The organism is Streptomyces sp. T028 (assembly GCF_048159505.1).
Classification (GTDB): Bacteria; Actinomycetota; Actinomycetes; order Streptomycetales; family Streptomycetaceae; genus Streptomyces.
Genome location: NZ_JBLRVZ010000009.1, coordinates 1 through 56,443, shown reverse-complemented (window position 1 = coordinate 56,443; position 56,443 = coordinate 1). Strand labels below are relative to the sequence as shown.

Genomic DNA, 56,443 nt, shown 5'->3' with positions numbered 1-56,443 from the left:
AGGCCGTCGACTACCGCTCCGACCTGTACGCGACGGGCTGCCTCCTCTACGAACTCCTCGCGCTGCGCCCGCCGTTCATCGGCGAGACCCCGCTGTCGGTGGTCTACCAGCACGTCCAGGACATCCCGGTGCCGCCGTCGCAGACCTCCGAGGGCCAGTGCCCGCCGGAGCTCGACGGCCTGGTCATGCGCTCCCTCGCCAAGGAGCCCGACGACCGGTTCCAGACGGCCGAGGAGATGCGCGGACTCGTCCAGTACGCGCTGCAGATGCTCTACGACCAGGGCGCCCACACCGGCACCTGGAACACCGGCCCGGTCACGATGCACGACGGCCGGGGCGGGGCCGCGAGCCCCTACGCGGGCACCACGATGATGCCCCAGCACGACGGCTCGATGACCTCGCAGATCCCGCAGCCGATCCTGCCCACGGGTTACGGCAGCGGCGACGACGGCGGCTTCGAGGGGCACGGCAACAAGGGCAGCGGCAGCGGCAAGCTGTGGATCCTGGCCGTCCTCGCGGTGATCGCCATCGCCGCGGGTGTCGCGCTCGCGCTGAACACGAAGAACACGGGCAGCGGCGACGCCGACACCACCGAGTCGCCGACCGTCACGCAGTCCCAGACCACCGAGGCCAGTGAGTCGCCGACCGAGGAGGAGACCGAGGAGTCCTCGGACGACACCTCCGACGACAGCACCGGCTCGGACTCCGGCTCGAACTACACCCCGTCGTACACGCCCTCGCACACCCCGTCGTACACGCCCTCCGAAACGGCCACCAGCCAGCCGACCGACACGGAGACGGACCCGGAGACCTCGGAGGAGCCGACAGGCTCGGAGACCGACGGCACCGACAACGGTGGCACCGGTGACGGTGGCGCCGACGCCGGCGGTACCGACGCGGGCTCCACACAGGGCACGACTCAGGGCAACACCACCCTCGGTGCCGTCGGCGGCTGACCGACCGTCCCGCATTTTTCAGCCACGCGCGCGTGAAGCCCTTTCCCTGGGCCACGCGCGCGTAGTGCATTCGGGGACTCTTCCCGTGACCTGGGTCACCGGGATAACGTGCCGTTGTTCCGGCCCCCTGCAAGGCTGTGACCAGGAAGAGTTCCCGATTTCGCGTTTTTACTTGGAAATCCAAGCAAAAACGCAGGTCAGGAGGGGTTTCACAGAAATGTGGACTTCTGGGTAACGTGCCTGTTGCAGGGCGCTCGCCGGGGCACCTGTCACATCTGTGCCCGATGTGGCCGCACCCACCCTGTGCGGGCAGGAAGGCGCAGGTGAGCCGCACTGGCACCCGGCGAACCCGGGTAGCCGGACCGACGGAGGAGCACACGTGACCGTGGAGAGCACTGCCGCGCGCAAACCGCGACGCAGCGCCGGAACCAAGAGCACGGCCGGCAAGCGCACGACCGCAAGGAACGCGCCAGGCACCGACCCCGAGCTCGTACAGCTGCTGACGCCCGAGGGCAAGCGCGTCAAGAACGCCGCGTACGACAAGTACGTCGCCGGCGTCACCCCCGAAGAGCTCCGCGGCCTGTACCGCGACATGGTGCTCACCCGCCGCTTCGACGCCGAGGCCACCTCCCTGCAGCGCCAGGGCGAGCTCGGCCTGTGGGCGTCGCTGCTCGGCCAGGAGGCCGCCCAGATCGGCTCCGGCCGGGCGCTGCGCGACGACGACTATGTCTTCCCGACCTACCGCGAGCACGGCGTCGCCTGGTGCCGCGGGGTCGACCCGACCAACCTGCTCGGCATGTTCCGCGGTGTGAACAACGGCGGCTGGGACCCCAACGGGAACAACTTCCACCTCTACACGATCGTCATCGGCTCCCAGACGCTGCACGCGACCGGATACGCGATGGGCGTCGCCAAGGACGGCGCGGACAGCGCGGTGATCGCCTACTTCGGCGACGGCGCCTCCAGCCAGGGCGACGTGGCCGAGTCCTTCACCTTCTCCGCCGTCTACAACGCGCCCGTGGTGTTCTTCTGCCAGAACAACCAGTGGGCGATCTCCGAGCCGACCGAGAAGCAGACCCGCGTCCCGCTCTACCAGCGCGCCCAGGGCTTCGGCTTCCCCGGCGTCCGTGTCGACGGCAACGACGTGCTGGCCTGCCTCGCGGTCACCCGCTGGGCCCTGGAGCGGGCCCGCAACGGCGAGGGCCCCACCCTCGTCGAGGCGTACACCTACCGCATGGGCGCCCACACCACCTCCGACGACCCGACCCGCTACCGCGGCGACGAGGAGCGCCTCGCCTGGGAGGCGAAGGACCCGATCCTGCGCCTGCGCCGCCACCTGGAAGCCTCAAACCACACGGACGAGGGATTCTTCGCGGAACTCGAGGCCGAGAGCGAGGCGTTGGGCAGGCGAGTGCGCGAAGCGGTCCGTGCCATGCCGGACCCGGACCACTTCGCCATCTTCGAGAACGTGTACGCGGACGGGCACGCGCTCGTCGACGAGGAGCGGGCCCAGTTCGCCGCCTACCAGGCGTCGTTCGCGGACGAAGACGGGGGTAAGTGAGATGGCGGAGAAGATGGCTCTGGCCAAGGCGATCAACGAGTCGCTGCGGCGCGCACTGGAGACCGACCCGAAGGTCATCGTCATGGGCGAGGACGTCGGCAAGCTCGGCGGTGTCTTCCGGGTGACGGACGGCCTGCAGAAGGACTTCGGCGAGAGCCGTGTCATCGACACCCCGCTCGCCGAGTCCGGTATCGTCGGCACGGCCATCGGCCTGGCCCTGCGCGGCTACCGGCCGGTCGTGGAGATCCAGTTCGACGGCTTCGTCTTCCCGGCCTACGACCAGATCGTCACCCAGCTCGCCAAGATGCACGCCCGTTCCCTGGGCAAGGTCAAGATGCCGGTCGTCGTCCGCATCCCCTACGGGGGTGGCATCGGCGCGGTCGAGCACCACTCCGAGTCCCCGGAGTCGCTGTTCGCGCACGTCGCCGGCCTCAAGGTGGTCTCCCCCTCCAACGCCTCCGACGCGTACTGGATGATGCAGCAGGCCATCCAGAGCGACGACCCGGTGATCTTCTTCGAGCCCAAGCGCCGCTACTGGGACAAGGGAGAGGTCAACACAGAGGCCATCCCCGGCCCGCTGCACAAGGCCCAGGTGGTCCGCGAGGGCACCGACCTGACCCTGGCCGCCTACGGCCCGATGGTGAAGACCTGCCTCGAGGTCGCCGCCGCGGCCGCCGAGGAGGGCAAGAACCTCGAGGTCCTGGACCTGCGCTCGGTCTCCCCGCTCGACTTCGCCTCCATCCAGGCCTCGGTCGAGAAGACCCGCCGCCTGGTCGTCGTCCACGAGGCACCGGTGTTCTTCGGCTCCGGCGCGGAGATCGCCGCCCGGATCACCGAGCGCTGCTTCTACCACCTGGAGGCCCCGGTGCTCCGGGTCGGCGGCTACCACGCCCCGTACCCGCCGGCCCGCCTGGAGGAGGAGTACCTGCCGGGCCTGGACCGGGTGCTCGACGCCGTCGACCGTGCCCTGGCGTACTGAGGAGAGGGTCGTGACGACGATGACGGAAGCGTCCGTACGCGAGTTCAAGATGCCGGACGTGGGCGAGGGTCTCACCGAGGCCGAGATCCTCAAGTGGTACGTCCAGCCCGGCGACACGGTCACCGACGGCCAGGTGGTGTGCGAGGTCGAGACGGCCAAGGCCGCCGTCGAACTGCCCATCCCCTACGACGGTGTGGTCCGCGCGCTCCACTTCCCCGAGGGCACCACGGTGGACGTGGGCACGTCGATCATCGCGGTGGACGTGACGGGCGGCGCGGCCCCCGCCGAGGCACCGGCGCCCGCCCAGGCGTCCGCCGCCCCTGCCGCGCCGGCCGCCGAGGAGAAGAAGCCGGAGGGTTCCGGCCGCCAGCCGGTGCTCGTCGGGTACGGCGTGGCCGCCTCCTCCACCAAGCGCCGCCCCCGCAAGAGCAGTGCGATCCCGGTCCAGGAGCCCGCGACGGCAGCCGTCCAGTCCGAGCTGAACGGCCACGGCAGCGCCCCCGCCGTGAAGGAGCGCCCGCTGGCCAAGCCGCCGGTACGCAAGCTCGCCAAGGACCTGGGCGTGGACCTCACCACGGTGGTCCCGACCGGCCCGGACGGCATCATCACGCGGGAGGACGTGCACGCGGCGGCGGCCCCGGAGGCCACGGTTGCGGCGGCTGCGGCTCCGGTGGCTCCGGCCCAGGTGCCCGCGCCCGAGCCGGTGACCCAGGCTCCGGTGCCGGTCACGGCGCCCGTGCCGGCGCCCGTCGCGTCGTACGACTCGGCACGCGAGACCCGTATCCCGGTCAAGGGCGTCCGCAAGGCGACGGCGGCGGCGATGGTCGGCTCGGCGTTCACCGCGCCGCATGTCACCGAGTTCATCACGGTCGACGTCACGCGCACGCTGAAGCTGGTCGAGGAGCTGAAGCGGGCCCCCGAGCAGTACGGGATGCAGGGGGTGCGGGTCAACCCGCTGCTGCTGATCGCCAAGGCCCTGCTGGTCGCGATCCGGCGCAACCCGGAGATCAACGCCTCCTGGGACGAGCCGGCGCAGGAGATCGTGGTCAAGCACTACGTCAACCTGGGCATCGCGGCGGCCACCCCGCGCGGTCTGCTCGTCCCGAACATCAAGGACGCGCACGCCAAGACACTGCCGCAGCTGGCCGAGTCCCTGAGCGAACTGGTCTCCACGGCCCGCGAGGGCAAGACGTCTCCCGCCGCCATGCAGGGCGGCACGGTGACGATCACCAACGTCGGCGTCTTCGGCGTCGACACCGGCACCCCGATCCTCAACCCCGGTGAGTCGGCGATCCTCGCGGTCGGCGCGATCAGACTCCAGCCGTGGGTCCACAAGGGCAAGGTGAAGCCCCGCCAGGTGACCACCCTGGCGCTGTCCTTCGACCACCGCCTGGTGGACGGGGAGCTGGGCTCGAAGGTGCTGGCCGACGTGGCGGCGATCCTGGAACAGCCGAAGCGGCTGATCACCTGGGCGTGATCGAGCGCTGAGGGGAGCCGCGCGCTCTGTTCAGGGCGCGCGGCCTAGGCCCTGTCGTCAAATTCCCACCTGCCCCGCGACGCCATGCACGCCCTCTCGCCGCACCGGGCCCAGACCCGAGTACGTCCAGTACGAGGGTCAGGGCCCGGCACACCGAGAGCACGCACCTGACGCCGCGTGGCCGCCCTCCGGGCGACGACGGGAATTTGACGACAGGGCCTAGCCCCGGTACTGCTTCCGCTCCTCCTGCATCCAGTGGCCGCCGATCGCCCAGCCCAGGAACAGGCGGCCGGTGCCGTCGTCGGCGTGGCCGCCCTCCGCGACCTGGCGCAGGCCTGTCACGGCCGGGGCGAGACGGGCGCCGACATGGCCGGGGTGGCGGGCGGCCTCCTCGGACAGCCAGGCGAGGGTCCGGGCCCGCTCCCGCGCCGTGCACAGGGACAGCTGGAACACCATCTGCCGCCAGGCGTAGGCCGCGTCCTTGATCGTGGCCAGCGGGAACGCCTGGCCGTGCACCCGGGCGGTCAGCCGGCACACGGTGACGAAGCAGCGGCGCGCCAGGTCCTCCCAGCCCGGGGCCGGGGCGATGCCGACCCGGTGGACCAGGGTGGCCAGGTTGTGCGTGGTGAGGATCTGCGCCTGCTCGATGACCTTGCCGTTCCCGGCCACCGACCAGGAGGAGGACCGGGACCAGGTCCCCGCGGAGAAGGCCTCCGCACGGTCCACGCACAGCCGCCCGAACCCCGGCGAGGTCCGCGGCCCGTGCGTCCGCGGCCGGTGGGTCCGGGTCTGCGCCTCGCCCGCCTCCGCGATCGCCAGGTCGCGGACGGCCGCGTAGTCGATGCGGTAGTAGCGCTCGTAGAGCGAACCGCCGCCGAGCAAGTCCGCCGCCACCCGTGCCGCCGCGAGGAACTTCGGGCTGAAGGCGCCCATGAAGATGTCGTTGGCCAGCTCCTCGACCAGCGGTGCGCCGAGGTCGGCCTGACGGGCGAGCACGGACAGCTCGCGGACCAGCGGGTTCGGCAGGATCGTCGCGGGGAACGCCTGCACGGCCAGCTCGCCCAGCCGCCGCAGCGCGACCGCCGCCGTTTCGCCCGCCCCGCCCTCGGCCCGCTGCCCGGCCACGGCCCGCACCCACGGCAGCTCCTCGATCCGCACCTGCTGCTGGAGGTTGAGCAGCAGCAGCGAACGGCGGCCGGCGAAGGCGCGGTGGTTCGCGACGGCCAGCGTGCGCAGGGCGCCGTCCGGGTAGGCCTCGGCGGCGGTGACGGCGACGAGCTGCGGCACGATCTCGGCGAGTACCTCCGCCGACGGCACCAGACCACGCTCCACCAGCGTCTCCAGGGGAGCGCTCAGCGCGCCCTCGACGGGCCGGCGGACGCCGGCCGGGATCCCCGCGCCCACCGGCAGCCCGGTCTCCCGCGCCTCGGCCTCGGTCACGGCGACGAGCAGCGGCTCCGGATCGGCCACGCCCGTCGTCTGCTCCAGCCCGGACAGCCGGCGCAGCACCAGCTGGGCCAGCGCGTGGTGGGAGGGCAGCGCCGCCTGCGCGGCCTGCTCCCGGCGCAGGGCCGTGTGCGGGGCGGAACCGGGCAGTCCGCGCCGCCGCACCATCGCGGTGACGGCGTGCCGCAGCAGCCCGAGCCGGCGCGCGTCCGGCCCCCTGCCGGTGACGGTGTCCTCCAGCGCGCCCCGCAGGATCGCCAGATTCTGCTTGGGGTCGAGGTGCTTGGTGCAGGAGGTGTGCCGAAGCGCCAGCTCGCCGTAGCGGGCCAGCAGTTCGGTCCCGCGCTCGTACCAGCCGGCGTGGGCTGCCCGCGCCGGGACATGGACGGTGCCTTCGGCGTCGGCGGTCTCCAGCCAGTGCGCGAGGAGTTCGTCGCCGAACGGCTGCCACACGGTCAGCGCCTCCCGCTGGGTCTCCACGGCCGTGCTGGGCCGGCGCCGCGCCAGGGTCTCCCCGGCGTCGGCGACGGTCTGCCGGTGCACGGCATCGGCCTCGGGCACGGGCCGGGTGGCCGGCCGCGGGGTGAAACGCAGCCGCCCGGCGAAGGGGGCGAGTTCCGCGACGAGTCCGGCCGCCGCCTCGGTCCGTCCGGCCCGGGCCAGCCAGGCCACGGTGAGCAGGGCGGCCTCCTCCGGCACGGTCACCTCGTAGCGTCCGCTGTCCAGGAGGTCGTAGAGCCGGGCCAGTCCGTCCGCGGTGAGCCAGTACGCGAACAGTTCCTGTCGCTCGCACGGCACCGCGGCACGGCGCGCCGTCTCCGTCTCGTACTCCGTCAGGGGTCCGGAGGCGCTGGGCTCGCCGGTGGCGAAGCCGCCCCGCAGGACCTTGGGCGTCACCCACGCGGGGAGCCCCGAGACGGGCGTGCGGGAGCCGATGGTGAGGACGCCCTCCGCCATGCCGGTGAGGACGGACCGCCAGGAGCGGCCCCGTTCGCCGGCACGGCGGCGGGCGTCGGGGTCGGCGTGGGTGAGCGCGGTCCTGAGCGCCTTGGCCAGCTGCCCGGCGGCGTACCCCGGGTTGGCCTGTGCGAGGTGCTGCTGGTCAGCGTCGCTGTTCATAAGCCGACGTGGCGGGTGCCGCCCCCGCTCCCTCCGGGTCTCGAGCCCGGTGCTCTGCTGTTGAGCTACACGTCGATCGGCCGACGTGGCGGGTGCCGCCCCCGCGCCCTCCGGGATAGGAGCCCGGTGCTCTGCTGCTGAGCTACACGTCGATCGGCCGACGTGGCGGGATCCGCCCCCGCGCCCTCCGGGTTTGCAGCCCGGCGCTCTGGCTGCTGAGCTACACGTCGACGACGCTGACGCTAATTGCCGAACGGGCGTACGGACAACTGGGTTTCCCGGCTGCCGCCCGCCCGCCTGGCCGCCGGGCTGCCCGCCCGGCCGCCTGCATGTCCGGCCAGCCGCCCCCGGCCCGGCGGCCTGCCCGTCCGGCTGCCCGGCCACCTGGCCGCCCGCACGTCTGGCCGTCCGGCGCGCGCCCGTCCGGCGGCCCGCATGTCCGACTGCCTGCATGTTCGGCCAGCCGCTCGTCCGGCTGTCTGCACGCCTGGCCGCCCGCACGTCTGGCTGTCCGGCGCGCGCCAGCCCGGCGGCCCGCATGTCCGGCCAGCCGTCTGCCCGACTGCCTGCATGTTCGGCCGCCCGCACGTCTGGCTGTCCGGCGCGCGCCAGCCCGGCGGCCCGCATGTCCGGCCAGCCGTCTGCCCGCACGTCCGACCAGCCGCCTGCCTGTATGTCCGCCCGGCCCCCCCGCCCGGCGGCCAGCCCGTCCGCCCGTCCGCCCGTCCGGCCGTCCGGCGAGCGCACGCCCGGCTGCCCGCCCTAGGCCCGTCCGGCCGTCCGCACGCCAGGCCCGCCCGGTCGAAGGGGTGACGGTCCGTGTGCCCGGCTAGCCGACTTCCTGTGCCGGTACGTGGACCGTTTCCACGCGGCTTGCCACCAGCCGTTCGCGTTCCCGGCGGGCCGCGCGCTTGCGCAGTCGCAGGATCTGGCTGACGCCGAGGGCCTGGAGGACGAACACCGAGGAGAAGGCGATCGTGTAGTCGTCGCCGGTCGCGTCCAGCAGCGCACCGACCGCGAACAGGGTTGTCATGGAGGCCGTGAAACCACCCATGTTGGTGATGCCGGAGGCGGTGCCCTGACGCTCGGGCGGGTTCGCGGGACGGGCGAAGTCGAAGCCCAGCATCGAGGCGGGGCCGCAGGCGCCCAGCACCGCGCAGAGGACGACGAGGAGCCACATCGGCGCGTGGTCGGCGGGGTACGCCAGGGTCACCGCCCACACGAGGGCCGTCGCGCCCACCGTGCCGAGCGCCAGCGGGAGCCGCGCGCCGTGGTGCCGGGCGACGATCTGGCCGTAGACCAGGCCCACGGCCATGTTGGAGAGCACCACCAGCGTCAGCAGTTCACCCGCCGTCGCCCGGGACAGGCCCTGCGCCTCCACGAGGAACGGCAGGCCCCACAGCAGCAGGAACACCATCGCCGGGAACTGCGTCGTGAAGTGCACCCACAGGCCGAGCCGTGTCCCCGGCTCCCGCCAGGAGGCGACGATCTGCCGGCGTACGTAGGCCGCGCCGTGGTGCGGGAAGGGCTCGGGCTCGTGGCCCTCGGGGTGGTCCTTCAGGAAGAGGACGAGCAGGACCAGCACGACCACGCCCGCGAGCGCGCTGCCCGCGAAGGCGGCCGTCCAGCCGATCCCGTGCAGCAGCCGGGCCAGCAGCAGGGTGGAGACCAGATTGCCCGCCATGCCCGCGAGGCCGGCGAACTGGGCGACCAGGGGCCCGCGTCGGGCCGGGAACCAGCGGGTGCCGAGGCGCAGCACGCTGATGAACGTCATCGCGTCGCCGCAGCCGAGCAGCGCACGCGAGGCGAGCGCCATGCCGTACGACGGGGAGAACGCGAAGCCGAGTTGGCCCGCCGTGAACAGGACCACGCCGATCGTCAGCACCCGCTTGGTGCCGAGGCGGTCCACGAGCAGGCCGACGGGTATCTGCATGCCCGCGTAGACGAGGAGCTGGAGGATCGAGAAGGTCGACAGGGCCGAGGCGTTCACATGGAAGCGGTCGGCGGCGTCGAGTCCGGCGACCCCCAACGACGTACGGAAGATGACGGCGACGAAGTAGACCGAGACACCGATCCCCCAGACGGCCACCGCGCGCCGTCCTCCGGGTGGATCCCCCGGAAGGGTGGAGTGGGATCCACCGCGGGTGACGCTCATCGGACCTCACCCCGGGCGAGGTGGGAGAACCAGCCGACGTGCCGGTGGACGATGTCCACGGCGGCCTCGGCGTCGCCCGCGCGCAGCGCCTGGAGGATCTCCTCGTGCTCCGTCAGTGTCTTCGCGACGCGGTCGGGGTGGGAGTGCAGGACGGCGACGCCCATGCGCAGTTGGCGGTCGCGGAGCTGGTCGTAGAGGCGGGAGAGGATCTCGTTGCCCCCGCTGCGGACGATCTCCGCGTGGAAGCAGCGGTCCGTGACCGCGGCCGCCGCGAGGTCGCCGGCGGCGGCCTGCTCCTTCTGCCTCGCGAGCAGTTCCTCCAGGCGCTCGATCAGGCCGGGCGGCGCGGGCACCGCCTTGCGCGCCGCGTGCTCCTCGACCAGCAGCCGGGTCTCCACCACGTCCGCGATCTCCTGTGCGGAGACCGGCAGGACCAGGGCGCCCTTCTTCGGATACAGCTTGATCAGGCCCTCCGCCTCCAGGCGGAGCAGCGCCTCGCGCACGGGGGTCCGGGAGACCCCTACGGCGTCGGCCAGCTCGCCCTCGGTGAGGAGGGTGCCGCCCTCGTAACGGCGGTCCAGGACGCCCTGCTTGACGTGGGTGTAGACCCGGTCGGCGGCGGGGGGCTGCTTGAGGGAGACGGACGGGGAGTCGTTGGTGGAGGCGGGAGCGGGCGGGGCGGACGACGGCATGCCCACAGGATAGATACAACATGTGCGCAAAGGCGGGAGCGTCCAGCATCCGGAACCCGAGTCGCCCGCGGGCGCGTTCGCGCTCGGGGTAATCAGAAATTCGTCCCAGCAGGCGCACAACCTTCTGTGCTACTTACATGTCACACACGTGCGGCCCCACCAACTTTCCCCATGCCAACTCGGCCGCACCTCAGGGGCATTCGACATAATCGGGGTATTTCAGTTGATAACCGCCACCAAGGGCATCCGCGCTCGAGCCGCCGCCGTCGTCGTCACGGCCAGTGCAGTGCTCGCCGGAGGAGTCCTCACCGCGGCACCCGCGCAGGCCGTCACGGCGCCCACCCTCACGGCCAAGGGCGCGTACCTGATGAACAGCGCGACGGGCACGACGCTCTACGGCAAGTCCGCCGACACCAAGAGGCTCACCGCCTCCACCACGAAGGTCATGACCGCGAAGGTCGTGCTCTCGCAGTCGAACCTCAACCTGGACACCAAGGTCACGATCAAGCAGGCCGTCAGCGACTACATGGTCCGCGAGGGCTACCCGTCGTCGGCCAGGCTGATCGTCGGCGACAAGGTCACCGTCCGTCAGCTGCTGTACGGGATGATGCTGCCGTCCGGCTGTGACGCGGCGATGGCCCTCGCCGACAAGTTCGGCACCGGCACGACGGTCGCGGCCCGCACCAAGAACTTCATCGCCAAGATGAACAACATGGCCAAGACCCTGGGCATGACGAACACGCACTTCGATTCGTTCGACGGCCTCAGCAACGGCTCCAACTACTCGACGCCGCGCGACCTGACGAAGCTCGCCCGCAGCGTGATGAAGAACACCACGTTCAAGGCCGTCGTGAAGACCAAGTCGTACACGGCGAAGACCATCACCAAGACCGGCGCCACCCGCACCATGGGCACCTGGACCAACACCAACACGCTGCTCGGCTGGAACGGCACGCTCGGTGTGAAGACCGGTTCCGGCACCGAGGCCAAGTACTGCCTCATCTTCGCCGCCACCCTCAACGGCGAGTCGGTCATGGGCACCGTCCTCACCGCTCCCGACGCGGCGAGCCGCACGGCCGACGTGAAGAAGCTCATCAACTACGGCTACGCGAAGATCAGCTGACGCTCGCCGGTACATACGCAACGGGCCCGCCGTGATCCACACGGCGGGCCCGTTCCGTCGCACCTGCCCGCGGGCTACTTGGTCACCGCGAAGTTCCGCAGGATCGCCGCCGTCAGCGCCGGCTCGCCCTCCGCCTTCACCCGGTCCGCGACCGCCTCCGGTGTCACCCGGCCGCAGGCCAGCTTGACGTACGTCTCCCAGTCGAGGGCGAAGGAGGCGGCGGGGCCGAGCGCCGGGGCGGTCTCCAGGGTGCCGCGGCCCTGCATGTCGACCCGGACGGTGCGCAGGAACTCGATCGGGCCGTGCACGTCGAAGACGACCGCGGAGCTGCGCGGGGCGTCGGCGCGCTCGGCGACGACGGCCGGCAGCTCGCCGAGGAGCACGTCACGGGCGATGTGCGCGCCGGGGGAGTCCAGGTTGCCGGGACGGCCGAGGGCGGCGCGCAGATCCTGCTCGTGCACCCACACGTTGAACGCGTGGCTCCGCATGGAATCCTCGAGGGTCAGCTCCGCACCGAGGGGTCCGCGCACGACCGTCCCCGGCTGGCGCGACTCGCCCCGCAGCTGGCGGTTGCGCCGGATGATCATCAGCTCCAGCTCGGACGTCATCTCCGGCGCGGTGTGGTGACGGCGGACGTCGACCTGCATCTCCATGTACCGCTGGAGGTCGTTGGTGACGTGGTAAAGGTCCCGGGGCAGTGAGTGGATCGGGCGGGGATCGCCGTACATCTCACTGTCCAGGCCGATCACATGCGAGACCACATCGCGGACCGACCAGCCCGGGCACGGGGTCCGCCAGTTCCACTCGCCCTCCACGAGCGGCTGCACCAACTCGGATATCGCTTCGATGGAGTGGGTCCAGGCGTCGGCGTAGGGCTGGAGGGTGGGATGCAGACTCACGGAACGGGACCCCTCGGCGGTCGGTACACGGGCGGATTGGTGACGGCGGATGGCGGCGTTGCCAGCGGGAGGTGGCGTACGGGCGGCGGCTGTCGGCGGGTGTCGTGAAACGCTAAGTTACGCTGCTGTGAGGCACCCCGGCAGTGCTTTCGTGTGACGATCGTAGGCCCGTGTGGCCTACTCGAATGCCAGGACGGTGGTAGTGTGCGCGCCTCGCTGATCCAGATCGCCGTAGAAGAGGGCGAATCGGTCGAATCGCGGCGGGTGCGGGTCGCCTCGCTCGTGCGGGAGCAGGCCGGTGCCGCGGATCTCGTGGTGCTGCCGGAACTGTGGACGACCGGGGCCTTCGCCTACGAGGAGTTCGGCAGCGAGGCCGAGCCGCTGGAAGGGCCCACGTACGAGGCGATGGCCAAGGCCGCGAGCGACGCGGGCGTGTGGCTGCACGCGGGCTCGATCCCCGAGCGTGACCCAGAGGGCCCCCTCTACAACACCTCTCTCGTCTTCTCCCCCTCCGGTGAGCTCGCCGCTGCCTACCGCAAGATCCACCGCTTCGGCTTCGACAAGGGCGAGGCCGTGCTGATGGGCGCGGGCCGGGAGCTGGTGACGGTCCGTCTCCCGGAGACGACCATCGGTCTGGCCACCTGTTACGACCTCCGTTTCCCCGAACTCTTCCGCGGTCTCGTCGACGCCGGCGCCGAGACCCTCGTCGTCCCCGCGGGCTGGCCGGAGCGCCGCCGGGCGCACTGGACGCTGCTGGCCCAGGCGCGGGCGGTCGAGAACCAGGCGTTCGTGCTCGCGTGTGGAACGGCCGGCACGCACGCCGGAGTTCCCCAGGCGGGTCACTCGATCGTGGTGGATCCCTGGGGCGAGGTACTGGGCCAGGCCGGCCCCGGCGAGGAGATCCTCACCGTCGACCTCGACCCGGCGAAGGTCGCCACGACCCGCGAACAGTTCCCGGCCCTGAAGGACCGCGTGCTGGGCCTGAAGGCCCCTGGACGTTAGTCCTCCCGGTCCTTCTCGGCGAGGTGGATCACGCACACCGTCACCGCGATCAGCAGCGCCGGATCCGCGTCCTCCCGTACGACGTCCACGCCGTACGTCTCCCGCACGTGCAGCCAGCGCCGGGAGACGACGGCGAGGAGCTCACCGTCGTACTCGATCGCGAACTCCCGGTCGAGGATCTTCCCGCTGACGTCGAGCACGGTGTGTCCGTCCGCCAAGGCCACGCGGTAGTGGTTGCGCAGCAGCGACAGCCGTTTGCGCCGCACGGTGGCCAGCGGTTCGCCGTCCCGCTCGATCACCATCGTGTCCCGCAGGGCGAACATCCTCTGATGGATGTCGATCAGGACCCGCCCCTGCGTGTCCTTCAGCTCGAAGGTGTCCCGCAGCCGGATCGCCTTGCCGTCGACGAGGAACACCCGGTTGCCGTGGTCGTCCTCGATCCAGTAGTCGTCACCGAAGGCGAGGAGCCGGTCGCGTACGAGAAATCTCATACCGGGACTGCTTCCCCGACTGAGAAGATCTTTCCCGGAGGGGGGCGGGAAATGATCAGAAGGACGACCCGGCCGTATGTGTTGGCCTGCGCGGGCGCGCTGCTCGCGGGCGCGCTGCTCGTGGGCGGGTCCGGGTGCGCGGGGCCCGCGCCGTGCGCCGGCTGGGGTGTGGTGTCCGAAGTCGGTGTCTACTTCGTACAGGACGGCTACGGCGATCTCGCGGGGGCTTCCGCCGAGGTGTGCACACGGGGTGACTGCGCGAAGGGCACGCTGAAGCAGGAGGACATCTCCAGGGCGTTCCTGACGCTGCCGGACGACGCCGACCCCGACAGCGCGCCGGTCCGCTTCAGGGTTACCCGCAAGGGCGCCACCACCCCCTTCATCGACGAATCCGTCGACGTACGGCTCCTCCACCAGTCCGACGGCTGCGGCGGGGGCGGCTACAGCCGGGCGCTCGCCTTCACCAAGGAGGACGGCCTGCTGAAGACCGTCCCGAAGGCCGTGGGGGCGGCATGGATGCAGCAGTTGAGGGGCGAGGCCACGGCGCCTCCCACCGACGCGACTACGACACCGTCACCCCGCCGGTCATCCCGCCCGCCGGCCCGAACCGCCGCCGGTACGCCGACGGGCTGAGCCCGGTCTCGCGCCGCACGCGCGTAGGTTCGCGGCCGTGCCGAGCTGGGCGCGGAACCGGTGGTGCAGGGTGGCGGGGGGAGACGGCGGCCCGGGCCGCGAGACCGGCCACCGTCAGGGGCTCACGCAGCCGCGCCCGGGCCCACTCCAGCAGCGGTGGTCGAGTGCCGAAGCGCTGCCCGACGCCGTGAGGATGTCGCCGTCGTCGACGAAGAGCACGTCCGGTTCGAGGCGCACGCGCGGGAAGCGGGCCCGGAAGGCACCCCGGCCTCCGCCATCGTGAACGCGCCCGAGCAGAAGCCGACGAGCCCGACGCGACGACAGGACACAAGCCGGCCCGAGCGGGGCAATTGTGCGCCGAGTCTCAGGGAAGGCCGCCAAAACCCCAGGTCACGTTGGCGGTCTGTGAGACTCAACGCACACTAGTCCGGTCGGCAGGCCGGACAACCAGCGGGACCGGGGAGTTCCGGTCCGCCTCGCCGAAGGCTCGGCGGACCGGCCGGCGTTGGTTTGGTCAGCGGCGGCGCGGGCGCGGGGCCAGCTTCCACAGGGCGACGCCCGCGGCGACCAGGGTGGTGGCCGTGACAACCAGCGCCATGCTGTTCATCCACAGGCCCGTGGCGGCGAGGGTGGCGCCGCCGGCGCCCGTGGTCCCGGCGCCGATCACTCTTCCGTACATCGTGCTTCTCCTAGCGAGGGTGGGTGCAAAGGGTGGTGAGGGGGTGTGGGGCTCAGGTCGCCACCCACTTCTCCTCGCTGCGGCGCAGCAGGCCCCACAGCGAGGTGAAGTAGACGGCGTGCTGGAAGAGGTCGTAGAGCATCTCCGGGATCATGAGCGCCGCGACCAGGACGGCCTTCGGGCCCGCGCGGCGTACGGAGACGGTCTTCTCGACCATGAAGATCAGGCCGATCGCCGTCCAGAACGGCGAGAAGCCGGGCCACCCGTACAGCGTGCTGAGGGTGGTCATGTAGGTGAGGTAGATCAGGAAGGACAGCGCGCCGAAGCCCATCAGGAACTGCTGCATGAAGTAGCGGGCGGTGACCTTGGTCCAGCCGTAGTCGCGCAGGTTCTCCAGGGCGCCGCGCTGCCAGCGCAGCCGCTGGTGCCAGAGCTTGCCGAGGCTCGGCATGACCTCGGTGACGACCGCGCAGCCGGCCGGGGACATGGCCCGGTAGCCAAGGGTCTTGACCGCCTTGGTCATCTCGTCGTCCTCGGTGAGCGAGGCGAGGCTGTAGTAGCCGGTACCGCCGCCGATCACCCCGGCGCGGCGGGCGGCGCGCACCTCACGCAGGACGCGGGCGCGGAACATGGTGCCGGTGCCGGTGAGGACCTGCGCCTTGCCGCCGGTGCGCTCCAGTTCCCAGGCGTAGCGGTGGAACTCCATGCGCTGGAGCAGGCCGAGGAAGCCGCCGCCCTCCTCGCCGTAGAAGACCCCGCCGACGGCGCCGACCTTGCGGTTGAAGGTGCCGAGCGCGGTCTCGGCGAACCAGGGGTCGAGGACGGTGTCGGCGTCCTGGACGAGGAGCAGGTCGCGGTCGTCGAGATGGGGCAGCATCCAGGCGATGGCCTGGTTGAGGGCGCCGGCTTTCTTGTGGGTGTTGCCCTGGGTGTGGAAGACCTGGGCACCGTGCGCGACGGCGATCTCGGCGGTGTCGTCGGTGCAGTTGTCGCAGACCACGACGACGAGGTCGGGCCGCCGGGTCTGGTCCCGCAGGCCGTCGATGGCTGCGGCGATGCGGTCCGCCTCGTTGTGCGCGGGTATCAGGACGGCGAGCCGGTGGCGCTCGGCCGGTTCCTCGGGGGCCGCGTGGGCGCGGCGGGAGGCATGGCGGCGGGCGCGATGGGCTCGCGGAGCACTCGGTGGCGCGAGGTCGAGCACGCCGGGACCCCCTGGTGCGGTTGCGGGCCCGGCACTGCTCACCCCCGGGGCCCCTCAGTCCCCACGAGTCTTCACGAAATCCCTACAACCCGACAAGTTGTCCCGAGTAACGTCTTGCTCACGGTTGTCTGAATTTTTCCTGTGGGTCCTGTTCGTGATGAGCTGTCAGAAAGGGGGTTCCCTGCGCCGGTCGTCCTCGACGATGGTGGTGGGCGGCGGGACCACCACTCGCCGGCGCCGGGCGATGCTGCTGAACGTGGTCACGCCGATCAGCCCCACGATCATCAGGATGACGCCGACCAGGTCGAGGTTGACCCCCTGCATGTCCCAGTCGGTCGCGAAGGCCAGGATCGCTCCCACGGCGATGAGGATGATGCACCCGCCGAGGCCCATGAGTGTCGCCTCCCCTGTAGCGCGGCCGGCCCTTCCGGCCACCGCCTGCGGGTACCCCCTCGCTCGTGAACTACCCCTCCAGGAACGCCACCAGCGCGTTCGCCAGCAGGTACGGGTCGGCGTCGCCGCACAACTCGCGGGCGCTGTGCATCGACAGGATCGCCACGCCGATGTCGACGGTCCGGATCCCGTGCCGGGCCGCGGTGATGGGGCCGATGGTCGTGCCGCAGGGCATGGAGTTGTTGGAGACGAAGGACTGGAACGGTACGCCCGCCTTCTCGCAGGCGGCGGCGAACACGGCACGGCCGGTGCCGTCCGTGGCGTAGCGGTTGTTGACGTTGACCTTGAGGATGGGGCCGCCGTTGACGCGCGGGTGGTGGGTCGGGTCGTGCCGCTCCGCGTAGTTGGGGTGGACCGCGTGACCCGTGTCGGAGGACAGGCACACCGTGCCCGCGAAGGCTCGCGCCCGGTCCTCGTACGACCCGCCGCGCGCCAGGACGGAACGTTCCAGCACGGTGCCGAGGAGCGGTCCGTCGGCACCGGTGTCGGACTGCGAGCCGTTCTCCTCGTGGTCGAACGCGGCGAGCACCGGGACGTACGGCAGGTCGGCGCCGCTCGTGGCGACGGCCGCCAGGGCCGCCGTACCGGCGTGCACGGACAGCAGGTTGTCCATGCGCGGGCCGGCCACCAGCTCCTGGTCGCGGCCCAGGTAGGCGGGCGGCTCCACGGAGTGGGTCATCAGGTCCCAGCCGGTGACCTCGCCCGCGGGGATCCCCGACTCCTCCTCCAGGAAGGCGATGAGGTCGCCGTCGCGCACGTCGTTGCCGAGGCCCCAGACGGGCTGGAGATGCCGCTGCTTGTCGAGCTTGAGGCCGTCGCTGTTGACCGCGCGGTCGAGGTGGATGGCGAGCTGGGGGACCCGCAGCAGCGGGCGGCCCACGTCCACGAGGCGGGTGGAGCCGTCCCGCAGGGTGAGCCGGCCGGCGATGCCGAGGTCGCGGTCGAGCCAGGAGTTCAGCAGCGGTCCGCCGTAGATCTCCACGGCGACCTGGCGCCAGCCGTGCGCGCCGGTGTCGGGCAGCGGCTTGACGCGCAGGTTCGGGGAGTCGGTGTGCGCGCCCACGATCCGGAACGGGGTGTGCGGCTCGGCGCCCTCGGGGACGTACCAGGCCACGATCGCGCCCCCGCGCAGCACGTACTTGCCGCCGCTCGTCCCGTCCCAGGCGTCCGTCTCGGCGACCTGCCTGAAACCTGCCTTCTCCAGCCGCGCGGCCGCGTTCGCGACGGCGTGGTACGGCGACGGGCTCACCGTGAGGAAGGACATCAGGTCGTCGGTATGGCCGCGGTCGAAGCGGGCGGGTCCGAAGCGGGCGGGTTCGCTGCTCATGGGGTTCACCTTAACGACGTACGAGGGCCCGCTCCCGGTCGCGGGAACGGGCCCTCGTGAGGACGTGTGGAGGGGCAGCCCTGCCCGGCGGCTCCCGTCGGAGACGTGGGGGCCGGGTGGGGGACCGGGGCCGCATTTCTAGCATGCCGCGCCGGTCCCCGGGCGGGACCGGCGCGGAACGTCAGAAACGGGACGGCCCAGAACGTCGGAAAGCGGCGTCGGAAAGCGGCGTCAGAAAGCTGCCTCGTCCAGCTCCATCAGGTCGAGCTCGACACCCTCGGCGATCTTGCGGGCCAGGGTGACGCCGGGCAGGACGTTGGCCGCGAAGAACTTCGCCGCGGCGATCTTGCCGGTGTAGAAGGCCACATCCTTGGACGACACGGCCTTCGCCGACGCCGTCTCCAGCTTCTCGGCGGCGACCGCCGCGCCCTTGAGCAGCAGGTAGCCGACGATCACGTCACCGGAGGCGAGCAGCAGACGGGTGGTGTTCAGGCCCACCTTGTAGATGTTCCTGACGTCCTGCTCGGTGGCCGCGAGGTCGGTCAGCATCAGACCGACGATGGCCTCCAGCTCGACGGCGGCCTTGGCGAGGTGCTCGCGGGCACCGGCCAGCTCCTCGCCGCCCTCGCCGAGCGCCAGGAACTTCTTGATGTCCTCGGCGAGAGAGTTCAGCGCGGCGCCCTGGTTGCGGACGATCTTCCGGAAGAAGTAGTCCTGGCCCTGGATCGCGGTGGTGCCCTCGTACAGGGTGTCGATCTTGGCGTCGCGGATGTACTGCTCGATCGGGTACTCCTGGAGGAAGCCGGAGCCGCCGAACGTCTGGAGCGACTGGGCGAGCTGCTCGTAGCCCTTCTCGGAGCCGTAGCCCTTGACGATGGGCAGGAGCAGGTCGTTCAGCGCGTGCTCGGCCTTGGCGTCCTCGCCCGCGGCCTCCTTGACGGCGATCGCGTCCTGCACCGACGCCGTGTACAGCACGAGGGCGCGCATGCCCTCGGCGTACGCCTTCTGCGTGATCAGCGAGCGGCGCACGTCGGGGTGGTGGGTGATGGTGACCTTGGGCGCGCTCTTGTCCATGAAGTTCGCGAGGTCGGGGCCCTGGACGCGCTCCTTGGCGTACTCCAGCGCGTTCAGGTAGCCCGTCGACAGCGTGGAGATGGCCTTCGTGCCGACCATCATCCGGGCGAACTCGATGATCCGGAACATCTGGCGGATGCCGTCGTGCCTGTCGCCGATCAGCCAGCCCTTGGCGGGGTGCTGGTCGCCGAAGGTCATCTCGCAGGTGTTGGAGGCCTTCAGGCCCATCTTGTGCTCGACGTTCGTGGCGTAGACGCCGTTGCGCTCGCCGAGCTCGCCGGTCTCGAAGTCGAAGAGGTACTTCGGGACGAGGAAGAGGGAGAGCCCCTTGGTGCCCGCCCCGGCGCCCTCGGGCCGCGCGAGCACGTAGTGGAGGATGTTCTCCTCCATGTCGTGCTCACCGGAGGTGATGAACCGCTTCACGCCCTCGATGTGCCAGGAGCCGTCCTCCTGCTGGACCGCCTTCGTCCGCCCGGCGCCGACGTCCGAACCCGCGTCGGGCTCGGTCAGCACCATGGTGGAGCCCCAGGTCCGCTCCACGGCGATCTTGGCGATCTTCTTCTGTACGTCGTTGCCCTCGTCGTGGAGGATGCCGGCGAACGCCGGGCCGGAGGAGTACATCCACACGGCCGGGTTGGAGCCGAGGATCAGCTCCGCGTACGACCAGATCAGCGACGGCGGGGCGGTGGTGCCGCCGATCGCCTCGGGCAGGCCCAGGCGCCAGTACTCCGACTCCATGAACGCCTTGTACGACTTCTTGAAGGACGGGGTGACCGGCGCGGTGTTGGTCTCCGGGTCGAAGACCGGGGGGTTGCGGTCGGCGTCGGCGAAGGACTCCGCGAGCTCGTTCTCGGCGAGGCGGGTGAGCTCTTCGAGGATGCTCTTCGCGGTCTCGGTGTCCATCTCCTCGAACGGGCCGGTGCCGTACAGCTTGTCGCGTCCCAGTACTTCGAAGAGGTTGAACTCGATGTCGCGGAGATTCGACTTGTAGTGCCCCATGGCGATGGCTCCGTAGAGAGATCGGCGAGGCACTTGATCCTCGCGCCAGTTCACTTACCAACTAGTAGCTACCGATGATGCTACCCGCCGGTAATAAGCCGCAACCCCGATCCGGTCATCTGTGACGGTTCACACCGGACGTCATACCGGACCTCACACCGGAACCGTGAGCGTGGCGGTGTACCCCTTGTCCACGTCGCCCTCCACCGTCGCCAGCTGCTGGTCGTACCCGTCGCTGAAGATGTTGTCCGTCTCCAGGGAGAGCTGGGCCAGGTTGCTCACGCTCTTGCTGTAGCCGTCCGTCGCGTACACGGTGTCGCACACGTCCTTGGGGAACGCGAGCTGCGACGTGTTCGTGATGGAGGTCGCGGCGGTGGCGTCCTCCAGGCTGCCGTAGACCTCGAAGTGGATGTGCGGCCAGCGGCCCGAGTAGCAGGCCGGGAAGATGCTCTTGAAGGTGACCTGGCCCTTGTCGTCGGTCTCCTGCACGCCCCGCAGGTAGTTCTCCTCGGTGACCCCGTCCGAGTACAGGGAGTAGTTGCCGTCCCGGTCGCAGTGCCAGAGATAGACGGCGGCGCCCTCCTTGGGGGTGCCGCAGCCCGAGGCGGCGTCCACGACCGTGAGGGTGACGGTCAGCGGGATCCCCTCGGCGGTGCCGCCCGCCGAGTCGCCGAAGCTGGAGGTGATGTCGCTGCGCACGACACCGCTCTCCTTCAGGACGTTCACCCCGTTCGAGCCGTCGCCGGGGTAGGGGCCGGCGGTCTCGTTGGGGATGGTCGCGCACTCGGTGGAGGAGGAGCCCGTACCGCTTCCGGACGAGGAGGACGAGGAGGACGAGGACGAGCCCGTGCCGGAGGCGGTCTCCTCGTCGTTCCCGGCGCATCCGACCAGCGGGATCAGGCCCGCCCCCGCGAACAGCCGGATCATCCTGCGGCGGGCGAGGACGGGAAGGTCGTAGGAGAGCCCTCTGTCGTGCTCGTGGTCTTCGTGGTGACCGTGCTGGTCGTGCGCCATGGTGTGCCCCTTGCCTGTGCGTGTGCCGGGTCCGGAGCCTGTGCGTGTGCCGGGTCCGGACTTTGCCGTTCCGTGGTGCTTTCTTTGATGTGGGGACGGTATGGGCGTCCACTGTGGGATTCCAGGGGCAAACCTGTGAAGTGCCCGTGTTTTGCACGGGGCCCTCGTACCGCCCCACCGGCCGGGCGGTCTCGGTACGCTTGCGCCCATGTACGGATACGGCCAGCCCATGGACAATGGTGCTGCTCAGCAGCAGTACGCTCCGCCGCCGAACCAGCAGATGCCCGGCGGGTACGGGCAGCAGCCGCCCCTGTACCCCGAGCCGTCCCCGCCCTCCCTCGCGGACGCCGTCCGTGCCTTCACCACGGGGCAGCTGGCCGCGGAGGACTTCCAGCAGGTCTTCGCGACCTCCAAGGTCTACTGCCCGCGCGGCGACAACCCCGGCTTCCTCGCCCTGCACAACACCCAGCAGCCGGTGATCCCGATGTTCACCTCGCTGAAGGAGCTGCGCCGGTACGCGGGCAAGGAGTCCAAGTACTTCGTGATCACCGGCGCCGAGGTGATCGACCTCCTCCCCACCGGCTACGGCTTCGTCCTCGACATGGAGGGCGAGCACCGGATGGTGTTCGACGCGAAGGCGGTCGAGCAGATGGTGGAGTTCGCGATGCGCAGGATGTACGGCTGAGCGGACGGCCCCGGGCGGGAAATCCATCCCAGGTTGTCACAGGCATGCCATAGAGTTGCTCCCAGCAGCCGCGCCCCGTGCGCAACCGCTCTCCGCGGTCGTGTCCGGGTGCCGCGCGGCGCTCTCATCTACCCGGCGAACCCGGGTTTCCACTGGGGGTTCATCACTGTGCGCATGCGCAGCACTTCGGCCGCGACGGCACTCGCGGTCCTGTTCAGCTCGGCGGCGCTGAGCGTCGTGGCGGCGGGGACCGCCTCGGCCGCCGCCACCACCGTCGCCGGCACCGGCGGTCTCGTCGTGGACGGCACCCTCCAGCGCGTGTTCGTCGGCGACGCGGCGAACGGCCGGATCCTCGCCTCCGACTACAACGGCACCCTCGTCGACCTGAACGTCGGTTTCGGCAGCGTCAGCGACCTGGCCCTGTCGGACGACGGCACCACCCTGTACGCGGCCCTGCCCAACACGCACCAGATCCTCGCGCTCGACCCGGCCACGCTGGACGTCAGGAAGACGTACACGATCCCGACCGGCACGGGCCCGCGCCACCTGGCCTTCGCCGGGGGCAAGGTGTGGTTCTCGTACGGCGACCAGTGGGACGGCGACCTCGGTTCCGTCGACCCGGCGGTGGACCCGGCGAGCGGGGCCGACCCGGTGGCGATGGCCCAGATCCCGACCGAGGGAACGGGGTCCGGGATGTGGGGGCAGGCCCTGCTGGACACCGACCCGACGCGGCCGGGTCTGCTGGCCGTCGGCGAGACCGGGGACTCCACGGGCACGGAGGCCGTCCTCGACGTGTCGAGCGGCACGGCCAAGGTGGTCGCCTGGCACGACACCTCGTACGCCCTGAACGACGGCGTCAGGGACATCGACCTCGTCTCGGGCGCCGACCAGGTGCTCGTCAACGGCTCCGACCGGCACGCCTACGCGAACGGCACCCTCACCCAGGCCGGCGCCTACCCCACCGCGTGGGGCGGCGACGTCGCGTCGAACGGGATGGTCGCCCAGTTCACCCCCGGCAAGGTCGCGGTCTACCGGCCGAACGCCACCCAGCCGCTGCGCACGTACACCGTCGGCTCGGCCTCCGACTACACCGCCGCCGCGGATGTGCGCTGGGCGCCGGACTCCTCGCGGATCTTCGCGCTCGCACCGGCCGGCGGCGGCACCTACACGCTCAAGGCGCTGACCCAGCCGACGCTGAACGTGCCGACGCTCACGGTCAACGCCCCGAGCTCCGCGACCCGCGCCAAGCCGCTCACCGTCACCGGCAAGATCTCGGCGACGGTCCCGCTGCCCACCGGCGTCAAGCTCTCCGTCACCCGCACCGACCTCGACAGCCCGAGCGGCAAGGCGCTCGCCGCCGTCACGGTCCGGGCGGACGGCACGTACTCCTTCACGGACACCCCGCCGGCCGGCGGCACCGTCACCTACAAGGTGACGTACGCGGGCGACACCGAGCACACCGCGGTCTCCGCCTCCGACAAGGTCGCGGTCTCCCGCGTCGCGACGAGCCTGAGCCTGAACAACAACGGCAAGCTGTACAACTACGGCACCGACGTGAAGTTCACCGCGCACCTCGGCACGACGTACAAGAACCGCACGGTCGAGATCTGGGCGGACCCCTTCGGCGGCGACAAGTCGAAGAAGCTGATCAAGAGGGGGACGGTCAACTCCAGCGGCAACATCGCCGCCTGGGTGGACATGACCCGGGACACCACCGTCACCGCGGTCTTCGCGGGCGACTCCCGCTACAAGCCGAGGACCGTGAAGGTCACGGCCTACGCGCGGGTCAAGGTCTCCACCGCCGTCTCCAGGCACTACAAGACGGCGAAGATCGGCTCGACGTCGTACTACTGGTTCCACAAGAACACCGACCCGCTGCTCACCACGACGATGACCTACTACCCGGGCCGTCAGCAGCGCTTCGACCTCCAGGTCTACTACCAGGGCTCGTGGTACTCCGCGGACTCGGAGTACTTCCCGATCGGTACGAACGGCAAGTCGGCCGTCACTCTCGGGGCGCCCGGTGAGTCGGGCATCCGGGCCCGGATGCGCTCGGTGTACGTCAACGGCTCGTCCGGTGACAGCGTGAACTCGACGACGTACGGCGCGTGGAAGTACCTGTACTTCAGCAACTGATCCCCCGTTCGAGGGACGGCGCAGCCCGGAGGGAATGTCCTCCGGGCTTTCGTCGTTCAGGGTGACAGAAAGTTCAACAATCAACTAAACTGGGTCGCACGTCGCCCAAGGAGGTAGGGACCATGCCTGCAGTGACCGTCGAGAACCCGCTGACGCTGCCGCGTGTCGCCGCGCCGGCCGAGGCCGTGGCGCGTCCCGTCCTCGGCGTCACGACCGCGCCGAGCGGCTTCGAGGGCGAGGGCTTCCCGGTGCGCCGGGCGTTCGCGGGGATCCACTACCGCCACCTCGACCCGTTCATCATGATGGACCAGATGGGCGAGGTGGACTACGCGCCGGGCGAGCCCAAGGGCACCCCCTGGCACCCGCACCGCGGCTTCGAGACCGTCACCTACATCATCGACGGCATCTTCGACCACCAGGACAGCCAGGGCGGCGGCGGCACCATCACCAACGGCGACACCCAGTGGATGACGGCCGGCTCGGGCCTCCTCCACATCGAGGCGCCGCCGGAGCACCTCGTCATGTCCGGCGGCCTCTTCCACGGCCTCCAGCTGTGGGTGAACCTCCCGGCCAAGGACAAGATGATGGCGCCGCGCTACCAGGACATCCGCGGCGGCCACGTCCAGCTCCTGACGACGCCCGACGGCGGCGCGCTCCTGCGCGTCATCGCCGGCGAACTGGACGGCCACGCGGGGCCCGGCATCACCCACACCCCCATCACCATGATCCACGCGACGCTCGCCCCCGGCGCCGAGCTCACCCTCCCCTGGCGGGAGGACTTCAACGGCCTGGCGTACGTCCTGGCGGGCAAGGGCTCGGTCGGCGCGGAACGCCGCCCGATCCGCCTCGGCCAGACCGCCGTCTTCGGCGCGGGCGGCTCGCTGACCGTCCGCGCGGACGAGCGGCAGGACTCCCACACGCCGGACATGGAGGTCGTCCTCCTCGGCGGACAGCCGATCCGCGAACCGATGGTCCACTACGGCCCGTTCGTCATGAACACCCAGGCCGAGCTGCAGCAGGCCTTCGAGGACTTCCAGAAGGGCCGCCTGGGGACGATCCCGGCGGTGCACGGGATGACGGAGGCGGGACCGGAGGAGGCGTGAGCCCCCTCGGACCTACGACGGCGTACGACGGCGTACGACGGCCTACGACGCGACAAGTGGTGATCGAGTCTCAGCGACACGCCGTGTATGCGGCGTGTCGCTGAGACTGAGCGCACACACTTGGCTCTCGTCGCGCTCAGGGGGGATGCGGTGAACACCGTGCGCTTGGCGCTGATGACCAGGAGCCTGGAGGGGCTGGTTCTGGGGGATGCGTTCGGGGACGGCTGGTTCCTGCGCTCGGAGGAGGACAGGGAGGGGCTGTGGGCGGCGAGGGAGCCGCGTCCGGCGCCCTGGCTGTGGACGGACGACTCGGCTATGGCGTTGGTGCTGTGCGCGCACATGGCGGAGCACGGGGAGGTCCTGGAGGACGACCTGGCACGGGAGTTCGCCGCCGCCTACGCGCGCGACCCGGACCGCGGGTACGGCCCGTCGATGCACAGGGTGCTGCGCCGGATCGGGGAGGGCGAGTACTGGCGTGAGGTGACCACGGGCCAGTTCGGCGGCATGGGCTCGCACGGGAACGGCGCGGCGATGCGGGCGGCTCCGCTGGGGGCGTGGTTCTACGACCGGCCGGCGATCGCCGCCGCGCAGGCGTGGCTGTCGGCGCTGACCACGCACTCCCACCGTGAGGCCGTGGCAGGAGCGGTCGCGGTGGCGGTCGCGGCGTCACTGGCGGCGGCCTCGGCGGAGGGGGAGGCGCCGCCTCGGGGGGACTTCCTGCGACAGGTCGCCTGGTACGTGCCGAACAGCGAGGTCCGCTCGCGTCTGTGGCTCGCCGCGGACTTCCCGGAGCGGACGTCGATCCGCCACGCGGCGTCCGTCCTGGGCTCGGGGACCGACCTCTCGGCCCAGGACACGGTCCCGTTCGCCCTGTGGTCGGCGGCCGGGCACCTGGACGACCTGCCCGAGGCGTTGTGGCAGACGGTCGGGGGGTGGGGGGACCGGGACACGACGTGCGCGATAGCGGGCGGTGTCGTCGCCGCTCGGACGGGGACGGGGGCTGTCCCGACGGCTTGGCGACAGGCCTGCGAGGAGATTCCCGCGTGGGGCGACTTCAGGGGCGGCCGGATCGGAGACGGGTGAGGAGGGCGGCGAGGGTGGTGGGGGTGAGGGGGAGTATTCGGGTGGGTTCGTCGCTTTCGCGGAGGAGAAGGCCGGTTTCGGTGGCGGCGAGTTCGACGCACTCGTTGCCGTCGGCGCCGCCGGACAATGAGGACTTCTGCCACTGAGTCACAGCTGTCCCGTCCCGTCCGCGCACAGGCGCTGGAGAAGCGCAGCAAGGCTGCTGGGAGCAATGGGGAGTATTCGAGCCGGGTCGTCGCTCTCACGGAGGAGCAACGAGCGGTCGCTGCGAGCGAGTTCGACGCACTCGTTACCGGCGGCGCCACCGGAGAACGAGGACTTCTGCCAGTTGAGGGGTAGCGTCATGGCTGCCTCACAATTCCTTCGCCAAGCGGTGGATGAAGTCACGGGACTTCACTGGGTCGAGCGACACAGACTCCACTTTACGAAAAAGTGTTCGCATGGCGAGGAGTTGGTCTGCGTCATCCAGGAAGGCGCTGCCGTACGGTGTGTCGCGCTGAACGGTGTCCAGGGCGGAAACCTCCCCGCCCGCGTAGAGCAACGCCGCGCTCGCACCGGCGAACCCGTCGGTGTCGAATGGGATGACGCGGACGGTCACGTTCGGGCGCTCCGACTGCCGGAGTACTTCGTCCAGTTGAGCCAGTGCCGCACGGCGGTCCGCCACGCGTGTGCGCAGCACAGACTCGTGCACCACCGCCTCGTACTCGACGGCTCGGTCACCAGTCAGTACGTTCCTTCGCCGCATCCGGTGCTCGATCTGGGCCTCCAGCTCGCTGTCTGGAAGGTGCGGTACCCAGTATGCGAACACTGCGCGGGCGTAGTCCTCGGTCTGAAGCAGTCCCGGCACATGTGCCGTGCCGATGACCTGGAGGAACCGTGCGTGATGTTCCAGTTCCGCGAGATCCAGGAACTCAGGGCGCAATACCCCCCGGTACTCCTCCCACCAGCCACGCGTGCGGTCGACGGCCATGGCCGCGAGAGCGTCGATCAACGCCTCGTCTCCGCAGCCGTAGAGGGCCGCGAGCTTGCGTAGGCGCTCTTCGCTCACACCCGAGAGGCCGGCTTCCACCTGGCTCATTTGTGCCGAGGTCGAAGAGAGGAGCCGCACAACCTCGCGGGCCGACAGCCCGGCCGTCACCCGCAACTTGCGGAGCTCGGTTCCGAGCCGTACCTGCCGGGCAGTGGGCTGACTCCTCGGCGCCATCGTTTTCCCTTCAACAACGCTGTTCACGAGCCCGGTTGGGGTTCCCGTTCGGGTGTCAGGTTACGCGAGCAGCTTGCGCGAGGAGAAATCTCTCCTCTACTTTCGGTGACGCGACGCACACCCTGCGAAACCGGACCCCGGAAGCGCACCGCCCCGTCATGCCACGACGGCGGCGACGGAGCCACGGGCCCCCCACCACTCCCCTCGACCGAACAGGACTTCCCCATGCCCGAATCCGAAGCGGCCCCCGACATCTGGGAGTACATCCTCTACATCCCCAACGACCCCCGAGCCGTCCGCATCTGCCGGCAGACCCTCCGTGCCGTCCTCGCCGCCCACGGCTTTCCGCACCTCACCGACGCCGCCGAACTGCTGGCCACCGAGCTGATCACCAACGCCGTGCAGCACACCAAGGGCCCCGCCGCCATAAAGCTCCGCGCGGAACACCGCACCCTCCGCATCGGCGTCTGGGACAACGACCCGACCCCGCCCCGCCCCTCGCGCGACACCTCATGGGACGCGGAGGCGGGCCGAGGGCTGGCGCTCGTACGGGACTGCTCGGACCGATGGGGCTGGGTTCAGCAGCCGGACCACAAGAACATCATCGGCACCGGCAAATACATCTGGTGCGACCTGATCAGCGTCGCGGCGTGAACGTTCCTTCGCCCCTCGAAAGAGTGAACGCCCCAAAATCGCCCGACAATCGGCTCCTTGATCGACCTAGGTTGCGCACATGGTCACATCAACGCACGAGGCGTCCCACCGACTCTTCCAGGAACACCCGGAGGCCCTCGCCCATGTTTTCGAGGCGCTGGGAATTCCACCGCCGTCGAAATCGGATTTCGGCACCCTCTCCCCGGACACGACGGAGATCCAGCCGCTGGAACGCCGTGTCGACACGGTGCTCAAGTTCGAGCCGGAGATGGGTGAGAGCTTCCTGCTCGCCATCGAGGCGCAGACGAAGCCGCACCCGGAGAAGGGGAAGAGCTGGGCTTATTACGTGGCTCACCTGCGGGCGAAGTACGACATGCCGGTGCTGCTGGTGGCGGTCTGCAGGGACCGACCCACAGCGAAATGGGCGGCCGGTCCCTTCGAGTGCGCGGTGGGCCCGTGGACGACGCAGATCACGCGTCCGTTCGTGCTGGGGCCGACCACTGTGCCAGAGATCACGGACGAGGCGACGGTCGCCCGAAACCCGGCGGTCGCGACGCTCTCGGCCATCGTTCATAGCGAGAACCGGCGAGCAACCGCCATACTCGAAGTGCTGGCCCGCGGCCTTCTGTCCCTCGACCCACTCATCACGGCCTACTGGACCGAACGCGTCGAAGTCGGTCTGGAGAACACTCCGATCAGGGAGAAATGGAAGACCATGATGGACACCCTCGTCACCCACTTCCCCGGCCATCGGACGATGTTCGAGGAGAAATATCTGAAGGGTAAGGCCGAAGAAGGCGCCTTGCTGATCCTCCGCGTGCTGGACAAGCACGGCATCGAGGTTCCCGACGGCGTCCGTGAGCGCATCACCTCGTGTGCAGACCTCGACACCCTCACCGTCTGGTTCGACCGTTCCCTGTCTGCTGTCAGCGCGGAGGACCTGTTCACCGACGACTCGGACGACCCTGTGGATGACGGGGCGTATCAAGCGGCCATGGTCCGAGGGGAAGCCCGAGGCGCGGCCGCAGGGGTTCTGCGCGTCCTGGAGGTACGGGGCCTCGCGATCTCCGAGCATGTCCGCGAGCGCATCACCACCTGCACGGACCTCGACCGTGTCGACGACTGGCTCGAACGGGCCGGCACGGTGGAGAAGGCCGAGGAGTTGTTCGACGAGGCCTGAGACGGTCAAGCCCGCCCCTGTGTCAGCGCGCCGTAGTCGCGAGGGCAGGGGCGGCAGTCGAGTCGAGGCCCAACCCCGCGCGGGCCACCCGGAGGTGGTCCAGGCCCTCCCTCGCCAACCGGGTCACCTCCGCGTACTCCGCCGCCGTGCGGGCCGTAGCCAGGCGGGTCCGTGCCTCGCGTTGGCATTCCGCCGCCCGGGTCAGGGCGCGGTCCGTGTCGGCGTTGGCGGAGGACCAGGCGCGGGCGTTCGGGGGCACCAGGCCGCCCGTCAGGCGGACCAGGGCGTGGTTGGCCTCCGCTTCCGCGTCCAGGTCGGACGGGGGGCGGTTCCGGCGGGAGCGGCGTTGGGCCAGGACGCACGCCGTGGCGCCGATGATCAGCAGTACCGAGAGCGCGATCGTGAAAACCATGGCCCGTTCCTCCCTTGTCCGCCGACCCTCGTCGGCTCCCTCCTCCTCTATGAGAAGACAGCCCGCTGTGATCGCCCCTCGGGATTCCTGTGTGACGGCGGTGAGGTTTCCAAGGGGGCGGACAAGACGGGCGGATGGAGAAGAAGGGCAGGCCCGGTCACTGCCGGCCGGCGTCAGCGGCAGTGACCGGGGGACGAGGGGACGTCAGGTCGCCGAGGGGGAGGCCGACGCGCTCGGCTCGGGCGGGGCGCCCTGGCCGTCGTTGGTCACGGCGGGGTCGACGCCTACGGTCAGCGTCGCGCGTACGCCCTTGGTGATGTCGCGCTTGTCGTAGCGGAGCTTGAGCAGGCCGCCCGTCGCGCCGCTCTGGTCGTAGATCGTGTCCTCGGTCAGCAGGGTGCGCTCCGCTGTGTTCGAGGCGTACGGCTCCACGGTCTCCGTGGCCACGACCGACTCCTCGTCGAAGAAGAACTGGCCGGTGTGGCAGGTGTGGCCGCCCTCGTAGCCGGCGTCGGTCCACTCGCCGTCCACGTGCACCTTGGTGTGGATGTGGACGCAGCGGCCCCGGTACCAGCCGGGGAAGACCGTCTTGAAGGAGACGTGGCCGTGGCGGTCCGTCTTCCAGGTGCCTCGGAGGTAGCGGGTGTCGTCGGTCGGCTCCTGGTGGCCGCCCGGGTTGCCCGACGGCGGCGCGCCCGTGGGGACGTCGGTCGGGGTGCCGGTGGGGGGCTCGCCCGTGGGGGCCGGGCCGCCGCCTCCGCCTCCGTTGCCCATGTCCTCGTAGCCCGAGTAGACGCCCACCGCGTCGCAGTGCCAGATGTCGACGGCCGCGTTCCGGATGGGCCGGCAGGTCTCGGAGTCGATCACCTTGAGGCTGAGGAGGAGGGGGATGCCCTCGCGGTCCTCGGTGACGTCCCGGCGGATCTTGTCGGCGTCGATGTAGTAGGGGCCCTCGACCGTCTCCGAGGTGAGGACGTAGCAGTCCTCCGGCAGGCCGCCGGGCCTCCCGCCCTTCGGGTCCGGGGTTCTCTCTCCGGCCACCGCGTCGACCGCGAGCGCGCCGCCGCCGAGTCCCGCCACGGCGAGCGCGCCCGCGCTCACCGCGACGACCCGACGGCGCGTCAGATCACTTGTATCTTGCGTCAGTTGGGGTTCCTGGTGCTCAGCTGTCATGCGCATGGAAGCTAGGTGTGAAGCCTGTCAGAGAGCTGAGAAAACGGCCCCCTTTCGCGCCTCGGGCGAAAGGGGGCCGGAAATCGACCTACCGGGCCGGTACTCGGATCAGCTGGTGCCGTCGTTCGTCGCGTCGGGGTCGACCCCGACGGTGATCGAGGCCGTCACGCCCTTGGCGATGTCGTTCTTGTTGTACTTCAGCTTGAGCAGGCCGCCCGCCGTGCCGCTCTGGTCGTAGATGGTGTCCTCGGTGAGCAGGGTGCGGGTGGTGGTGCTCGTCGAGTACGGCTCGACCTCCTCCGTCAGGAGCACGGTCTCCTCGTCGAAGAAGAACTGGCCGGTGTGGCAGGCGTGCCCGCCCTCGTAGCCGGCGTCGGTCCACTCGCCGTCCACGTGGACCTTGGTGTGGATGTGGACGCAGCGGCCCTGGTACCAGCCGGGGAAGATCGTCGTGAAGGTGACACAGCCCTTCTTGTTCGTCTTCGCGGTGCCGCGCAGGTAGCGGGTGTCGCTGGTGGGCTCCTCGTGGCCGCCGCCACCGCCGCCGGACGGGGGCTCACCGGTGGGCGTGCCGGTCGGGACGTCCGTGGGGGTGCCGGAGGGTGCGTCGGTGGGGGCGGTGCCGCCGCCCTCGGAGAAGCTCTCGTAGCCCGAGTAGTAGCCGAGCGCGTCGCAGTGCCAGATGTCCACGGCCGCGTTCGCCACCGGCTTGCAGGTCTCGGAGTCGATCACCTTGAGCTTGAGGGTCAGGGGGATGCCCTCCTTGTCCTCGGTGATGTCCGTGCGGAGCTTGTCCGCGTCGATGTAGTACGGCCCCTCGGTGGTCTCCGAGGTGAGCTTGTAGCAGACCTCCGCCGTGCTCGACGCGGAGGCTGAGGCGGACTCGGACGCCGCGTCCGTCGCCTCATCGGCGGAGGCGGTCATGGCGAGCGCCCCGGCCGCGCCGACGCCGACCACGGCCGCGCCGCCCGCGACGACGACCTTACGGCGCGTCATGTTCCGCTTGTGCGCGGGACCTTCGGGCCTGTTGTCGGTCTGGTTCTCGGGCAGGTTCTCTTCGGTGTTTCCCGTCATGCCCCGGACGGTAGGTAAGAAGGCTGTTCCTACCCTCGGTGACGACTGTGGGTTCCTGAGAAACCTGAAGTCTTCGGCCACCGACCGGCGACCGACCGGCCACCGACCGGCCACCGAAACGGAAAAGGGGCGGGAAACCGACCTCGGTTCCCGCCCCTTTTCAGCCACGCTACTTCGGCTGCGGCTTGCGCACCGTCAGGTGCAGCTCCTTCAGCCGGGCCTCCTCCAGCTCCGTCGGCGCGCCCATCATCAGGTCCTGGGCGTTGCCGTTGAGCGGGAACGCGATCGTCTCGCGGATGTTCGGCTCGTCCGCGAGGAGCATGACGATGCGGTCCACGCCGGGGGCGATACCGCCGTGCGGCGGGGCGCCGAAGCGGAACGCGCGCAGCATGCCCGCGAACTTCTCCTCGACGGTCTCCCGGTCGTAACCGGCGATCTCGAACGCCTTGAGCATGATCTCCGGCTCGTGGTTCCGGATCGCGCCGGAGGACAGCTCGACGCCGTTGCAGACGATGTCGTACTGCCAGCCCAGGATGTCCAGCGGGTCCTGGGTCTCCAGTGCCTCGAGGCCACCCTGCGGCATGGAGAACGGGTTGTGCGAGAAGTCGATCGCGCCGGTGTCCTCGTCCTTCTCGTACATCGGGAAGTCGACGATCCAGCAGAAGCGGAAGACGCCCTCCTCGAAGTGGCCGGCCCGCTTGGCGGCCTCGACGCGCACCGCGCCCATGATCTTCGAGACCTCGTCGAACTCGCCCGCGCCGAAGAAGATCGCGTGACCGGCGGCGAGCGACAGCCGCTTGGTCAGCTCGGCGACGTTCTCCTCGGTGAGGAACTTCGCGATCGGGCCGGTGAGCGAGCCGTCCTCGCCGACGCGCACCCAGGCCAGGCCCTTCGCGCCCTGCGAGATCGCGTACTCGCCGAGCTGATCGAAGAACTTGCGGGGCTGGGCGGAGACGTCCGGCACCGGAAGCGCGCGTACGTGCTTGCCGGCGAAGGCCTTGAACTCGGAGCCCTCGAAGACGTCGGTGATGTCGACGAGCTCCAGCTGGGCCCGCAGGTCCGGCTTGTCGGAGCCGTACTTCAGCATCGCCTCGCGGAAGGGGATGCGCGGGAAGGGCGAGGTGACGTGCCGGCCGCCGCCGAACTCCTCGAACAGCTCGGTCATCAGCTGCTCGATCGGGCGGAAGACGTCCTCCTGCTCGACGAAGCTCATCTCGACGTCGAGCTGGTAGAACTCGCCCGGCGAACGGTCCGCGCGCGCGTCCTCGTCACGGAAGCAGGGCGCGATCTGGAAGTAGCGGTCGAAGCCGGAGATCATCAGCAGCTGCTTGAACTGCTGCGGCGCCTGCGGCAGCGCGTAGAACTTGCCCGGGTTGAGGCGGGAGGGGACCACGAAGTCACGGGCGCCCTCGGGGGAGGTCGCCGACAGGATCGGGGTCGCCATCTCGTTGAAGCCCAGCGCCGTCATCTTGTGACGGATCGCCGAGATGACCGCCGTACGCAGCATGATGTTGCGGTGCATGCGCTCGCGGCGCAGGTCCAGGAAGCGGTACTCCAGGCGCCGCTCCTCGTTCACCCCGTCCTCGGTGTTGATCGTGAAGGGCAGCGGGGCGGCGGCGCCGAGCAGCTCGACCTCGCCGACCTCGACCTCGATCTCACCGGTGGGCAGGTCCGCGTTCACGTTCTCGGCGCCGCGCGAGACGACCTTGCCGTCGACGCGGACCGTCGACTCCTTGCTGACCTTGTCCAGGGCCTCGTACGCGGCCGTGCCCGGACGGGCGACGAGCTGCGTGATGCCGTAGTGGTCGCGCAGATCGATGAAGAGGATGCCGCCCAGGTCGCGCCGATTGTGCAGCCAGCCACTCAGCCGGACGTCGGTGCCGACGTCAGTGGAGCGGAGCTCGCCGCAGGTGTGGGACCTGTACCGATGCATCGTCGTTCATCCAGCCTTCGCGGATAGGGGGCACGTGGGGCACGTTTCACGTGAAACAAACCCCAGGGTACCGGGCAGCCCAAGATCGCCTCCCCTCAATAGCGTCGGTGATGATCACCCTCGGGTTGCGAACCGCTCATCGGTGGCACCTTTCGACGCCGTCTTCTTAGAGTGGGGCAATGCGCGCTGGCGAGCCTCTGCCCGCCGTGGGGGAGGTTCTCGCCTCCCTCGCGACCGGCCTGTGGCACTGGAGTACGGCCACCGGGCAGGTCACGGTCGACGCCGAGGCCGCCCGGCTGCTCGGGCTGCCCGCCGAGGGGACGGTCCTCAGCGAGGCACAGACCCGGGCCCGGCTGCACCCCGTCGACTGGAACGAGATCACCGGGGTGGTGCAGCTCGCCGTCGCCGAGGGCACCCTCGCCGAGGTCCGCATCCGGATCATGGACGAGCAGGGCCGGATCATCCGCGTGGTCCGCAGCCGCTCCAAGCCGTCCTTCGACCCCGAGGAGCGGGCCTACGAGCTGATCGGCACCCTCCAGGAGGTCACCGAGCCCCGCCCGGGCACCCCCGCCGGACGCACCGCCGTCACCGGTGACTGGCGGCGCTCACGGGAGGCGTTCCTGCTGGACGCGGGCCGGGCGCTGGCGGAGGCGCGGTCCACGGAGGAGGTGCTGCGGGTGGCGGCGGGCCTGGCGATGCCGGGGTTCTCTCCGGACGGGCTCGCCGTCTTCGGGGTCGACGGCGACCGGCTGACGATCATCGGCCACCACGGGCAGCTGCCCGGCGACGAGGGCCCCTTCACCCATATGTCCGTGGACACGGACTATCCGGCCGCCGAGGTCGTCCGCACCGGCCGGGCCGTCTATCTCTCCTCGCCCGGCCAGTACAAGGAGCGCTACCCCCTCACCTGGCCGCTCGCCGCGCACTTCGGCCGGGAGTCCTGGGCGTTCGTGCCGCTGACCGTCGCCGGGCGGACCATGGGCGCCTGGATGGCCGCCTTCACGCACCCCGTGGCCTTCACCCCCGACGAGCGGTCCGTCCTCACCACCGTCGCCCGCATGCTTGCCCAGGCCCTCACCCGCGCGGGCGCCGCCGAGACGCAGCGCGAGCTGACCGACGGCCTCCAGCGCTCCATGCTGCCCACGCTCGGCCCCGAGATACCGGGGATGACCCTCGCCGCCCGCTACATACCGACCGGCGGCGGCCTCCAGGTCGGCGGCGACTGGTACGACATGATCCCGCTGCCTGGGGGCACCTCCCGGACGGAGTCCGGGGGAGGGAGGTTCGCGCTGGTCATCGGGGACGTCCAGGGGCACGACGTGCGTGCCGCCGGGCTCATGGGCCAGCTCCGGATCGCCCTGCGCGCCTACGCCGCCGAGGGCCACCGCCCCGACGCCGTCCTCTCCCGCGCCTCCGGCTTCCTGCACGGCATCAACCAGGCCGAGAACGACACCGACCTGCGCTTCGCGACCTGCCTGTACATCGAGGTCGACCCGGTGACCGGCGTGCTGGAGACGGCCCGGGCCGGGCATCTCGATCCGGCGGTGCGGATGGCCGACGGCACGGTCATGGTCCGCGCCACCGCCGGCGGTCTCCCCCTCGGTATCGACCCCGCCGCCGACTACCCCACCACCCGGCTCGTCCTGGAGCCCGGCGAGGCGCTCATGCTCTGCACTGACGGTCTGCTGGAGACCGGCGGTCACGACCTCGACACCGGCTGGAGCCGCGTCCGCGCGATCCTGGAGGGCCACGAGGGAAACCTGGAGGAACTGGCCGACGCTCTCGTCCAGGCCGTGCACGGCCCGTCCTCCCACCACACCCCCGGCCCGCTCGCCGACCGCCGCGGCGACGACATCGCCGTCCTCCTCCTCTCCCGGCACGGCGCGGACGGGGGCTGCGGTCCGGCCGCCGCCCCCGTCCGCACCCCGGTCCGCCGCACCATGCTGACCGTCGCCCAGGCCGAGCCCGAACGCATCGCGGTCGGCCGCCAGCAGCTGCGCGAGCTGCTCCACGACTGGCCGAGCGACGACCAGATCGACTCCGCGGTCCTGCTCCTCTCCGAGACCCTGACCAACGTCCTCGTCCACACCGACGCCGACGCCCTCCTGGTCGCCGAGGTCACCGGCACCCCCGGCGAACGCCGTATCCGTGTCGAGGTCACCGACTCCGGCGACGACCTCCCCCACCGCCGCCACCCCGGCGAACTTGCCTCCTCCGGCCGCGGCCTGGTCCTCATCGAACTCCTCGCGGACACCTGGGGGGTGGCCCCGCGCGGCGAGGGCAAGACGATCTGGTTCGAGCTCTACGAGGCCGACGGCCCCGGCGTGCCGTAACGCGTCCGCAGTTCGCTCAGCACCCCGAACCCCGCCGCCGTCAGCGGTACGGCGAGAAGCATGCCGAGGATGCCGGCCACCGAGGCGCCGGCGGTGATGGCGAGCATGACGGCGGCGGGGTGCATCTGGACGGTGCGGCTCTGGATGGCGGGCTGCAGGACATGGCCCTCCAGGACCTGCACGGCGAGGACGACCCCCAGCGCCCACAGAGCGATGACGACACCCCGGTCGGCGAGCGCGACGAGGACGGCGACCGCGCCCGAGATGAAGGCGCCCAGGTAGGGGATGTAGGCGCCGACGAAGACGAGGGCGCCGAGGCCCGGGGCGCCCGGGACGTCCAGGATCAGCAGACCGACCGTGATGCACAGGGCGTCGATGAGCGCGATCAGGGTGGTCCCCCGCATGAAGCCCTCCACGGCCGCGAAGGCCCGCCGGCTCATCGCCTCCAGGGTGTCCCCGGTACCACCCGGGGCCACCGAGCGCAGGGCGTCCGCGGCCCGGTGCGAGTCGCGCAGGAAGAAGAAGACCAGCAGCAGCGCGAGGACGGCCATGGCGATGGACTCGCCCACGACACTCACCCCGCTGATCACATTGGAGGCCGCCGTCCCGCCGAACTTCGACAGCAGGTCCCCGGAGTTCGAGGCGAGGTCGTCCAGCGAGGTCCCGGCCGCCCCGAAGCGGTCGGCGAGGCTCTCCGCCGCGTTCTTCAGGGAGGCGACGATCTGGTCCCCGTTGTCGATCAGCGCGGCGACCACCACGTACACCGCGCCGCCGACGACCGCGACGACGGCCACACAGGTCAGCCCCGCCGCCATCGACCGCGGCATCCGCGCCTTCACCAGCCGCTTGTACAGCGGCCTGAGCAGCGCGGTCCCGAGCAGCGCGAGCAGCACCGGGGTGACGGCCGTACGGAACGTCGCGCACAGCCGGATCCCGACGTACGCCACGCCCGCGACGAGCAGGATCACCGCACACCAGGCGGCGAGCCGGCGGACGGGCACGGGGAGCAGCTGCACACGTCCAGCGGAGCACGGCCCGGCCGGGTTGTCCTGCGCGGACTACCCGGCCGGGTGACGTGCCGTCACTCGGGCGCCGGGATCCCTCAGGACGGGGAGGCCATGCGTGGACGAGCGAGTGGACTCCGTCGCCGGGGCTTTTCCCGCGCTTTGTCGGCGGGTTCCCCGTTCTTTCCCCGTTCTTTCCCCGTACTTCTCAAAGTCGCTTAAGGAATCACCAAGGGAGTTCACAGGCGGCTGTCCGATCGTCGGGGCATGGGCACCCAATCGCTCCTCGTCGCCACGGACCTGGCCGCCATCACCGTGCTGGCCTTCGCCGTGTACTTCCCCCGCCATCACCGCCGGGACCTGGTCACCGCGTTCCTCGGGATCAACGTCGGGGTGCTCGCCGTCGCGATGACGCTGAGTCAGGCCGCGGTGGGGATCGGCCTCGGCATGGGCCTGTTCGGCGTGCTGTCGATCATCCGCCTGCGGTCGTACGAGATCGCCCAGCACGAGATCGCCTACTACTTCGCGGCCCTCGCGATCGGCCTGCTCAACGGCATCCCCGAGGAGACGTCCGGGCTCCCGGTCGCGCTGACCGCGCTGCTCGTCGGCACGCTGTACGTCGCCGACCACCCCCGCCTCTTCGCCCGGCACCGCACCCGCAGCCTGCGCCTGGACTCCGCGCACACCGACGAGGCCGCCCTGCGCGCCCACCTGGAGATGCTGCTCGGCGGGCGGGTGGTGAACCTGTCGGTCAAGGGCGTCGACCTCGTCAACGACACCACCCAGGTCGAGGTCCGCTACGTCGTCGACAGCGAGGTGCCCGCGCCGCGCGCCAAGGTCCCGGCATGACCGCCCTCGACTCCCTCGGCGCGGCCGTCGGCACCCTTCGCCCGGTCGGACTCGACGAACTCGTGGCCCGCGCCGAGCTGTTGACCCGCGTCGACCGCAAGTACGTGCTGCCGCTCGCCGACCTGCCCTTCCTGCTCGGCGGACTCGGCGGGCTTGGCGCGGACGTACGGGTCCTGGAGATCGACGGCGGACGGGACTTCGGCTACCGCTCGCTCTACCACGACACCCCGCGCCTCGACGCCTACCTGGGCGCCGCCCGCTCCCGCCGGCGCCGCTTCAAGCTCCGCGTCCGCAGCTACCTCGACTCGGAGCTGGACTTCCTGGAGGTCAAGACGCGGGGCCCGCGCGGCACCACGGTCAAACAGCGGATCCCGTACGACGGTGACGACCGCCTTCTCGACCCGGCCGGCCGCGCCTTCGTGGACGCCGTCCTCACCGGCGCCCGCATCGACCCGCGGGACCTGCGTTTCCGGCCCGCGCTGACGACGACGTACCGCCGCACGACCCTGCTGCTGCCCGGCGACGGCAGCCGGATGACGGTGGACACCGGGCTGGTCTGGGCGCTGCCCGACGGGTCGCGGGTGCTGTCCGCCGGGGACCGGGCCGTCGTCGAGACGAAGGCAGGACGGGCCGGGTCCGGCGCCGACCGGCTGCTGTGGTCGCTGGGCCACCGGCCCTGCACGGTCTCCAAGTACGGCACCGGCCTCGCCGCCCTGCGCCCCGAACTGCCCGCCCACCGCTGGCTGCCGGTCCTGCGCCGGCACTTCCCCACCGCACTCGACGGGAGCCCCGCATGAGCATCGGAACCACGGTACGGCGCAGGCTCGCCGCCGCCCTCACCGGCGTCGCCCTGGCCGCGGCGGCCCTGACCGGCTGTTCCTCGGACGCGACGCAGGAGACGGCCGACAGCTCGGCGTCGGCCAGTGCGGGGACCGCCGTGGAGGGCGCGCAGAGCGCCGCCACGGTCCTCGCCGCCGACAAGAAGGCCCATGATGCCGACCTCGGCGAGGACACCTCGGACGCCGTGGAGATCACGCTCGACGGGGACTCCGCCACCGTGAAGGGCGAGGGGGCCACCGTGAAGGGGGCGACCGTCACCATCACCGCCGGCGGCACCTACCGGATCTCCGGCACCCTCACCGACGGGCAGATCGTCGTCGACGCGCCCGACGCGACCGTACGGCTCGTGCTCGACGGGGCGAAGATCTCCAGCTCCACCGGGGCGGCCCTCGCGGCCACCGACGTGGACGCGCTGGTCGTCGTCCTCGCCGACGGCAGCGCCAACTCCCTCTCCGACGCCAAGTCCTACGCCGAGGACGCCGAGGTGAACGCCGCCCTGTTCAGCGCCGGTGACCTGACCGTCGGGGGCGGCGGCACGCTCACCGTGCAGGGGAACGGCAACGACGGCATCGTGAGCAAGGACGGGCTGGTCCTCGCCTCCGGGACGGTACGGGTCACCGCCGCCGACGACGGAGTGCGGGGCAAGGACTACCTGGTCGTCCAGGACGGCGAGCTGACCGTCGACGCGGGCGGCGACGGGCTGAAGTCCGACAACGAGGACGACGAGGACTCCGGGTACGTGTCGGTGACGGGCGGCACCGTCGACGTCACCGCGCAGGGCGACGGCGTCGCCGCGGCCACCGACCTCGTCGTCACGGGCAGCCGGCTGACCGTCGGCAGCGGCGGCGGAAGCGGCTCGGAGCCGGCCGAGGACACCTCCGCGAAGGGGCTGAAGGCCGGGGTCATCACCGTCCTGGAGGGCGGCACGGTCGCCGTCGACTCCGCCGACGACGCGGTGCACAGCGACGGCGCGGTCCACTTCGCCGGAGCCACCGTGACCGCCGCGAGCGGGGACGACGGGGTGCACGCGGAGGGCGACCTCGTCATCGACGACGGCACGGTGAAGGTCACCAAGGCGGAGGAGGGCCTGGAGGGCAAGGACATCACTGTGGCCGGCGGCTCGGTGTCGATCGTCGCGAGCGACGACGGCATCAACGCCAGCGGAAGCAGCGCGAGTTCCGAAGGAGGCGGGGGCGGGCCCGGCGGCGGACCCGGTGGCGGCGGCGGTGGTGAGAGCGTCGGCGACTACAAGCTGACCGTCTCCGGCGGCACCCTCGTCGTCGACTCCGAGGGCGACGGCCTCGACTCCAACGGCACCGCCGAGATCACCGGCGGCACGATCGTCGTCAACGGCCCCCAGCAGGGCGGCAACGGCGCCCTCGACGTCAACGGCACCTTCACCGTCAGCGGCGGCACGCTGCTCGCGGCGGGCAGCGCGGGCATGGCCGTCGCCCCCGACGAGGACTCCGACCAGGGCTGGCTGTCGGCCACCCTCGACTCCTCCGTCCCGGCGGGTACGACCCTGCACGTCGTCGACGCCGACGGCAAGGTCGTCGCCACGTACGTCACGGCCAAGCAGATCCAGAACGTCGTCTACTCGTCGTCCGCGATCAAGTCCGGTGAGTCCTACCGGATCTACTCGGGCGGCTCGACCTCCGCCACCGACGGCACGGGCGGCCTCTACACCCGCTCCGGCACGCTCGGCTCGGCCGAGGAGATCGCCACGGTCACGGCGGGGGACGCGCCGGAGGGCGGCGGCGGCTTCGGCGGCGGCGGGCCGGGCGGGGGCCGCGGCTGACCGGCCGACCATTGGTGATCGAGTCTCAGCGACACGCCGCGTACACGGCGTGTCGCTGAGACCGAGCGCACACTTTGCTCGTCAGAACAGGCCCTTGGCGCGGTTGAAGCCGGTGCCGATCTTGACGCGGGTGCCGTACGAACCCTTGCCGTCGCCCGACTGGCGGTAGAGGTTGCCGGAGGTGTCGCGGGCGATCAGGTCGCTCTTGCCGTCGGCGGTGATGTCGCCGACGCCGATCACCACGTTGTAGGAGCCGCCCCAGCGACTGGCGATCTTGACACGGCCGGCGAAGGTGCCGTTGCCCTTGCCGTAGTAGCGGTACAGGTTGTTGGAGGTGTCCTGGGCGATCAGGTCGCCGATGCCGTCGCCGTTGAGGTCCCCGGCGCCGACGACCTTCTTGTACGTCTTCCAGTTGGCGTACAGCTTCACGCGCGCGGAGAGGGTGCCGGTGCTGGTGCCCTTGTAGAGGTAGACCGCGCCGGTGGAGGCGTTGCGGGCGATCAGGTCGGGGCGGCCGTCCTTGGTGACGTCACCGGGGTGGGTCAGGACGTCGTACTGCTTCCAGCCGGTCCTGGAGACCGTCTTGTACGGCGTACCGGCGGCCGACGGCTCGTTGCCGCAGCCCGGCCGGTAGGCGCGCAGGGCGTCGCCGACGCGGACGAGGAAGTCGTTGCAGCGGTCGCCGCTGAGGTCGCCGAACGGCACCGCCTTGATGCTCGTCGACCAGCCGCCGCCGATCTCGCCCCCCGTCAGAGCGCCGCGGCCGGTGCCCAGGAGCCACTGGAGCCTGCCCGAGGTGTCGAGGTGGAGCAGGTCGCCGAAGCCGTCGGAGACGATGTCGACGCCGCCGCCGAAGTCGCGGAAGGCCGGGCTGCCGCCGGCCACCGCGATGGTGCCGGTCCCGAGCGTCGACGGGGTGCCGGAGCCGTACTGGACGGCCTTCAGCGTCCAGGTGAGCCTGCCGTTGACGGTGATCGCGCCGGTGGTGGTGCGGCCGTTCCAGACCGGGGCGACCGTGGTGGCGGAGCCGGGGTTGCCGGTGAGGGTGCGGACGGTCCGCCCCGCGGTGTCCTTGAGTGTGAGCGTCCAGGAGGCGACGGCGGAGTTGGTGGTCCAGGAAGGCTTCCAGGCGGCGCTGGAGGAGGTGGTGCCGTTCAGGAACACCCTCTCCGGGACCGTGCTGTCCGTCACCTTGAGGGTGGGCCAGGCCATGGTGGAGGCCAGCACCTCTGTGTCGTACGCGTTGCTGTACGACGCCCCCCAGACCGCGGTGGCGGAGCCGACGGCGTCCGCCGCGATCTCGACGTGCACCGACCGTCCGCCGCCCACCCGGCGCGCGGACGTCCACTCTCCGCCGGTCAGGGTGGACTCCCACACGGACTGGTGCTGCTGGTCGGCGTCGAGCTCGGGCCACAGCACATGGACCGAGCCGTCGGGGGCGATGACCGCGTCCGACGTGTACTGGGCGTCACCGGAGGACAGCGTTTTGGACGCCGACCAGGTGCCGCCGGTGCTGTCGAAGGTCGTGGTCCGTACGTCGTTCGCGCCCGTGGCGCGGTCGGTCCAGACGAGGGTGACATCGCCGTCGGGCCCGACCAGCGGCTCCGGAACCTCGGCGGGGTCGCCGACGGCGGTCGCGGCGGTCCGCGGTTCGCCCCACGCGGAGGCCGCGTCGGCGCGCCGCATGATCTGGAAGGTGCCGTTCGCGTCCTGCCACACCAGGTGCACCGAGCCGTCCGGGGCGGAGGCCAGCGCGGGAACGTCGGTGCCCGCGGTGATCTCCTGCGGGGTCGGCCAGCTGTAGGTGTCGAACGGCCTGGTGTTGGTCATCACCCGGTAGTACTGGGTGTTCACGGCCATCCAGTACGAGACGACGAGCCCGCCCTGTCCGTCGTAGGCGATCTGCGGGTGTCCGACGGTCCCGTAGCCGGAGACACCCGCGTAGGTGGCGGCGTTGCTCACCTGCGCCGGGGTGGACCAGGTGCCGTCCCCGGCCAGGGTGGCGGCGTACGCCTCGCTCCGGCCGGTCCGCCACACGCGCTGGACCCACACGGCGGCGAGCGTCCCGCCCGGCCCCACGGCGAGGTCGGGGGAGTCGAAGTCCGTGCTCTGGTCCGAGGCGATCACCGTGGGCTGCGACCAGGCGGACTGTCCGGCGCCCAGGGTGGCGGAGGCGATGTGGTCGGTCGTGGTCCACACCGCGGCGACCGATCCGTCCGGCCGGGCCGCGAGGCGCGCCTCGCTGACCACCTCGGAGGCCAGGACCCGGGTGGTCCACGTCTCGCTGTTCGCGGGGCGCGTACCCCAGTGGAGGACGCCGGTCGTGTACTGGGTCCAGACGGCCACGGCGGTGCCGTTGTTGGTGATGACGACGTCCTGGACCTCGGACTTGTAGCCGTGCAGCGACACCGGGCTGCTCCACGGCGGCTGCACGGTCGCCGCGGCGGCCGGTACGGCCGGGAGCGTGCTGCCCGCGAGGGCGAGCGAGACGGTGACGAGTGCGGTGGCCGCGGCGCGACGGCGCGACGGCAGCGCTGATCTGCCCATGTGTGTGGATTCCCCTCCCCGTAGGGGCCGTTCGCCCCCCGATGAGGACTTTAGGCGGCTCGTGAGCGAATCGTGAAGGCGTTTGATCAAGTGGTGCGGGGGGTGCGGAAAAATTTCTTCACCCGGCGGCAACTCTTCACGGACCGGCGACCACTGACAGGGCGTAAACCCGCTCCTCCCCGTAAGGAACCCCCGTGGCAGTTGCTTCCCACCGCCGGTCCCTCCGCACCCGTCGCACCCTCGTCGTCTCCGCCGCCGTCGTCGCGGCCGGTGTCGGCGCCGGTGCGATCGTGATGAGCGCGAACGCCGGCACCGTGGACCTGTACCACCAGACGCTCGCCGCGAAGGACGGCTGGGCCTCCTCGGGCACGGGCACCACCGGTGGCACCAAGGCCGACGCCGCGCACACCTTCACCGTCTCCACCCGCGCCGAGCTCGTGAAGGCGCTGGGCTCCGCGTCCGACACCACCCCCCGGATCGTCAAGATCAAGGGCACCATCGACGCCAACACCAACGACGCGGGCAAGAAGCTGACCTGCGCCGACTACGCGTCCGGCACCGGCTACTCGCTGTCCGCCTACCTGAAGGCGTACGACCCGGCCACCTACGGCCGGTCGAAGCTCCCCTCGGGCACGCAGGAGAAGGCCCGCGCGGCCGCCCAGACCAAGCAGGCGAAGAACATCGTCTTCAGGGTGCCCGCCAACACCACGATCGTGGGCGTGCCCGGCACCAACGCCGGCCTCACCGGCGCCATGCTCCAGATCCAGAACGTGGACAACGTCATCGTCCGCAACCTGGCCTTCTCCGCCACCGAGGACTGCTTCCCGCAGTGGGACCCGACCGACGGCGACGACGGCAACTGGAACTCCAACTACGACTCGGTGACCCTGCGCGGCGCCACCCACGTCTGGGCCGACCACAACACCTTCACCGACGCGCCCCACTTCGACAACGTCAACCCGAAGTACTACGGCCGCGAGTACCAGATCCACGACGGCGCCCTCGACATCACCAAGAGCTCGGACCTCGTGACCGTCTCGCGCAACGTGTTCAACTGCCACGACAAGACCATGCTGATCGGCAGCAGCGACAGCGAGCCCAGCGGCAAGCTGCGGGTCTCCATCCACCACAACGTGTGGAAGGGCATCGTCCAGCGCGCCCCGCTGACCCGTGTCGGCCAGGTCCACATCTACAACAACTACTACGACGTCGCGGCCCTCAACGGCTACACGGTGCAGTACAGCATCAACTCCCGCGCCAAGGCCCAGGTCGTCGCCGAGAACAACTACTGGAAGGTCCCGTCGAGTGTGAAGGTCGCCAAGCTGCTGAGCGGCGACGGCACCGGCGCGGTCAAGGGCTCCGGCAACCTCGTCAACGGCACGGTGACCGACCTCGTCGCCGCCTACAACGCCGCGTCCTCCAAGGACCTCAAGACCTCGGTCAACTGGACCCCCACCCTGACCTCGGGCCTGGAGTCCTCCGCGAAGGACCTCCCGACGTCCCTGTCGACGACGACGGGCGCGGGCGTCCTGAAGTAACCCACCGAACGCGCGAGGGCCGGGAACCACGAGCCCCCGGCCCTCGCGTTCGCCTTGCCGCAGCCTACGTGGCCTACTTGGCGACGAACTGCGTGAGGATCGCCTGCACCTCGTAGATGTCCACACCCTTGGTGAAGGTCTTCTCGATCGGCACGGACGTGCCCGAGACCCAGATCTTCAGCTCGGCGTCGAGATCGAAGGTGCCGGCGGTCTCGACCGCGATGGGGGTCCCCCTCTGGGGGAGCGTGATGCTGCGGTAGGGGATGGAGCGGTACTCCACCTTCTTGCCGGTGATCCCCTGCTTGTCGACCAGGATCAGCCGACGGTCGGTGAACAGGATCGTGTCGCGGATCAGCAGATACGCGGCATGCACCCGCTCCCCCTGGCCCAGCAGCCGCGCGTAGTCCTGCTGGGCCGCACCCGCGTCGATCGTGTGCGCGTTCCCGAACAGCGCCATGAAGCCCCCCACCCGTCAGCCGATGTCGTAACCGAGGACGCGGGCGGGGGCCTGGTCAGTCGGTTGCCGGCTGTACTCGGATCATCGACAGGCCGACCCTGACCTTTGCGATGGCGGCGAAGTCGTCGTCCACGTGCAGCAAGGTCAGGCGGTGGTGCTCAGCTGTGAGCGCGATCAGGATGTCGATGGGCGAAGGGCCGCGATGATGTCCGACACTCACCAGATCCCTTTGTACGGCGATGATCTTCGGCCACGGGTCGTCGAGTGCTGGAACCCAGCCGAAGGTATGGCCGAGCATGGTGAAGAATGGTTCGTAGTCGCGGTCGGCGCGAAGACCAGGCATCAGCTCGGCCTCGACCGGCGGGCAGATGGCGACGAGACCACGCGCCACGCGGTCAGGCCAGGGCGCACCGATCTGGCCGCGCAGCAGCCGCCAGACGGCGGATGTGTCAGCGAGGTAGGTCACAGACCGGAACGCTCCCGTTCTTCGAGGACGTCGAAGTCGAGGAACGCGTCGGCGTTCTCCTGAAGCCAGCGCAGGGCTCGCGCCCGGTCGTCCGCGCTGATCGCTGCCGCTATGGTCAGCGCGCGGTTGATGGTGTCCCGCTTGGTCTTGGTGCCGAGCTGCTGCTGGGCGAAGGCCAGCATGTCGTCGTCGATGTCGACCAGGGTCCTGGACATGTGACCTCCCGGGAGGGCTCAGTTGATATATTGCGAATGACAATATATCAACCAACGCCTCGCGGGGCCCGGGAGGAATCCCGGGCCCCTTCTCGTTGCGTGCGTCGCGTTGTGCGGGTCGCCTTACGCGGTCGGCTCGCCGCCGAAGCGCTCCTTGTAGGCGGCCAGGTCGTCGTCCGTGAGCTTGGCGAAGAGGACCGGGGGGACCGTGAAGGGGGTGCCGGCGGGGACGGAGGTGAGGGCCTTCGCCTCGTCCGCGGTGACCCAGACCGCACGCTTTTGATCAGGCACAGTGTCGGTGAGGGAGAAGGCCTCGCGCATGGTCTTCGCCGTCGTCGGGATGAAGGGCTCCGACACCACCGAGTAGAGGTGGATCAGGTTCATCGCGGTGCGGAGGGTGAGGGCCGCGCCCTCCTGGTCGGTCTTGATCTGCAGCCAGGGGGCCTTCTCCTCCAGGTAGGAGTTGCCCGCGGACCACAGGGCGCGCAGGGCGGCGGCCGCCTTGCGGAACTGGAGGGCCTCCAGCTGGGTCTCGTACTCGGCGAGGAGCTCGGCGATCTGCTCGCCCAGCCGCGTCTCCGCCTCGCCGGGGGCGCTGCCCGCCGGGACCTCGTCGCCGAACCGCTTCTTCGAGAAGGACAGGACGCGGTTGACGAAGTTGCCCAGGGTGTCGGCCAGGTCCTTGTTGACCGTGGCCGTGAAGTGCTCCCAGGTGAAGGACGAGTCGTCCGACTCGGGGGCGTTGGCGATGAGGAAGTAGCGCCAGTAGTCGGCCGGGAGGATGTCCAGGGCCTGGTCGGTGAAGACGCCGCGCTTCTGCGAGGTGGAGAACTTGCCGCCGTAGTACGTCAGCCAGTTGAAGGCCTTGACGTAGTCGACCTTCTTCCACGGCTCGCGCACGCCCAGCTCGGTGGCCGGGAACATCACGGTGTGGAAGGGGACGTTGTCCTTGGCCATGAACTCCGTGTAGCGGACGCTCGCATCCGCTTCGTACCACCAGGACTTCCAGTCCCGGTTCTGCGGGTCGAGGTCCGACCACTCCTTCGTCGCGCCGATGTACTCGATCGGCGCGTCGAACCAGACGTAGAAGACCTTGCCCTCGGCGGCCAGCTCCGGCCAGGTGTCGGCCGGGACCGGGACGCCCCAGTCCAGGTCGCGGGTGATGGCGCGGTCGTGCAGCCCCTCGTTCAGCCACTTGCGGGCGATGGAGGAGGCCAGCTGCGGCCAGTCGCCCTCGTGGGCCGACACCCATGCCTCGACCTCGTGCTGGAGCTTGGACTGGAGGAGGAAGAGGTGCTTGGTCTCGCGGACCTCCAGGTCCGTGGAGCCGGAGATGGCGCTGCGCGGGTTGATCAGGTCCGTCGGGTCCAGGACGCGGGTGCAGTTCTCGCACTGGTCGCCGCGGGCCTTGTCGTAGCCGCAGTGGGGGCAGGTGCCCTCGACATAGCGGTCCGGGAGGAAACGGCCGTCGGCGGGGCTGTAGACCTGGCGGATCGCCCGCTCCTCGATGAAGCCGTTCTCGTTGAGGCGGCGGGCGAAGTGCTGGGTGATCTCCACGTTCTGCGGGCTGGAGCTGCGGCCGAAGTAGTCGAACGCCAGCGCGAAGCCGTCGTAGACCGCCTTCTGCGCGTCGTGCGCCTGCGCGCAGAAGTCCGCGACGGGGATGCCCTGCTCCTTCGCGGCCAGCTCGGCGGGGGTGCCGTGCTCGTCCGTGGCGCAGATGTACAGGACGTCGTGGCCGCGCTGGCGGAGGTACCGGGAGTACACGTCCGCCGGGAGCATGGACCCCACCATGTTGCCCAGGTGCTTGATTCCGTTGATGTACGGAAGGGCGCTGGTGATGAGGTGTCGAGCCATCGGGGGCTGCTCCCAGGTCGGATCTGCTGGTGGTTTTACGAACCTTGAAATCGTAGCCGACATGTGTATGCCGCCCGCTTCCCGTTTTACGGGGTGAGAAGCGGGCGGCATGTGGAGTGGTGCGGTGCGGGGCCGTGCGGGGTTACGGGGTTACGGGGGTGGTGTTACGGGCGCCAGTCGATGAGGACGCCGTCGTAGAGCTCCGCGTCCGTGAGCTCCAGGGGGGTCGGGCCCGCGTGGAAGAAGGCCGTGTTCTCGGTCTTCAGCTTGCGGAGGTAGTCGAAGGCCTTGTTGTCGTGCTCACCGAAGGCGACGAAGGAGAAGAACACGGAGGGGTGGCTCTTCGCGGCGTCGGTGAGGGACTGGGTGGCCGGGGTCTTGGCGTCCGGGGCGCCGTCGGTCTGGAAGACGACCAGGGCGGGGGCGGCGGGGGCGTCCGGGGAGTCCGGGGAGTCCGGGGTGGCGTTCTCGTCGTAGTGGGCGAGTACGGCCGCCACGGCGGCGTGGTAGCTCGTACGGCCCATCCGGCCGAGGCCCGCGTGCGCCTCGTCGACGGCGTTCTCGGGGGAGGCGGGGGTGAGGTCCGTGGTGCCGTCGAGTTCGGTCGAGAAGAAGACGACGTGGACGGAGGGGGCCTCGGGGGCGAGGTGGGTGGCGAGGGCCAGGGTCTGGTCGGCGAGGGCCTGGGCGGAGCCGTCCTTGTAGTACGGGCGCATGCTCGCGGAGCGGTCGAGGACGAGGTAGACCTTCGCGCGGGCGGTGGTGAGGCCGGCCTTGGCGAGGGCGAGCGCGGCGGCGTCGTTGGCCACTGGGGCTTGGGCGGTGGGCTCGGCTTCGCCTTCGCCTTCCGTGTTCCCACCCGCACCACCCGTGCGGCTTTCGTCGTCGGCTGCGGGTGGCCCCTGCGGGGCGCCTTCGCCGTCGGCGTCCGCGGCGCCGTTCGCCTCCGGCACGGCGGCAGCGGCGGCGACCGCGAGTGCGGGCTCGGCCTCGGGCGTCTCAGGGGCGGTGACTGCCTCGGGCTCCGCCTCGGGAGCGTTGGTGGTGGCCTCGGGCTGGGCGTCGGCCTCGACGACAGCCTCGGCCTGGGCCTCCGGCTCCGCCGGGGCTGTTTCGGCCTCCGCGGGGGCTTCGGCCGTGGGCTCCGTCTCCGTTTCGGCGGCGGCTTCGGCCGACGCCTCCGCCTCCGCCTCCGGCGCCTCGGCGGCAGCCTCGTCGTCCGCTTCAGGCGCCTCCTCTGTCGCCCTCTCCGGTGCGGTGTCCGCGGCGGTCTCGGTGTCCGCCGATTCCACCGCCGTCTCGGCCACCGGCTCCGGCTCCTCCTCGGTCGCCTCGGCGGCGTCCGCTTCCGGCGCCTCTTCGGTGATCGTCTCCGGTGCGGTGTCCGCGGCGGTCTCGGTGTCCGTCGGCTCCACCGCCGTCTCGGCCACCGGCTCCTCGCCCGTGGTCGTGTCCTCGGTGTCAGCCTTCGCCGCCGTCTCGGCCTCGGGCTCGGGCTCGTCCTCCGCCTTCGGCTCCTCCGGGGCAGCCTCCTCCACGGGGGCCTGCTCGGTCGTCGGCTCCTCCGACTCCGGCTCCACCTCGGACAGGGCCCCGGCCTCAGCCTCGGTCTCGCCCTCGACCTCAGCCTCGACCTCGACCTCGACCTCAACCTCGGCCTCAGCCGACGGCTTCGCCTCGACCTCGGGCTTGTCCTCGACCTTGGCCTCAGCCTCGGCCTCGGCCGACGGCTTCGCCTCGACCTCGGGCTTGTCCTCGACCTTGGCCTCGACCTTGGCCTCAGCCCCAGCCTCAGCCGCCGTCTCGGCCTCGACCTCGGGCTTGTCCTCGGCCTTGGCCTCAGCCCCGGCCTCAGCGGACGGTTCCGCCTCAGCCTCAGCCTCAGCCCCGGCCTCCGTCGGGGCGGTCTCCGTGTCCGGCTCCGCGGAGCGGCTCGGCTTCGGGACCGAGACGTTGTCGAAGGCCGCCGAGACGAGTTCGTGTTCCGAGTCGGTCGCCGGGCGCGGCTCGGGGATCTGGGGGATCGCCGGGGCGGTCGTGGACGCCGGTTGGCTGTCCTGCCGCGCCTCCTCCCGCGAAGAAGCCGGTTCCTGCGAGGGAACCAGTTCCGCACCCTCCGCCTCGGCGGTACGCCCCTTGCGTGAGCGGCCGAATGCGTTCCGAAGGCGAGTGAGAATGCCCATGCGCGCAACCCTTCGCGTGAGTTCAAGCCCGTCAATCCCTGGCCAGGACGGACACGTAAGGTTAGCGGCCCGAAGTGGCGATCTTGGGCAGGGGTGAGTGAGGGGCAGGAGGGTGTGTCAACACCGCCTCCCGGCCATCCGCCGGCCGCGCCCACACCTTCTCCCGAGTCCGCGTCGTCAGTATGCCTCGGCCGGTCCCAACTCCCTTGACGACACCGGGGATTCACCACCCGTTCACTTCATTGCCGCGCCTGCGCACATACGTGCCCCTACCGTCACGCTCACACCATGGGCACGCAAGGGGAGAGTTAAGGTGCGCAAGCTTCTGCCGTTGATCGGAACGCCGAACCAGTCCCACCCCGGCGGACGATCCGCCATGACCTGCCGTTTCCGCTGTGGTGACGCCTGTTTCCACGAGGTGCCCAACACCAGCGCCAACGAATACGTCGGTGACGTCATCGCCCGGGCCCTGAGCCGTCGCGGCATGATGCGCGCCGCCGCCGTCGTGACCGTCGCCGCCACGGCGGGCGTGTCCGGCGCGCTGCCGGCCGCGGCCGCCGCGCCCGCGCAGGCGGAGAAGAAGAAACCGGCCACCGGCGCCCGCGGCCTCCGCTTCACGCCGGTCCCGCCGAACACCGCCGACGCCGTCACCGTCCCCGACGGCTACCGGCAGAACGTCGTGATCCGCTGGGGCGAGCCCATCCTGCGCGGCGCCCCGGCCTTCGACCCGGAGAACCAGACCGCCGCCGCCCAGGCCGGTCAGTTCGGCTACAACAACGACTTCCTCGCGCTGCTGCCCCTCCCGGGCGAGCACCGCCGCCAGCTCCTCGTCGCGAACCACGAGTACACGGACGAAGTGCTCATGTTCCGCGGGTACGACGCCGCCAACCCGACCCGCCAGCAGGTCGAGGTCGCCTGGGCCGCGCACGGCCTCGCCACCGTCGTCGTGGAGGAGGACCGCAGGACCGGCGCGCTCACCGCCGTACCCCGGCACCCGCTGAACCGGCGCGTCACCGCCACCACCGAGTTCCGGCTCACCGGGCCCGCCGCCGGGTCCGACCTGCTCAAGACCTCCGCCGACCCGACCGGCACCAAGGTCCTCGGCACGCTCAACAACTGCTCCGGCGGTACCACCCCGTGGGGCACGACCCTGCACGGCGAGGAGAACTTCAACCAGTACTTCGCCAACTCCTCCCGCACCACCGACAAGCGGTACGGCATCGGCACCGGCGCCACCGAGCGCAAGTGGGAGAGGTTCGACAAGCGGTTCGACGTCGCCCAGGAGCCGAACGAGGTGCACCGCTTCGGGTACGTCGTCGAGCTCGACCCGTACGACCCGACGTCCACGCCCCGCAAGCACACCGCCCTCGGCCGCTTCAAGCACGAGGCCGCGACCGTGCGGCTCACCGAGGACGGGCGGCCGGTCGTGTACTCCGGTGACGACGAGCGCTTCGACTACTTCTACAAGTTCGTCGGCACCAAGCGTATGAAGAAGGGGTCGAGCCGGGCGGTGCGCGAGCACAACCTCTCGCTGCTCGACGAGGGGACCCTGTACGTCGCCAAGCTCACCGGCGACTCCCCGGCGATCGAGATCGACGGCACGGGCAAGCTGCCGTCCGACGGCGAGTTCGACGGCAGCGGTGAGTGGATCCCGCTGGCCACCGCCACCGCCAAGGGCGCCGTCTCGCACGTCGAGGGCATGAGCGCGGAGGAGGTCTTCGTCTTCACCCGCCTCGCCGGTGACAAGGTCGGCGCGACGAAGATGGACCGGCCCGAGGACATCCAGCCCTCGCCGGTCTCCGGCAAGGTGTACGTCGCCCTCACCAACAACAGCAACCGCGGCAAGACCGGCTACGCGGCCGCCGACGAGGCCAACCCGCGCAACAGCAACAAGCACGGGCACATCCTCGAGCTGACCGAGCGCTGGAACCGGCCGGAGAGCAAGACCTTCGCCTGGTCGCTGTTCCTCGTCGCCGGTGACCCGGACGACGCGTCCACGTACTTCGCCGGGTTCCCCAAGGACGACGTCAGCCCGATCTCGTGCCCGGACAACGTGGCCTTCGACCCGCACGGCAACCTGTGGATCTCCACCGACGGCAACCAGCTCGGCTCGCACGACGGTCTGTTCGGCGTGGCCACGCGTGGGTCGCGGCGCGGTGAGCTGAAGCAGTTCCTGACGGTGCCGACGGGTGCGGAGACCTGTGGTCCCGTTATTCAGGACCGGCGTGTTCTGGTTGCCGTGCAGCATCCGGGTGAGCTTGATGGTGCGTCTGTCGAGAACCCGCTGAGCGCCTGGCCCGACGGGGCCGGGAAGATCGTCCGGCCGGCGGTCGTGGCGGTGTGGCGCGCGGACGGCTGCGACGTCGGGGTCTAGGCGCCCGGGGTTCGTGCCGGGCGGGGGTGGGTGTTGCCTGCCCGCGCTTGCGGGGTGCCGCTGCGCCCACCCGTGCCGCCCCAGCGGCACGACTGCCCGCAGCTGGGCCGGGGCGGCGGTACGACTGCCCGCAGCTGGGCCGGGGCGGCCTAAGTTTGTGGTGAGGTGATGGCGCGGGCTGTGGCTACCTCGTGGCGGAGGGGGTCCAGGACGCTGCCGGGTGGGCCTGTGAGGTCGGTGCGGACGGGGTAGAGGACCTCCGTGTCGCGGAGGCCCTCGGCGAGTTCCCGTAGCTGGAGGGTGACCTGGGCCAGTTCCGGCCCGGACGGCGGTTCGGCTCCGTGTCGTACACGGACCCGGGCCGCCGTCGTCGCGTCCACGATGCGTTCCACCGCCACCACGAGCGGCCACCAGGCGGCGGCCCGGCTGCCCGTCGGCGGTGGCTCGGTCAGCGCCCGCTGGAACTCCGTACGGATGACGGACAGGTCGCGGTACAGCCGGCGGCGCATCCGGGCGCGGGCGGCCGGGTCGACGTCCGGCCCGAAGGCCGCCTCCACATAGCGGGCGGTGTCCGCGACCGCGTCGGCCAGCCTGTCGCCGACCCGGGTGTGCCAGCTCTCGGGCCAGAGGAGGTAGCCCGCGACCAGGGCGATGGCGCAGCCGATCAGCGAGTCGACCAGGCGGGGCAGCAGCAGGCCGGTGCCCTGGTGGTTGAGGATGTCCGACAGGAGCAGGATCACCGGCGTGATCGCCGCCGTCTGATAGCCGTAGCCCCGTGGGGTGAGGGCGGGGATGAGCGGCGCCAGGACCAGCATCACCGGTACGTCCCACCAGCCGCGGGGCACCTGGGAGAGGACGGCGGCTGCCACCACCAGGCCGGCGACCGTGCCGAGCGCCCGCAGCAGCGCCCGGGAGAACACCGAGCCGAAGTCGGGCTTGAGGACGAACGTGATGGTCAGGGCCACCCAGTAGGAGCGGGCGACCGGGACGGTCGAGACGAGGACCTGGGCGAGGCCGATGCACAGGGCGAGCCGCAGGCCGTAGCGCCAGGAGGCGGCGGAGAGGGCGACATCGCGGGCCGCACGGGCGGCACGCGTCCCGAGGCGCGCCGGGCGGCCGAGCCGGTCGTCCTGCGACCCGCGCTGGTCGATGTCGGGCGCGGTCACCACCTCGGCGGCGTGCCGCAGCGCGTGGTCGACGGCGCGCCCGGTCTCCGAGCCGGGGGCGGGGAGCGTGAGGGCGAGCGGCCCGGTGAAGCCGGTCTCGATCGCCCGTGCCAGGTGGTGCACGGCCTCCGGGACCTCCGGCGGCAGCGGCCTGCCGTACAGATGGGCCGCCGGGGCCGCCTCCACCACCGGGGTGATGGCGTTCAACTGGGCGATCAGCCGGGCCAGTTCGGGGCTGCGGCCGTGGTGCCGGGCGCGCCGGGCGAGGACGAGGTCGTACGACTGGTTCAGCGACTGGGTGACGGTGTGGCGGGCGTCGTCGTACGCGTCCGGGACCTCGCTGCCGCAGGCGGCCAGCAGATCGGCGACCGTGCGGTAGGTGGCCGCGACGGCGGTGCGTTCCGGTACCCCGGAGCGCAGCGGCCAGGCCAGCAGGGCGAGCAGGAGGACGAGCAGCCCGCCGCCGGTCACGAGTAGCGGCGCCAGCCACCACGCGCCGGGCATCGGCAGCCCCGCCCCCACGACGGAGTTGAGGAGCAGCAGCAGCCCGGACACGGACGCCACCGCGCCGATCGTCGAGATCATCCCGGAGACCAGCGCCACGCCGGTGACGACGGCGACCGCCGGCCACCCCTGCCCGTACACGGCCGCGCCGAGGGTGATGCCGACGGCGCCGAACAGCTGGGGGACCGCGATGTTGAGGATCCGCATGCGGTAGGCGTCGGCGGTGTCGCCGATGACCCCCGACAGGGCGCCCATCGAGGCGAGGGCCCCGTACGCCGGCTGCCCGACCGCCAGACCGATCACCAGGGGGAGCGTCATCGCGACGGCGGCGCGGGCCATGGCGGGCCGGTTGACGGGGGCCTGCTGGGGCCGAAGGTTCCGCACCAGCCAGTCGGGAGGCGTGAGGCCGATGGGGAACTCGCGGGACATGCGCTCATTATGGGCACCGCCGCCCGCGCCGATCAGGGCTGGTGAAGGGTGAGATGCACGACCAGCGCGCGATGGTCGGTGCCGTCGAGACGCAGGAAGCGGGCGCGGCTCGCGGAGAACTCCTCCGACACCAGCACATGGTCGATCTGTGTGCCGAAGACGGGTGTCGTCCGGCTCGGCCAGCTGGGCTCCCGTGCCGCCCCGGCCAGCCGGGCCGCGTCCCGCAGCCCGGTGTCGAGGATGCGGCGGAAGGCGGCGTGGTCCTGGGAGGCGTTGAAGTCCCCGGCGAGCACGAGCGGCCCGCCGTCCTTCCGCGCACCGGCGGCGAAGTCCCGCAGCCGCCCCAGCTCCCGCTTCCACAACGGGACCTGCTCGGGCAGCGGCGGCTTGGGATGCGCGAGCTGCAGCCGTACGGGATGTCCGGCCACGTCGGCCACGGCCCCCGGCATCCCCATGCTCCCGGCCACCCCCTCGGCAGCCGTGAGCCGGAACCGGCTCAGAATCACCGACCCGACCGAACCCTCCCCCGCCACGGCCGCCCGGTACGGATACTCACCCCCCAGCTCCTTCCGCACCGCCGCCTGACATCCGTACTCGCACTCCTCGACGAACACGATGTCCGGCTGCTCCCGCCGCACCACCGGGATCAGTGCGCCGGTCGCCCACCCGAACTCGACGTTGGAGGTGAGCACCCGCACCTCGGCGACGGCCCGCCCGCCGGGCTCGCCCCCGTCCCCGTACGGCCGCAGAAACCAGGCGACCAGCCCGAGCGCCACGACCCCCCACACCACCCCCGTCCACCACCGCGCGACCAGCGCCACCGCGACCCCGGCCCCCGCGGGCACGAGCAGCCACGGCAGAAACGCCAGCAGTTGCGGTACGGGGGTGACGGCGTCGGTGTCGAGGACCCGGCACCCCACGACCGCACTCACCCCGGCGAGCACCACCCCCGCACACCAGACCGCCAGGACCCGCCACCTCACCCCACGAGGGCCTGCGTCACCGGAACTCGCGGACGACCTCGATGCGCCCGACGATGTGCGCGTTGAACTCATCCAGCTCCTCCGCCGGCACCCACAGCTCCAGGATCGTCTCTCCCCCGGCCTGACGCACCGGATACCTCCGCAGGAACTCCGAGTCGACCTCGAACCGCGTGACGTATCCGACGCCGGAGGCGGGCACGTTCCAGTCCCGGGCGATCCGCACCGCGTAGTCCTCGTTGAGCACCGGATAGAAGATCGGCTGCTCGGGCAGGCGCGGCGGCCACGCGGCCCACCCGGAGGCCTCCACGAGCGCCAGCTCCTCGGGGCCGGTGGGGCGCCAGAGGGTGGTGGTCTTCTTGGTCATGGAGTGACCGTAGAGGTCAGTGTGTCTTGCCGGCCACAGGGTTGAGGCCCGTTCTTCGCATGCCGAATCGGCCGTCCGGTCCGCGATTTTGCCTGTCCGATGGAAAACACCAGGCCTTCCACATCTCGTCGATGTCATCCTGTGCCGGTGGACGTATCCCTCCCAGAGCAACTCGGCACAACCGGACGGGAATCCTGCGCCGCTGTGCAGTCGATGGTCCGGAAGAGGCGCCCCTTCGCGCTTCCCGACCAGACCAGGGCACAGCAGGAAGTCGGCTTTGTGCCGGTGACGCGAATGCAGTGGACATCGGTTTTGAAGGACGCCGACCTTCCCGGGTGGCAGCGGAAGACCGACGCAGTGATCACAAAGATCCTGGGCTTCCGCACCGCTTCGGGCGGCAAGGTCGGAAGTGATCTCCCTGATCTGTTGCGGCAGCTCCATGAGAGCGCTGTCGCTGTGGCCTCCGCCGCAACTGAGAGGGCGGTATGTGACGTAGTGCCGCGTTTGTTGTCGCTGGAACGTGTGGCACAGGCGTATCGGGGCTGATCGGGGAGTCCTGCCGTGCTGGAGTGTTCCTCGTGAGCGACCGCCAGCCCTACAAGAGCGACTTGTCCGACGA

Annotated in this window: 48 protein-coding genes, 3 tRNA genes and 1 pseudogene (1 of these 52 cut by a window edge); 20 read left to right on the top strand and 32 right to left on the bottom strand. The window is 70.7% G+C overall.

Annotated elements, in window-relative coordinates:
- The 4 genes from ACLZN2_RS09075 to ACLZN2_RS09060 form a co-directional block, all read left to right on the top strand.
- A protein-coding gene (locus tag ACLZN2_RS09075; protein ID WP_416977856.1) for a protein kinase domain-containing protein crosses the window boundary here: on the top strand, window positions 1-956 show its 3' portion. Its footprint begins 649 nt before the window's first position; only the last 956 of its 1,605 coding nucleotides appear in the window; the start codon falls outside the window, past its left edge; its stop codon occupies window positions 954-956.
- A 379-nt stretch (window positions 957-1,335) separates the two neighbouring features.
- Window positions 1,336-2,517 carry a pyruvate dehydrogenase (acetyl-transferring) E1 component subunit alpha gene (pdhA, locus tag ACLZN2_RS09070; RefSeq protein ID WP_416977855.1) on the top strand — a complete coding sequence of 394 codons (1,182 nt, stop codon included), beginning with the start codon at window positions 1,336-1,338 and terminating at the stop codon, window positions 2,515-2,517.
- A 1-nt stretch (window position 2,518) separates the two neighbouring features.
- Entirely contained in the window at window positions 2,519-3,496 is a 978-nt protein-coding gene (locus ACLZN2_RS09065) for an alpha-ketoacid dehydrogenase subunit beta (RefSeq protein ID WP_416977854.1), read from the top strand.
- Window positions 3,497-3,506: 10 nt separating this feature from the next.
- Complete coding sequence (locus tag ACLZN2_RS09060) at window positions 3,507-4,973, top strand: dihydrolipoamide acetyltransferase family protein (RefSeq protein ID WP_416977853.1); 1,467 nt, start codon at window positions 3,507-3,509, stop codon at window positions 4,971-4,973.
- 219 nt (window positions 4,974-5,192) lie between these two features.
- Here the strand turns inward: ACLZN2_RS09060 and ACLZN2_RS09055 are convergent, their stop codons facing one another.
- From ACLZN2_RS09055 to ACLZN2_RS09030, 6 genes are all read right to left on the bottom strand, one after another.
- Window positions 5,193-7,538, bottom strand: coding sequence for a hypothetical protein (locus ACLZN2_RS09055; RefSeq protein WP_416977852.1), 2,346 nt, complete (start codon window positions 7,536-7,538; stop codon window positions 5,193-5,195).
- A 3-nt stretch (window positions 7,539-7,541) separates the two neighbouring features.
- Window positions 7,542-7,613 (bottom strand) — tRNA-Ser (locus tag ACLZN2_RS09050).
- Window positions 7,614-7,618: 5 nt separating this feature from the next.
- Window positions 7,619-7,690, bottom strand: a tRNA-Arg gene (locus ACLZN2_RS09045).
- Between the two features lie 5 nt (window positions 7,691-7,695).
- Window positions 7,696-7,768 (bottom strand) — tRNA-Cys (locus tag ACLZN2_RS09040).
- 599 nt (window positions 7,769-8,367) lie between these two features.
- The gene (locus ACLZN2_RS09035) at window positions 8,368-9,693 is read right to left on the bottom strand and encodes an MFS transporter (RefSeq protein WP_416977851.1); all 1,326 of its coding nucleotides are present in this window, start codon (window positions 9,691-9,693) and stop codon (window positions 8,368-8,370) included.
- A complete protein-coding gene (locus ACLZN2_RS09030) occupies window positions 9,690-10,385 on the bottom strand; it encodes a GntR family transcriptional regulator (RefSeq protein ID WP_416977850.1) in 696 nt (231 codons plus the stop codon). The genes ACLZN2_RS09035 and ACLZN2_RS09030 overlap by 4 nt, the downstream gene beginning before the upstream one ends.
- A 223-nt stretch (window positions 10,386-10,608) precedes the next feature.
- Between ACLZN2_RS09030 and ACLZN2_RS09025 the strand changes: the two genes are divergently transcribed.
- The gene (locus tag ACLZN2_RS09025; RefSeq protein WP_416977849.1) at window positions 10,609-11,508 is read left to right on the top strand and encodes a D-alanyl-D-alanine carboxypeptidase family protein; all 900 of its coding nucleotides are present in this window, start codon (window positions 10,609-10,611) and stop codon (window positions 11,506-11,508) included.
- A 74-nt stretch (window positions 11,509-11,582) separates the two neighbouring features.
- On the opposite strand, the gene ACLZN2_RS09020 is transcribed toward ACLZN2_RS09025, so the two are convergent.
- Entirely contained in the window at window positions 11,583-12,407 is an 825-nt protein-coding gene (locus ACLZN2_RS09020; protein WP_416977848.1) for a maleylpyruvate isomerase family mycothiol-dependent enzyme, read from the bottom strand.
- 204 nt (window positions 12,408-12,611) lie between these two features.
- On the opposite strand from ACLZN2_RS09020, the gene ACLZN2_RS09015 reads away from it, so the two are divergent.
- Window positions 12,612-13,409, top strand: coding sequence for a carbon-nitrogen family hydrolase (locus ACLZN2_RS09015; RefSeq protein ID WP_416977847.1), 798 nt, complete (start codon window positions 12,612-12,614; stop codon window positions 13,407-13,409).
- Here the strand turns inward: ACLZN2_RS09015 and ACLZN2_RS09010 are convergent.
- The gene (locus tag ACLZN2_RS09010) at window positions 13,406-13,900 is read right to left on the bottom strand and encodes an LURP-one-related/scramblase family protein (protein ID WP_416977846.1); all 495 of its coding nucleotides are present in this window, start codon (window positions 13,898-13,900) and stop codon (window positions 13,406-13,408) included. The two genes, ACLZN2_RS09015 and ACLZN2_RS09010, sit on opposite strands and share 4 nt — an antisense overlap.
- A 51-nt stretch (window positions 13,901-13,951) precedes the next feature.
- Between ACLZN2_RS09010 and ACLZN2_RS09005 the strand changes: the two genes are divergently transcribed.
- The gene (locus ACLZN2_RS09005; protein ID WP_416977845.1) at window positions 13,952-14,533 is read left to right on the top strand and encodes a hypothetical protein; all 582 of its coding nucleotides are present in this window, start codon (window positions 13,952-13,954) and stop codon (window positions 14,531-14,533) included.
- Here ACLZN2_RS09005 and ACLZN2_RS09000 read toward each other — a convergent pair.
- From ACLZN2_RS09000 to ACLZN2_RS08970, 7 genes and pseudogenes are all read right to left on the bottom strand, one after another.
- Window positions 14,463-14,868 (bottom strand): annotated as a pseudogene (locus tag ACLZN2_RS09000) (AraC family transcriptional regulator); the annotation flags it as partial. The gene ACLZN2_RS09005 and the pseudogene ACLZN2_RS09000 sit on opposite strands and share 71 nt — an antisense overlap.
- 179 nt (window positions 14,869-15,047) lie before the next feature.
- A complete protein-coding gene (locus ACLZN2_RS08995) occupies window positions 15,048-15,212 on the bottom strand; it encodes a hypothetical protein (protein ID WP_416977844.1) in 165 nt (54 codons plus the stop codon).
- A 52-nt stretch (window positions 15,213-15,264) separates the two neighbouring features.
- Complete coding sequence (locus tag ACLZN2_RS08990) at window positions 15,265-16,413, bottom strand: glycosyltransferase (protein WP_416977843.1); 1,149 nt, start codon at window positions 16,411-16,413, stop codon at window positions 15,265-15,267.
- 165 nt (window positions 16,414-16,578) lie between these two features.
- Entirely contained in the window at window positions 16,579-16,806 is a 228-nt protein-coding gene (locus ACLZN2_RS08985) for a DUF6458 family protein (protein ID WP_416977842.1), read from the bottom strand.
- 70 nt (window positions 16,807-16,876) lie between these two features.
- Window positions 16,877-18,193, bottom strand: coding sequence for a M18 family aminopeptidase (locus ACLZN2_RS08980; protein ID WP_416977841.1), 1,317 nt, complete (start codon window positions 18,191-18,193; stop codon window positions 16,877-16,879).
- A 231-nt stretch (window positions 18,194-18,424) separates the two neighbouring features.
- The gene (locus ACLZN2_RS08975) at window positions 18,425-20,266 is read right to left on the bottom strand and encodes an acyl-CoA dehydrogenase (protein ID WP_416977840.1); all 1,842 of its coding nucleotides are present in this window, start codon (window positions 20,264-20,266) and stop codon (window positions 18,425-18,427) included.
- 153 nt (window positions 20,267-20,419) lie between these two features.
- Window positions 20,420-21,280, bottom strand: a complete 861-nt coding sequence (locus ACLZN2_RS08970; RefSeq protein ID WP_416977839.1) for an intradiol ring-cleavage dioxygenase — start codon at window positions 21,278-21,280, stop codon at window positions 20,420-20,422.
- Window positions 21,281-21,488: 208 nt separating this feature from the next.
- On the opposite strand from ACLZN2_RS08970, the gene ACLZN2_RS08965 reads away from it, so the two are divergent.
- The 4 genes from ACLZN2_RS08965 (at window position 21,489) to ACLZN2_RS08950 (ending at window position 26,287) form a co-directional block, all read left to right on the top strand.
- Window positions 21,489-21,965 (top strand): SseB family protein, encoded by a 477-nt coding sequence (locus ACLZN2_RS08965; RefSeq protein WP_416977838.1) that lies wholly within the window; start codon window positions 21,489-21,491, stop codon window positions 21,963-21,965.
- Between the two features lie 174 nt (window positions 21,966-22,139).
- The gene (locus ACLZN2_RS08960) at window positions 22,140-24,101 is read left to right on the top strand and encodes an Ig-like domain repeat protein (protein ID WP_416977837.1); all 1,962 of its coding nucleotides are present in this window, start codon (window positions 22,140-22,142) and stop codon (window positions 24,099-24,101) included.
- Window positions 24,102-24,223: 122 nt separating this feature from the next.
- Entirely contained in the window at window positions 24,224-25,204 is a 981-nt protein-coding gene (locus ACLZN2_RS08955) for a pirin family protein (protein ID WP_416977836.1), read from the top strand.
- Window positions 25,205-25,378: 174 nt separating this feature from the next.
- Window positions 25,379-26,287, top strand: a complete 909-nt coding sequence (locus tag ACLZN2_RS08950; RefSeq protein ID WP_416978081.1) for an ADP-ribosylglycohydrolase family protein — start codon at window positions 25,379-25,381, stop codon at window positions 26,285-26,287.
- On the opposite strand, the gene ACLZN2_RS08945 is transcribed toward ACLZN2_RS08950, so the two are convergent.
- Genes ACLZN2_RS08945 through ACLZN2_RS08935 form a run of 3 tightly spaced genes read right to left on the bottom strand, consistent with a single transcriptional unit; the run spans window position 26,259 to window position 27,491 of the window.
- Window positions 26,259-26,438 (bottom strand): DUF397 domain-containing protein, encoded by a 180-nt coding sequence (locus ACLZN2_RS08945; protein ID WP_416977835.1) that lies wholly within the window; start codon window positions 26,436-26,438, stop codon window positions 26,259-26,261. The genes ACLZN2_RS08950 and ACLZN2_RS08945 overlap by 29 nt on opposite strands.
- Complete coding sequence (locus ACLZN2_RS08940; protein WP_416977834.1) at window positions 26,435-26,632, bottom strand: DUF397 domain-containing protein; 198 nt, start codon at window positions 26,630-26,632, stop codon at window positions 26,435-26,437. The genes ACLZN2_RS08945 and ACLZN2_RS08940 overlap by 4 nt, the downstream gene beginning before the upstream one ends.
- A 7-nt stretch (window positions 26,633-26,639) precedes the next feature.
- The gene (locus ACLZN2_RS08935) at window positions 26,640-27,491 is read right to left on the bottom strand and encodes a helix-turn-helix domain-containing protein (RefSeq protein WP_416978080.1); all 852 of its coding nucleotides are present in this window, start codon (window positions 27,489-27,491) and stop codon (window positions 26,640-26,642) included.
- 225 nt (window positions 27,492-27,716) lie between these two features.
- On the opposite strand from ACLZN2_RS08935, the gene ACLZN2_RS08930 reads away from it, so the two are divergent.
- Together ACLZN2_RS08930 and ACLZN2_RS08925 are read left to right on the top strand one after the other, a co-directional pair.
- Window positions 27,717-28,145 (top strand): ATP-binding protein, encoded by a 429-nt coding sequence (locus tag ACLZN2_RS08930; RefSeq protein ID WP_416977833.1) that lies wholly within the window; start codon window positions 27,717-27,719, stop codon window positions 28,143-28,145.
- Between the two features lie 79 nt (window positions 28,146-28,224).
- Window positions 28,225-29,325 (top strand): hypothetical protein, encoded by a 1,101-nt coding sequence (locus ACLZN2_RS08925; RefSeq protein WP_416977832.1) that lies wholly within the window; start codon window positions 28,225-28,227, stop codon window positions 29,323-29,325.
- Between the two features lie 22 nt (window positions 29,326-29,347).
- On the opposite strand, the gene ACLZN2_RS08920 is transcribed toward ACLZN2_RS08925, so the two are convergent.
- The 4 genes from ACLZN2_RS08920 to aspS form a co-directional block, all read right to left on the bottom strand.
- Complete coding sequence (locus ACLZN2_RS08920; protein WP_416977831.1) at window positions 29,348-29,737, bottom strand: hypothetical protein; 390 nt, start codon at window positions 29,735-29,737, stop codon at window positions 29,348-29,350.
- A 204-nt stretch (window positions 29,738-29,941) separates the two neighbouring features.
- Entirely contained in the window at window positions 29,942-30,910 is a 969-nt protein-coding gene (locus ACLZN2_RS08915; protein WP_416977830.1) for an intradiol ring-cleavage dioxygenase, read from the bottom strand.
- 108 nt (window positions 30,911-31,018) lie between these two features.
- A complete protein-coding gene (locus tag ACLZN2_RS08910; RefSeq protein ID WP_416978079.1) occupies window positions 31,019-31,906 on the bottom strand; it encodes an intradiol ring-cleavage dioxygenase in 888 nt (295 codons plus the stop codon).
- Between the two features lie 247 nt (window positions 31,907-32,153).
- A complete protein-coding gene (aspS, locus tag ACLZN2_RS08905) occupies window positions 32,154-33,917 on the bottom strand; it encodes an aspartate--tRNA ligase (protein ID WP_416977829.1) in 1,764 nt (587 codons plus the stop codon).
- Between the two features lie 179 nt (window positions 33,918-34,096).
- Between aspS and ACLZN2_RS08900 the strand changes: the two genes are divergently transcribed.
- Complete coding sequence (locus tag ACLZN2_RS08900; protein WP_416977828.1) at window positions 34,097-36,250, top strand: SpoIIE family protein phosphatase; 2,154 nt, start codon at window positions 34,097-34,099, stop codon at window positions 36,248-36,250.
- Here the strand turns inward: ACLZN2_RS08900 and ACLZN2_RS08895 are convergent.
- On the bottom strand, window positions 36,220-37,266 hold the full coding sequence (locus tag ACLZN2_RS08895) for an AI-2E family transporter (protein ID WP_416977827.1): 1,047 nt from the start codon (window positions 37,264-37,266) through the stop codon (window positions 36,220-36,222). The genes ACLZN2_RS08900 and ACLZN2_RS08895 overlap by 31 nt on opposite strands.
- 255 nt (window positions 37,267-37,521) lie before the next feature.
- On the opposite strand from ACLZN2_RS08895, the gene ACLZN2_RS08890 reads away from it, so the two are divergent.
- The 3 genes from ACLZN2_RS08890 to ACLZN2_RS08880 are packed head-to-tail and all read left to right on the top strand — an operon-like array spanning window position 37,522 to window position 40,741.
- Window positions 37,522-38,103: a DUF4956 domain-containing protein gene (locus tag ACLZN2_RS08890; protein WP_416977826.1), complete on the top strand. Its 582-nt coding sequence runs from the start codon at window positions 37,522-37,524 to the stop codon at window positions 38,101-38,103.
- The gene (locus tag ACLZN2_RS08885) at window positions 38,100-38,900 is read left to right on the top strand and encodes a VTC domain-containing protein (RefSeq protein ID WP_416977825.1); all 801 of its coding nucleotides are present in this window, start codon (window positions 38,100-38,102) and stop codon (window positions 38,898-38,900) included. The genes ACLZN2_RS08890 and ACLZN2_RS08885 overlap by 4 nt, the downstream gene beginning before the upstream one ends.
- The gene (locus ACLZN2_RS08880; protein ID WP_416977824.1) at window positions 38,897-40,741 is read left to right on the top strand and encodes a carbohydrate-binding domain-containing protein; all 1,845 of its coding nucleotides are present in this window, start codon (window positions 38,897-38,899) and stop codon (window positions 40,739-40,741) included. The genes ACLZN2_RS08885 and ACLZN2_RS08880 overlap by 4 nt, the downstream gene beginning before the upstream one ends.
- Window positions 40,742-40,822: 81 nt before the next feature.
- On the opposite strand, the gene ACLZN2_RS08875 is transcribed toward ACLZN2_RS08880, so the two are convergent.
- Window positions 40,823-43,288 (bottom strand): FG-GAP-like repeat-containing protein, encoded by a 2,466-nt coding sequence (locus ACLZN2_RS08875; RefSeq protein ID WP_416977823.1) that lies wholly within the window; start codon window positions 43,286-43,288, stop codon window positions 40,823-40,825.
- A gap of 194 nt (window positions 43,289-43,482) precedes the next feature.
- On the opposite strand from ACLZN2_RS08875, the gene ACLZN2_RS08870 reads away from it, so the two are divergent.
- Complete coding sequence (locus tag ACLZN2_RS08870) at window positions 43,483-44,826, top strand: pectate lyase family protein (RefSeq protein WP_416977822.1); 1,344 nt, start codon at window positions 43,483-43,485, stop codon at window positions 44,824-44,826.
- Window positions 44,827-44,899: 73 nt separating this feature from the next.
- Here ACLZN2_RS08870 and ACLZN2_RS08865 read toward each other — a convergent pair whose 3' ends face one another.
- The 5 genes from ACLZN2_RS08865 to ACLZN2_RS08845 all read right to left on the bottom strand — a co-directional run bounded on the left by ACLZN2_RS08865 (window position 44,900) and on the right by ACLZN2_RS08845 (window position 50,004).
- Window positions 44,900-45,283: a PH domain-containing protein gene (locus tag ACLZN2_RS08865; RefSeq protein WP_416977821.1), complete on the bottom strand. Its 384-nt coding sequence runs from the start codon at window positions 45,281-45,283 to the stop codon at window positions 44,900-44,902.
- Window positions 45,284-45,338: 55 nt separating this feature from the next.
- Window positions 45,339-45,749, bottom strand: coding sequence for a PIN domain nuclease (locus ACLZN2_RS08860; protein WP_416977820.1), 411 nt, complete (start codon window positions 45,747-45,749; stop codon window positions 45,339-45,341).
- The gene (locus ACLZN2_RS08855) at window positions 45,746-45,964 is read right to left on the bottom strand and encodes a type II toxin-antitoxin system VapB family antitoxin (protein ID WP_149823560.1); all 219 of its coding nucleotides are present in this window, start codon (window positions 45,962-45,964) and stop codon (window positions 45,746-45,748) included. The genes ACLZN2_RS08860 and ACLZN2_RS08855 overlap by 4 nt, the downstream gene beginning before the upstream one ends.
- Before the next feature lie 123 nt (window positions 45,965-46,087).
- A complete protein-coding gene (metG, locus tag ACLZN2_RS08850; protein ID WP_416977819.1) occupies window positions 46,088-47,821 on the bottom strand; it encodes a methionine--tRNA ligase in 1,734 nt (577 codons plus the stop codon).
- Between the two features lie 164 nt (window positions 47,822-47,985).
- Entirely contained in the window at window positions 47,986-50,004 is a 2,019-nt protein-coding gene (locus tag ACLZN2_RS08845; protein ID WP_416977818.1) for a VWA domain-containing protein, read from the bottom strand.
- A 313-nt stretch (window positions 50,005-50,317) separates the two neighbouring features.
- Between ACLZN2_RS08845 and ACLZN2_RS08840 the strand changes: the two genes are divergently transcribed.
- Window positions 50,318-52,378, top strand: coding sequence for a PhoX family protein (locus ACLZN2_RS08840; protein ID WP_416977817.1), 2,061 nt, complete (start codon window positions 50,318-50,320; stop codon window positions 52,376-52,378).
- 149 nt (window positions 52,379-52,527) lie between these two features.
- On the opposite strand, the gene ACLZN2_RS08835 is transcribed toward ACLZN2_RS08840, so the two are convergent.
- From ACLZN2_RS08835 to ACLZN2_RS08825, 3 genes are read right to left on the bottom strand one after another with little or no spacing between them, the layout of a single operon-like run.
- A complete protein-coding gene (locus ACLZN2_RS08835; protein WP_416977816.1) occupies window positions 52,528-54,477 on the bottom strand; it encodes an FUSC family protein in 1,950 nt (649 codons plus the stop codon).
- A gap of 32 nt (window positions 54,478-54,509) precedes the next feature.
- Complete coding sequence (locus ACLZN2_RS08830) at window positions 54,510-55,460, bottom strand: endonuclease/exonuclease/phosphatase family protein (protein ID WP_416977815.1); 951 nt, start codon at window positions 55,458-55,460, stop codon at window positions 54,510-54,512.
- A 16-nt stretch (window positions 55,461-55,476) separates the two neighbouring features.
- Window positions 55,477-55,824, bottom strand: coding sequence for a hypothetical protein (locus ACLZN2_RS08825; RefSeq protein WP_416977814.1), 348 nt, complete (start codon window positions 55,822-55,824; stop codon window positions 55,477-55,479).
- Between the two features lie 147 nt (window positions 55,825-55,971).
- Here ACLZN2_RS08825 and ACLZN2_RS08820 point away from each other — a divergent pair, with 147 nt between their 5' ends.
- Window positions 55,972-56,370: a hypothetical protein gene (locus ACLZN2_RS08820; RefSeq protein WP_416977813.1), complete on the top strand. Its 399-nt coding sequence runs from the start codon at window positions 55,972-55,974 to the stop codon at window positions 56,368-56,370.
- Window positions 56,371-56,443: the final 73 nt, after the last annotated feature.

What these genes read in the sequence shown, in the direction of transcription:
- ACLZN2_RS09065 (WP_416977854.1), top strand. Translation starts at nt 2,519, where the DNA reads ATGGCGGAGAAGATGGCTCTGGCCAAGGCGATCAACGAGTCGCTGCGG.
- ACLZN2_RS09055 (WP_416977852.1), bottom strand. Translation starts at nt 7,538, where the DNA reads ATGAACAGCGACGCTGACCAGCAGCACCTCGCACAGGCCAACCCGGGG.
- ACLZN2_RS09035 (WP_416977851.1), bottom strand. Translation starts at nt 9,693, where the DNA reads ATGAGCGTCACCCGCGGTGGATCCCACTCCACCCTTCCGGGGGATCCA.
- ACLZN2_RS09030 (WP_416977850.1), bottom strand. Translation starts at nt 10,385, where the DNA reads ATGCCGTCGTCCGCCCCGCCCGCTCCCGCCTCCACCAACGACTCCCCG.
- ACLZN2_RS09010 (WP_416977846.1), bottom strand. Translation starts at nt 13,900, where the DNA reads ATGAGATTTCTCGTACGCGACCGGCTCCTCGCCTTCGGTGACGACTAC.
- ACLZN2_RS09005 (WP_416977845.1), top strand. Translation starts at nt 13,952, where the DNA reads ATGATCAGAAGGACGACCCGGCCGTATGTGTTGGCCTGCGCGGGCGCG.
- ACLZN2_RS08995 (WP_416977844.1), bottom strand. Translation starts at nt 15,212, where the DNA reads ATGTACGGAAGAGTGATCGGCGCCGGGACCACGGGCGCCGGCGGCGCC.
- ACLZN2_RS08985 (WP_416977842.1), bottom strand. Translation starts at nt 16,806, where the DNA reads ATGGGCCTCGGCGGGTGCATCATCCTCATCGCCGTGGGAGCGATCCTG.
- ACLZN2_RS08980 (WP_416977841.1), bottom strand. Translation starts at nt 18,193, where the DNA reads ATGAGCAGCGAACCCGCCCGCTTCGGACCCGCCCGCTTCGACCGCGGC.
- ACLZN2_RS08975 (WP_416977840.1), bottom strand. Translation starts at nt 20,266, where the DNA reads ATGGGGCACTACAAGTCGAATCTCCGCGACATCGAGTTCAACCTCTTC.
- ACLZN2_RS08970 (WP_416977839.1), bottom strand. Translation starts at nt 21,280, where the DNA reads ATGGCGCACGACCAGCACGGTCACCACGAAGACCACGAGCACGACAGA.
- ACLZN2_RS08965 (WP_416977838.1), top strand. Translation starts at nt 21,489, where the DNA reads ATGTACGGATACGGCCAGCCCATGGACAATGGTGCTGCTCAGCAGCAG.
- ACLZN2_RS08960 (WP_416977837.1), top strand. Translation starts at nt 22,140, where the DNA reads ATGCGCAGCACTTCGGCCGCGACGGCACTCGCGGTCCTGTTCAGCTCG.
- ACLZN2_RS08955 (WP_416977836.1), top strand. Translation starts at nt 24,224, where the DNA reads ATGCCTGCAGTGACCGTCGAGAACCCGCTGACGCTGCCGCGTGTCGCC.
- ACLZN2_RS08950 (WP_416978081.1), top strand. Translation starts at nt 25,379, where the DNA reads ATGACCAGGAGCCTGGAGGGGCTGGTTCTGGGGGATGCGTTCGGGGAC.
- ACLZN2_RS08940 (WP_416977834.1), bottom strand. Translation starts at nt 26,632, where the DNA reads ATGACGCTACCCCTCAACTGGCAGAAGTCCTCGTTCTCCGGTGGCGCC.
- ACLZN2_RS08935 (WP_416978080.1), bottom strand. Translation starts at nt 27,491, where the DNA reads ATGGCGCCGAGGAGTCAGCCCACTGCCCGGCAGGTACGGCTCGGAACC.
- ACLZN2_RS08930 (WP_416977833.1), top strand. Translation starts at nt 27,717, where the DNA reads ATGCCCGAATCCGAAGCGGCCCCCGACATCTGGGAGTACATCCTCTAC.
- ACLZN2_RS08925 (WP_416977832.1), top strand. Translation starts at nt 28,225, where the DNA reads ATGGTCACATCAACGCACGAGGCGTCCCACCGACTCTTCCAGGAACAC.
- ACLZN2_RS08920 (WP_416977831.1), bottom strand. Translation starts at nt 29,737, where the DNA reads ATGGTTTTCACGATCGCGCTCTCGGTACTGCTGATCATCGGCGCCACG.
- ACLZN2_RS08915 (WP_416977830.1), bottom strand. Translation starts at nt 30,910, where the DNA reads ATGACAGCTGAGCACCAGGAACCCCAACTGACGCAAGATACAAGTGAT.
- ACLZN2_RS08910 (WP_416978079.1), bottom strand. Translation starts at nt 31,906, where the DNA reads ATGACGCGCCGTAAGGTCGTCGTCGCGGGCGGCGCGGCCGTGGTCGGC.
- aspS (WP_416977829.1), bottom strand. Translation starts at nt 33,917, where the DNA reads ATGCATCGGTACAGGTCCCACACCTGCGGCGAGCTCCGCTCCACTGAC.
- ACLZN2_RS08900 (WP_416977828.1), top strand. Translation starts at nt 34,097, where the DNA reads ATGCGCGCTGGCGAGCCTCTGCCCGCCGTGGGGGAGGTTCTCGCCTCC.
- ACLZN2_RS08890 (WP_416977826.1), top strand. Translation starts at nt 37,522, where the DNA reads ATGGGCACCCAATCGCTCCTCGTCGCCACGGACCTGGCCGCCATCACC.
- ACLZN2_RS08885 (WP_416977825.1), top strand. Translation starts at nt 38,100, where the DNA reads ATGACCGCCCTCGACTCCCTCGGCGCGGCCGTCGGCACCCTTCGCCCG.
- ACLZN2_RS08880 (WP_416977824.1), top strand. Translation starts at nt 38,897, where the DNA reads ATGAGCATCGGAACCACGGTACGGCGCAGGCTCGCCGCCGCCCTCACC.
- ACLZN2_RS08875 (WP_416977823.1), bottom strand. Translation starts at nt 43,288, where the DNA reads ATGGGCAGATCAGCGCTGCCGTCGCGCCGTCGCGCCGCGGCCACCGCA.
- ACLZN2_RS08865 (WP_416977821.1), bottom strand. Translation starts at nt 45,283, where the DNA reads ATGGCGCTGTTCGGGAACGCGCACACGATCGACGCGGGTGCGGCCCAG.
- ACLZN2_RS08855 (WP_149823560.1), bottom strand. Translation starts at nt 45,964, where the DNA reads ATGTCCAGGACCCTGGTCGACATCGACGACGACATGCTGGCCTTCGCC.
- metG (WP_416977819.1), bottom strand. Translation starts at nt 47,821, where the DNA reads ATGGCTCGACACCTCATCACCAGCGCCCTTCCGTACATCAACGGAATC.
- ACLZN2_RS08845 (WP_416977818.1), bottom strand. Translation starts at nt 50,004, where the DNA reads ATGGGCATTCTCACTCGCCTTCGGAACGCATTCGGCCGCTCACGCAAG.
- ACLZN2_RS08835 (WP_416977816.1), bottom strand. Translation starts at nt 54,477, where the DNA reads ATGTCCCGCGAGTTCCCCATCGGCCTCACGCCTCCCGACTGGCTGGTG.
- ACLZN2_RS08825 (WP_416977814.1), bottom strand. Translation starts at nt 55,824, where the DNA reads ATGACCAAGAAGACCACCACCCTCTGGCGCCCCACCGGCCCCGAGGAG.